The 57,268-nt window shown below is 37.6% G+C and carries 61 protein-coding genes, 1 tRNA gene and 1 pseudogene (2 of these 63 only partly in view); 58 read left to right on the forward strand and 5 right to left on the reverse strand.

The window, feature by feature from the left end; translation table 11 throughout:
• The 3 genes from HMPREF1654_RS05705 to HMPREF1654_RS05715 all read left to right on the forward strand — a co-directional run.
• A protein-coding gene (locus HMPREF1654_RS05705; RefSeq protein WP_003072495.1) for a helix-turn-helix transcriptional regulator crosses the window boundary here: on the forward strand, positions 1–347 show its 3' portion. The gene continues 328 nt to the left of window position 1, outside the view; only the last 347 of its 675 coding nucleotides appear in the window; the start codon falls outside the window, past its left edge; the stop codon is at positions 345–347.
• Between the two features lie 3 nt (positions 348–350).
• Entirely contained in the window at positions 351–1,007 is a 657-nt protein-coding gene (locus HMPREF1654_RS05710; protein WP_003072497.1) for a trimeric intracellular cation channel family protein, read from the forward strand.
• A 119-nt stretch (positions 1,008–1,126) separates the two neighbouring features.
• The gene (locus tag HMPREF1654_RS05715; protein ID WP_003072499.1) at positions 1,127–1,321 is read left to right on the forward strand and encodes a DUF3272 family protein; all 195 of its coding nucleotides are present in this window, start codon (positions 1,127–1,129) and stop codon (positions 1,319–1,321) included.
• A gap of 148 nt (positions 1,322–1,469) precedes the next feature.
• Here the strand turns inward: HMPREF1654_RS05715 and birA are convergent, their stop codons facing one another.
• Positions 1,470–2,405 carry a bifunctional biotin--[acetyl-CoA-carboxylase] ligase/biotin operon repressor BirA gene (gene birA / locus HMPREF1654_RS05720; RefSeq protein WP_003076332.1) on the reverse strand — a complete coding sequence of 312 codons (936 nt, stop codon included), beginning with the start codon at positions 2,403–2,405 and terminating at the stop codon, positions 1,470–1,472.
• 2 nt (positions 2,406–2,407) lie between these two features.
• Positions 2,408–3,409: a LacI family DNA-binding transcriptional regulator gene (locus HMPREF1654_RS05725; protein WP_003076445.1), complete on the reverse strand. Its 1,002-nt coding sequence runs from the start codon at positions 3,407–3,409 to the stop codon at positions 2,408–2,410.
• Between the two features lie 237 nt (positions 3,410–3,646).
• Between HMPREF1654_RS05725 and HMPREF1654_RS05730 the strand changes: the two genes are divergently transcribed.
• The 5 genes from HMPREF1654_RS05730 to HMPREF1654_RS09950 all read left to right on the forward strand — a co-directional run bounded on the left by HMPREF1654_RS05730 (position 3,647) and on the right by HMPREF1654_RS09950 (position 8,312).
• Positions 3,647–4,825, forward strand: a complete 1,179-nt coding sequence (locus HMPREF1654_RS05730; protein WP_003076688.1) for a galactokinase — start codon at positions 3,647–3,649, stop codon at positions 4,823–4,825.
• Positions 4,826–4,897: 72 nt separating this feature from the next.
• On the forward strand, positions 4,898–6,379 hold the full coding sequence (gene galT, locus HMPREF1654_RS05735; RefSeq protein ID WP_003076938.1) for a UDP-glucose--hexose-1-phosphate uridylyltransferase: 1,482 nt from the start codon (positions 4,898–4,900) through the stop codon (positions 6,377–6,379).
• Between the two features lie 254 nt (positions 6,380–6,633).
• Positions 6,634–6,768, forward strand: coding sequence for a DUF4044 domain-containing protein (locus HMPREF1654_RS09820; protein ID WP_003024272.1), 135 nt, complete (start codon positions 6,634–6,636; stop codon positions 6,766–6,768).
• A 57-nt stretch (positions 6,769–6,825) separates the two neighbouring features.
• Positions 6,826–8,136 carry a GTPase ObgE gene (obgE, locus tag HMPREF1654_RS05740; protein ID WP_003076600.1) on the forward strand — a complete coding sequence of 437 codons (1,311 nt, stop codon included), beginning with the start codon at positions 6,826–6,828 and terminating at the stop codon, positions 8,134–8,136.
• Between the two features lie 14 nt (positions 8,137–8,150).
• Positions 8,151–8,312 carry a hypothetical protein gene (locus tag HMPREF1654_RS09950; RefSeq protein WP_003076943.1) on the forward strand — a complete coding sequence of 54 codons (162 nt, stop codon included), beginning with the start codon at positions 8,151–8,153 and terminating at the stop codon, positions 8,310–8,312.
• Positions 8,313–8,344: 32 nt separating this feature from the next.
• On the opposite strand, the gene HMPREF1654_RS05750 is transcribed toward HMPREF1654_RS09950, so the two are convergent.
• Positions 8,345–9,295 (reverse strand): polysaccharide deacetylase family protein, encoded by a 951-nt coding sequence (locus HMPREF1654_RS05750; protein WP_003072517.1) that lies wholly within the window; start codon positions 9,293–9,295, stop codon positions 8,345–8,347.
• 184 nt (positions 9,296–9,479) lie between these two features.
• On the opposite strand from HMPREF1654_RS05750, the gene HMPREF1654_RS05755 reads away from it, so the two are divergent.
• The 6 genes from HMPREF1654_RS05755 (at position 9,480) to HMPREF1654_RS05780 (ending at position 16,710) form a co-directional block, all read left to right on the forward strand.
• Positions 9,480–10,766, forward strand: a complete 1,287-nt coding sequence (locus tag HMPREF1654_RS05755) for a homoserine dehydrogenase (RefSeq protein ID WP_003076339.1) — start codon at positions 9,480–9,482, stop codon at positions 10,764–10,766.
• A gap of 1 nt (position 10,767) precedes the next feature.
• Positions 10,768–11,634 carry a homoserine kinase gene (gene thrB / locus HMPREF1654_RS05760; RefSeq protein ID WP_003076405.1) on the forward strand — a complete coding sequence of 289 codons (867 nt, stop codon included), beginning with the start codon at positions 10,768–10,770 and terminating at the stop codon, positions 11,632–11,634.
• Between the two features lie 118 nt (positions 11,635–11,752).
• On the forward strand, positions 11,753–12,682 hold the full coding sequence (locus tag HMPREF1654_RS05765) for a hypothetical protein (protein ID WP_003076485.1): 930 nt from the start codon (positions 11,753–11,755) through the stop codon (positions 12,680–12,682).
• A 150-nt stretch (positions 12,683–12,832) separates the two neighbouring features.
• Entirely contained in the window at positions 12,833–14,161 is a 1,329-nt protein-coding gene (locus HMPREF1654_RS05770) for a PTS sugar transporter subunit IIC (RefSeq protein WP_003076799.1), read from the forward strand.
• Positions 14,154–14,996, forward strand: coding sequence for an alpha/beta hydrolase (locus HMPREF1654_RS05775; RefSeq protein WP_003076861.1), 843 nt, complete (start codon positions 14,154–14,156; stop codon positions 14,994–14,996). Before HMPREF1654_RS05770 ends, HMPREF1654_RS05775 begins: the two co-directional genes overlap by 8 nt.
• 475 nt (positions 14,997–15,471) lie before the next feature.
• Positions 15,472–16,710 carry an MFS transporter gene (locus HMPREF1654_RS05780; protein ID WP_016670400.1) on the forward strand — a complete coding sequence of 413 codons (1,239 nt, stop codon included), beginning with the start codon at positions 15,472–15,474 and terminating at the stop codon, positions 16,708–16,710.
• A 292-nt stretch (positions 16,711–17,002) separates the two neighbouring features.
• Here HMPREF1654_RS05780 and HMPREF1654_RS05785 read toward each other — a convergent pair whose 3' ends face one another.
• A complete protein-coding gene (locus HMPREF1654_RS05785; protein ID WP_003076507.1) occupies positions 17,003–17,911 on the reverse strand; it encodes a LysR family transcriptional regulator in 909 nt (302 codons plus the stop codon).
• Positions 17,912–18,101: 190 nt separating this feature from the next.
• Here HMPREF1654_RS05785 and HMPREF1654_RS05790 point away from each other — a divergent pair, with 190 nt between their 5' ends.
• The 10 genes from HMPREF1654_RS05790 to HMPREF1654_RS05835 all read left to right on the forward strand — a co-directional run bounded on the left by HMPREF1654_RS05790 (position 18,102) and on the right by HMPREF1654_RS05835 (position 25,075).
• The gene (locus HMPREF1654_RS05790) at positions 18,102–18,908 is read left to right on the forward strand and encodes a dihydroorotate dehydrogenase electron transfer subunit (RefSeq protein ID WP_014829699.1); all 807 of its coding nucleotides are present in this window, start codon (positions 18,102–18,104) and stop codon (positions 18,906–18,908) included.
• Positions 18,909–18,917: 9 nt separating this feature from the next.
• On the forward strand, positions 18,918–19,856 hold the full coding sequence (locus HMPREF1654_RS05795) for a dihydroorotate dehydrogenase (RefSeq protein ID WP_003076934.1): 939 nt from the start codon (positions 18,918–18,920) through the stop codon (positions 19,854–19,856).
• Positions 19,857–20,226: 370 nt separating this feature from the next.
• Positions 20,227–20,922, forward strand: a complete 696-nt coding sequence (pyrF, locus tag HMPREF1654_RS05800; protein WP_003076569.1) for an orotidine-5'-phosphate decarboxylase — start codon at positions 20,227–20,229, stop codon at positions 20,920–20,922.
• Complete coding sequence (locus tag HMPREF1654_RS05805) at positions 20,915–21,241, forward strand: inorganic diphosphatase (RefSeq protein WP_037589439.1); 327 nt, start codon at positions 20,915–20,917, stop codon at positions 21,239–21,241. The genes pyrF and HMPREF1654_RS05805 overlap by 8 nt, the downstream gene beginning before the upstream one ends.
• Positions 21,242–21,251: 10 nt before the next feature.
• Complete coding sequence (pyrE, locus tag HMPREF1654_RS05810) at positions 21,252–21,881, forward strand: orotate phosphoribosyltransferase (protein ID WP_003072549.1); 630 nt, start codon at positions 21,252–21,254, stop codon at positions 21,879–21,881.
• Between the two features lie 779 nt (positions 21,882–22,660).
• Positions 22,661–22,876, forward strand: coding sequence for a YozE family protein (locus tag HMPREF1654_RS05815; protein WP_003072551.1), 216 nt, complete (start codon positions 22,661–22,663; stop codon positions 22,874–22,876).
• Positions 22,877–22,951: 75 nt separating this feature from the next.
• Entirely contained in the window at positions 22,952–24,022 is a 1,071-nt protein-coding gene (locus HMPREF1654_RS05820) for a PhoH family protein (RefSeq protein WP_003076741.1), read from the forward strand.
• Complete coding sequence (locus tag HMPREF1654_RS05825) at positions 24,000–24,248, forward strand: DUF3781 domain-containing protein (RefSeq protein ID WP_003076910.1); 249 nt, start codon at positions 24,000–24,002, stop codon at positions 24,246–24,248. The genes HMPREF1654_RS05820 and HMPREF1654_RS05825 overlap by 23 nt, the downstream gene beginning before the upstream one ends.
• Positions 24,249–24,251: 3 nt before the next feature.
• Complete coding sequence (locus HMPREF1654_RS05830) at positions 24,252–24,752, forward strand: GNAT family N-acetyltransferase (RefSeq protein ID WP_003076418.1); 501 nt, start codon at positions 24,252–24,254, stop codon at positions 24,750–24,752.
• Positions 24,753–24,754: 2 nt separating this feature from the next.
• A complete protein-coding gene (locus tag HMPREF1654_RS05835; protein ID WP_003072560.1) occupies positions 24,755–25,075 on the forward strand; it encodes a TfoX/Sxy family protein in 321 nt (106 codons plus the stop codon).
• Between the two features lie 219 nt (positions 25,076–25,294).
• Here HMPREF1654_RS05835 and ald read toward each other — a convergent pair whose 3' ends face one another.
• The gene (gene ald, locus HMPREF1654_RS05840) at positions 25,295–26,407 is read right to left on the reverse strand and encodes an alanine dehydrogenase (protein ID WP_003076975.1); all 1,113 of its coding nucleotides are present in this window, start codon (positions 26,405–26,407) and stop codon (positions 25,295–25,297) included.
• Between the two features lie 129 nt (positions 26,408–26,536).
• Between ald and HMPREF1654_RS05845 the strand changes: the two genes are divergently transcribed.
• The 34 genes and pseudogenes from HMPREF1654_RS05845 to HMPREF1654_RS06000 form a co-directional block, all read left to right on the forward strand.
• On the forward strand, positions 26,537–27,103 hold the full coding sequence (locus tag HMPREF1654_RS05845; protein WP_003076351.1) for a GNAT family N-acetyltransferase: 567 nt from the start codon (positions 26,537–26,539) through the stop codon (positions 27,101–27,103).
• 136 nt (positions 27,104–27,239) lie between these two features.
• A tRNA-Thr gene (locus tag HMPREF1654_RS05850) sits at positions 27,240–27,312 on the forward strand.
• A 40-nt stretch (positions 27,313–27,352) separates the two neighbouring features.
• A pseudogene (locus HMPREF1654_RS10245) lies at positions 27,353–28,068 on the forward strand (FAD-binding protein); the annotation flags it as partial.
• Positions 28,069–28,353: 285 nt separating this feature from the next.
• Positions 28,354–30,084, forward strand: a complete 1,731-nt coding sequence (locus tag HMPREF1654_RS05855; RefSeq protein ID WP_003076700.1) for an ABC transporter ATP-binding protein — start codon at positions 28,354–28,356, stop codon at positions 30,082–30,084.
• Entirely contained in the window at positions 30,081–31,817 is a 1,737-nt protein-coding gene (locus HMPREF1654_RS05860; RefSeq protein WP_003077026.1) for an ABC transporter ATP-binding protein, read from the forward strand. Before HMPREF1654_RS05855 ends, HMPREF1654_RS05860 begins: the two co-directional genes overlap by 4 nt.
• A 118-nt stretch (positions 31,818–31,935) precedes the next feature.
• A complete protein-coding gene (gene ybeY / locus HMPREF1654_RS05865; RefSeq protein ID WP_003072568.1) occupies positions 31,936–32,433 on the forward strand; it encodes an rRNA maturation RNase YbeY in 498 nt (165 codons plus the stop codon).
• Entirely contained in the window at positions 32,414–32,818 is a 405-nt protein-coding gene (locus tag HMPREF1654_RS05870; protein ID WP_003072570.1) for a diacylglycerol kinase family protein, read from the forward strand. The genes ybeY and HMPREF1654_RS05870 overlap by 20 nt, the downstream gene beginning before the upstream one ends.
• Before the next feature lie 59 nt (positions 32,819–32,877).
• Complete coding sequence (gene era, locus HMPREF1654_RS05875) at positions 32,878–33,777, forward strand: GTPase Era (RefSeq protein ID WP_003076826.1); 900 nt, start codon at positions 32,878–32,880, stop codon at positions 33,775–33,777.
• Between the two features lie 48 nt (positions 33,778–33,825).
• Positions 33,826–34,200: a ComEC/Rec2 family competence protein gene (locus tag HMPREF1654_RS05880; protein WP_003077013.1), complete on the forward strand. Its 375-nt coding sequence runs from the start codon at positions 33,826–33,828 to the stop codon at positions 34,198–34,200.
• Between the two features lie 60 nt (positions 34,201–34,260).
• The gene (locus HMPREF1654_RS05885) at positions 34,261–34,737 is read left to right on the forward strand and encodes an NUDIX hydrolase (protein ID WP_003076837.1); all 477 of its coding nucleotides are present in this window, start codon (positions 34,261–34,263) and stop codon (positions 34,735–34,737) included.
• 28 nt (positions 34,738–34,765) lie between these two features.
• Positions 34,766–35,320, forward strand: coding sequence for a GNAT family N-acetyltransferase (locus HMPREF1654_RS05890; protein ID WP_003076266.1), 555 nt, complete (start codon positions 34,766–34,768; stop codon positions 35,318–35,320).
• A 50-nt stretch (positions 35,321–35,370) separates the two neighbouring features.
• Positions 35,371–35,895, forward strand: a complete 525-nt coding sequence (locus tag HMPREF1654_RS05895) for a DinB family protein (protein ID WP_003076382.1) — start codon at positions 35,371–35,373, stop codon at positions 35,893–35,895.
• 11 nt (positions 35,896–35,906) lie between these two features.
• A complete protein-coding gene (locus HMPREF1654_RS05900) occupies positions 35,907–36,350 on the forward strand; it encodes a GNAT family N-acetyltransferase (protein ID WP_003076510.1) in 444 nt (147 codons plus the stop codon).
• Positions 36,351–36,357: 7 nt separating this feature from the next.
• On the forward strand, positions 36,358–37,182 hold the full coding sequence (mutM, locus tag HMPREF1654_RS05905) for a DNA-formamidopyrimidine glycosylase (protein ID WP_003076817.1): 825 nt from the start codon (positions 36,358–36,360) through the stop codon (positions 37,180–37,182).
• 3 nt (positions 37,183–37,185) lie between these two features.
• Complete coding sequence (gene coaE / locus HMPREF1654_RS05910) at positions 37,186–37,779, forward strand: dephospho-CoA kinase (RefSeq protein WP_003076720.1); 594 nt, start codon at positions 37,186–37,188, stop codon at positions 37,777–37,779.
• Between the two features lie 4 nt (positions 37,780–37,783).
• The gene (locus HMPREF1654_RS05915; RefSeq protein ID WP_278043792.1) at positions 37,784–39,001 is read left to right on the forward strand and encodes a multidrug efflux MFS transporter; all 1,218 of its coding nucleotides are present in this window, start codon (positions 37,784–37,786) and stop codon (positions 38,999–39,001) included.
• A complete protein-coding gene (gene rpmG / locus HMPREF1654_RS09825; RefSeq protein ID WP_003034401.1) occupies positions 38,985–39,134 on the forward strand; it encodes a 50S ribosomal protein L33 in 150 nt (49 codons plus the stop codon). The genes HMPREF1654_RS05915 and rpmG overlap by 17 nt, the downstream gene beginning before the upstream one ends.
• Before the next feature lie 39 nt (positions 39,135–39,173).
• On the forward strand, positions 39,174–39,407 hold the full coding sequence (gene secG / locus HMPREF1654_RS05920; protein ID WP_003024744.1) for a preprotein translocase subunit SecG: 234 nt from the start codon (positions 39,174–39,176) through the stop codon (positions 39,405–39,407).
• 90 nt (positions 39,408–39,497) lie between these two features.
• The gene (rnr, locus tag HMPREF1654_RS05925; RefSeq protein ID WP_003076716.1) at positions 39,498–41,837 is read left to right on the forward strand and encodes a ribonuclease R; all 2,340 of its coding nucleotides are present in this window, start codon (positions 39,498–39,500) and stop codon (positions 41,835–41,837) included.
• Entirely contained in the window at positions 41,800–42,267 is a 468-nt protein-coding gene (gene smpB / locus HMPREF1654_RS05930) for an SsrA-binding protein SmpB (protein ID WP_003076815.1), read from the forward strand. Before rnr ends, smpB begins: the two co-directional genes overlap by 38 nt.
• Before the next feature lie 167 nt (positions 42,268–42,434).
• Positions 42,435–43,139: a helix-hairpin-helix domain-containing protein gene (locus tag HMPREF1654_RS05935; RefSeq protein ID WP_003076279.1), complete on the forward strand. Its 705-nt coding sequence runs from the start codon at positions 42,435–42,437 to the stop codon at positions 43,137–43,139.
• The gene (locus HMPREF1654_RS05940) at positions 43,123–45,357 is read left to right on the forward strand and encodes a DNA internalization-related competence protein ComEC/Rec2 (protein WP_014829690.1); all 2,235 of its coding nucleotides are present in this window, start codon (positions 43,123–43,125) and stop codon (positions 45,355–45,357) included. Before HMPREF1654_RS05935 ends, HMPREF1654_RS05940 begins: the two co-directional genes overlap by 17 nt.
• Before the next feature lie 77 nt (positions 45,358–45,434).
• The gene (locus HMPREF1654_RS05945; RefSeq protein ID WP_003076424.1) at positions 45,435–46,148 is read left to right on the forward strand and encodes a DUF805 domain-containing protein; all 714 of its coding nucleotides are present in this window, start codon (positions 45,435–45,437) and stop codon (positions 46,146–46,148) included.
• 435 nt (positions 46,149–46,583) lie between these two features.
• Entirely contained in the window at positions 46,584–47,570 is a 987-nt protein-coding gene (locus HMPREF1654_RS05950; RefSeq protein ID WP_003076968.1) for a Gfo/Idh/MocA family protein, read from the forward strand.
• A 24-nt stretch (positions 47,571–47,594) separates the two neighbouring features.
• The gene (locus HMPREF1654_RS05955; protein ID WP_003072601.1) at positions 47,595–48,248 is read left to right on the forward strand and encodes a uracil-DNA glycosylase; all 654 of its coding nucleotides are present in this window, start codon (positions 47,595–47,597) and stop codon (positions 48,246–48,248) included.
• Between the two features lie 26 nt (positions 48,249–48,274).
• A complete protein-coding gene (locus tag HMPREF1654_RS05960; protein WP_003072602.1) occupies positions 48,275–48,745 on the forward strand; it encodes an NUDIX hydrolase in 471 nt (156 codons plus the stop codon).
• Positions 48,746–48,756: 11 nt separating this feature from the next.
• Positions 48,757–50,031, forward strand: a complete 1,275-nt coding sequence (locus tag HMPREF1654_RS05965; protein WP_003076495.1) for a dihydroorotase — start codon at positions 48,757–48,759, stop codon at positions 50,029–50,031.
• 269 nt (positions 50,032–50,300) lie between these two features.
• Positions 50,301–51,491 carry a methionine adenosyltransferase gene (gene metK, locus HMPREF1654_RS05970; RefSeq protein WP_003076610.1) on the forward strand — a complete coding sequence of 397 codons (1,191 nt, stop codon included), beginning with the start codon at positions 50,301–50,303 and terminating at the stop codon, positions 51,489–51,491.
• Positions 51,492–51,827: 336 nt separating this feature from the next.
• Entirely contained in the window at positions 51,828–53,087 is a 1,260-nt protein-coding gene (locus HMPREF1654_RS05975) for a UDP-N-acetylglucosamine 1-carboxyvinyltransferase (protein ID WP_003076758.1), read from the forward strand.
• A 78-nt stretch (positions 53,088–53,165) separates the two neighbouring features.
• A complete protein-coding gene (locus HMPREF1654_RS05980; RefSeq protein WP_003076866.1) occupies positions 53,166–53,717 on the forward strand; it encodes a GNAT family N-acetyltransferase in 552 nt (183 codons plus the stop codon).
• Positions 53,710–54,987 carry a CBS-HotDog domain-containing transcription factor SpxR gene (gene spxR / locus HMPREF1654_RS05985; RefSeq protein WP_003072609.1) on the forward strand — a complete coding sequence of 426 codons (1,278 nt, stop codon included), beginning with the start codon at positions 53,710–53,712 and terminating at the stop codon, positions 54,985–54,987. The genes HMPREF1654_RS05980 and spxR overlap by 8 nt, the downstream gene beginning before the upstream one ends.
• 24 nt (positions 54,988–55,011) lie before the next feature.
• Positions 55,012–55,869: a methionyl aminopeptidase gene (locus HMPREF1654_RS05990; RefSeq protein WP_003072610.1), complete on the forward strand. Its 858-nt coding sequence runs from the start codon at positions 55,012–55,014 to the stop codon at positions 55,867–55,869.
• Positions 55,870–55,919: 50 nt separating this feature from the next.
• Positions 55,920–56,828, forward strand: coding sequence for a YihY/virulence factor BrkB family protein (locus HMPREF1654_RS05995; RefSeq protein WP_003076773.1), 909 nt, complete (start codon positions 55,920–55,922; stop codon positions 56,826–56,828).
• Positions 56,829–56,897: 69 nt separating this feature from the next.
• A protein-coding gene (locus HMPREF1654_RS06000) for a MarR family winged helix-turn-helix transcriptional regulator (protein WP_003076658.1) crosses the window boundary here: on the forward strand, positions 56,898–57,268 show its 5' portion. It continues 79 nt past the right edge of the window; the window shows 371 of its 450 coding nt (coding positions 1–371); the start codon lies at positions 56,898–56,900; the stop codon falls past the right edge of the window.

Consider the following 57,268-nt stretch of genomic DNA (forward strand, 5'->3'; position numbering starts at 1 on the left):
AATCAAAAGAAATGAACCTAAAATATATGTTGGAATCTACTTTGGAGATTCTGAATAATAGCTTAACTCCTTCAAAAGAGAAAATACATGAGGAGGAAAATATTGTTGAGAATTTTTATGCAACAGCAGAATCTTTGATTGACGATGTTATTTTTAGAGAAACACAAGGAAAAGATTTGTCAAAAACAAAACTTACGAAGGTAGAAAAAGTAGCGATTGTTCAATCTTTGTATACAAAAGGATTTTTTGATTTGAAAGAATCTGTTTCAAAAATGGCAGAAGCATTTGGAATGTCAGAAGTTAGTATTTATAAATATATTCAAGATATTAAAAAGAAAGAATCATAATGTATGGAATTTGATACCTTTATTCTGATTTGCAATTATATTGGAACAATAGCTTTTGCAGCTTCAGGCGCGATTAAGGGCTTTGATAAAAAATTGGATATTTTTGGAATCACACTTTTAGCCATTGTAACCGCAGTAGGCGGCGGTATGTTGAGAGATAGCATTATTAGTCATTTTCCATTTGCTTTATCTGATCCAAGTTCTATTTATCTGTCAATTGTAGTTGCACTTGTTATGTATGTTTTCGTTATCAATAGGCGTTTAAATAATATACAAACTAAGAGTTTTTACTTATTTTTACGATGGGCAAATTTAGTATTTGATGCTGTTGGTTTAGTTATTTTTTCGCTGATTGGGGCAACAGTTTTAGATAGTAGTCAACAAAATATGATGGCAGTTGGAATGTTAGCAACTTTAACAGGAGTTGGTGGTGGAATTATCCGTGATTTGCTAAGTAATGAAGTGCCTAGTGTTTTGAAAAAGGATATTTATGCCGTGTTTTCTTTTGGTGTTGGCGTGACTTATTATTTGTTGATAACCATTCTTCACCTTCCCAGAATTCCATCATTTATAGCTGTATTTGTTATAGGACTTTTTCTTAGGCTATATATTATTAAGCATTGTTTGGCTTTACCAAATATGGATAAGTTACATAAATAAGAATAAGGCCGGGATTGCCAGACCTTAAAAATCACTTCGCTCAAAGTCTATAGAAGAGATATTGAACTGAATGAGGACTGAATTTAGATTTTTCTATTTTTTCGTGCTATAATAGAATTATGACAAGACAACAATTTCTTACAACAGCTTTTTTTACGGCAATTGAAACCTATTTTTTTAACGAAGCAATAATGTCAGGACACTATTTATTTGCTGTTTTTTGGGCATTTCTAGTCATTCGCAATTTACAAGTGAGCTACGTCATGGGAAAAATAGTGGATGAAATTGATAAACATATCAAACGTAAAAAATAAGCAGAAAGGTTGTGACAAAAATCCTCAACCTTTTTTCTTTTGTTTGATTCAAAAAAATATGCACATGGTTAAATAAAAGGAATTGATTTTGTGCTGAAAAAAAGAAGGGAATAAGTTGAGTAAAAATCAACTTATTCCCTTCTTTTCTTTACCAACTTGTTAAAGAAATTTCACCACTATTTAGCCACATTTCTTGGCCTGTATCTAATTGAACTAATAGTTGGCCATGATCTGATATTTCTTTGGCAATTCCTTTATAGTCTTGATCGTTCTGGTAAAAAGTGATTGTCCGACCCAAGACAAGGGAATGCTGTTTGTAAAGATAAATCAGCTCATCTGGGTCACATTCATAAAAATTTTTCCAAATCTCACTAATAAGTTCATTTCGCGTGATAGGATGTTTTTTATGGAAGAGAGAGGCAGCCTTATGCTGTAATTCTTTTGGAAAATCAGCAATGGCAAAGTTGATGCCTACTCCAATAATTACATCCGTTACCAGCCCCGTCTCAATAGAAGTAATAGCTTCAGTTAAAATACCAGCTATTTTTTTACCTTTGTAATAAATGTCATTCACCCATTTAATTTCCATCTCCATTAAAGTGAGCTCTTTGATGGCCTTGTAAATGGCTCCAGCAGTCAAGACAGTGTAGGCGGGAATTTGTGGAAAAGGCAGATTGGGCTTCAAGTGAAGCGTCATATAAATTCCTCCTTGTTCTGGAGCAAAATAACTTCTGCCAAAGCGTCCACGACCAGCTGTCTGAGAAGAAGCAAGATAGAGCGTATTTGCAGGCTTACCAGCCTCAATACCAGCTTTGGCATCCAACTGAGTGGATTTGCAGTTTGGATTGAAGGAAACTTGGATGGGAGCGGCTTCTTCTATTTTTTTAGTAATCAGCAAGTCACCAGAGATGAGTTTATAACCTTTATTTTTTATGGATTCAATGTGAATCCCTTCTTTTTCCAAGCGCTGAATAGCTTTCCAGATAGAAGTACGTGAAATACCTAACTTTTGTGCTAATTTTTCACCACTGACATAGTCAGACTCTTTGCTAAGAATATCAAATAAAATTTCATATGTTTTCATGTCTATAAGCTGCTCTTTCTTAGGGTTAATTTGGTAGCGAGAGTAATCATGCGTGGAATAGATGGTTCACTATGTTGAAAGTTCTCATGCAGCAGTTGTAGTCCTTGTCTGCCCATTTCCTCTGTAAAGACAGTAACCGTGCTGAGTGGTGGATAGACGTACTTGGCAATAGACGTATCATTAAAAGCAATTACATTAACACGATCTGGCACAGGAATATCTGCTTCTTGCAGTGCTCGAAGTGCACCCACAGCTAAAGCATCACTTGCTATGAAAAATGCAGTCGGAAGTTGCTTGCCTAAATTTTCAATCAATTCTTTCATCATAGAATAACCTGATTCAGATGAAAAGTTTCCTATTTTGACATATTTTTCTTGATAGAGTTGTTTTTTAGTTAGGTAATTTTTAAATGCTAGCAAGCGTGGATCGGATAGAGTAGTGGTTTTGTCAGAAGTTTGTTCTTGACCAATCAGCAGTCCAATTTGTTGGTGTTCCTTTTCTAAGAAGTGATTAAGAACAGCTATAACAGAATTTTCAAAGTCAGGCATCACACAGCTATGTCCATAGGCAAGTGTATTACTATCAATAAAAACAAGGTGTTTTGTATAGAATTCTAGTTCCCTTATCTTTTGAGGGCTGAATTTTCCAATCGCAATGATACCGTCAACTTGATCGAGATGATTTAATTCTTCATTATTGAAAAAACGTATAACATTATAGCCTAGTTCTTGAGATTTTTTTTCTACTCCAAGTCGAATAGCGTAGTAGTAGAGGTCATCTAGTTCTTCCTCTTCGGTGTACCATTCTACAATCGCAATTCTACGATTGCGGGAATTGCGATTGCTTCCTCGTTTTATTTTTTTATACTGTAGTTCTTCTGCAATATCAAATATTTTTTGGCGCGTCTCATCGCTGACAGACATTGATTTGTCATGATTTAAAACGCGTGACACAGTTGCTGGAGAGACACCAGCTATGTTTGCTATATCTTTAATGGTTGCCATTATTTTCCCTATTCTCTCTTTAACGAATAAGTATATTATACCTTAAAAATTAGTAAAATACAAAAAATATTTAGTAAAAGAGAAAGCCCTTTTGGGAATAGATTTTATCTTTGATTATAGCTTTATTTGATAACTACACATAGTAAAAATTTACTAAAATACTTGAACTTTTACTGATGATATTTTATAATAAAGATACTAAAACGGTTACAAAACCATATAAAAAGGAGACCTCTTATGTCAACTACTATGTCTATTCAACAATTGCGTTCAAAATTTGAAAAAGTTTTTGGAACAGAAGCAGATCATACATTCTTCTCACCAGGTCGCATTAACCTGATTGGTGAGCATACCGATTACAACGGCGGGCATGTCTTTCCTGCAGCTATTTCATTAGGAACTTATGGAGCAGCGCGTAAGCGTGAAGACAAGAAACTCCGTTTTTATTCTGCGAACTTTGAAGAACAAGGAATCATTGAGGTTTCTTTAGAAAATCTTTGTTTCAACAAGAAGCACAATTGGACGAATTATCCAAAAGGGGTTATTTATTTCTTACAGAAAGCAGGACATATCATTGATAAAGGAATGGATATCTATGTCTCTGGGAATATTCCAAATGGTTCAGGCCTCTCTTCGTCAGCTTCATTGGAACTATTGACAGGAATTACTGTAGAGAAACTGTTTGATTTAAAATTAGACCGTTTAGATTTAGTAAAAATCGGTAAACAAACGGAAAATGAATTTATTGGTGTGAATTCAGGAATCATGGATCAGTTTGCTATTGGCATGGGAGCAGATCAACGAGCGATTTATCTGGATACCAATACACTTGAATATGATTTAGTACCGCTTGAACTTAAGGATAATGTGGTTGTTATCATGAATACAAATAAGCGCCGTGAACTTGCGGACTCTAAATACAATGAACGCCGTGCTGAGTGTGAAAAAGCTGTTGAAGAGCTCAATCGTAAGCTGTCTATCGCAACCTTAGGCGAGTTGGACGAGTGGTCCTTTGACGAATACAGCTATCTGATTGAAGACGAAAATCGTCTCAAACGGGCTCGCCATGCTGTTTTAGAAAATCAACGTACTTTGCAAGCACGGGCAGCTTTGCAGGCAGGCGATCTTGAAAAATTTGGCCGTCTCATGAATGCTTCCCACGTTTCATTGGAGCATGACTATGAAGTGACTGGTCTAGAGCTGGACACCTTGGTTCACACAGCCTGGGAGCAAGAAGGTGTTCTGGGGGCTCGTATGACTGGGGCTGGCTTTGGCGGATGTGCTATTGCTTTAGTGCGTAAGGATGCTGTGGATACTTTTAAGGAAAATGTCGGCTCTAAGTATCAAGAGGTTGTCGGCTATGCACCTAGCTTCTACATCGCAGAAGTAGCCGGCGGTAGCTGTCTATTGGATTAAGTAATGTGTTACGTACTAGCAAAGAGAGGCCGATGAAGATCTCAGCCTTTTCTATGAAAGAAAGGAAAAATAATGGCAGGAAATTTACTAGATGACTTTGTAACAGAGGTCATAGCAAATAGTTCTTTTACAGAAATGGATCGAACCTATTTGATAAATCGTGTCATGGGTCTAATTGGGGAAGAGGCTGAGAAACAGAAAACATCAGCAAGTGGTTTAATTGATCTCAAAGATGATTTACTAAAAATTGCTTTAGCAACTGGGAATGTTGATTCGACTCATGCAGAACAGGATGTTCTTGGGGCAAAGTTGATGGATTTAGTCACCCCAGCTCCTAGTCAGCTAAATCAACAATTTTGGCAGACCTACGAACAAGCTCCTGAGCAGGCCATTGCTAATTTTTATGAGCTCAGCAAGTGCAACGATTATATTAAATTGAAAGCCATTGCTAAAAATATTGCCTATCAAACAGCTACTGAATATGGGGATTTGGAGATTACCATCAATCTTTCTAAACCAGAAAAAGATCCCAAAGAGATTGCAGCAGCTAAGAAGGCCAAAACGAGCCATTATCCAGCCTGTCAGCTTTGTTTTGAAAATGAAGGATATCAAGGCCGACTAGATCATCCAGCACGATCTAATCATAGAATTATCCGTTTTGACTTAGTCGGGCAAGAATGGGGCTTTCAGTATTCGCCCTATGCTTATTTTAATGAGCATTGCATTTTTTTAGATAGCAAGCATACTCCTATGACTATCAGTCGTGCTACTTTTGAGCGCCTTTTGGACATTGTAGAAATTTTTCCGAGCTATTTTGCAGGTTCTAATGCTGATCTTCCTATCGTGGGAGGATCTATTCTCACACATGATCATTATCAAGGAGGAAGGCATAGTTTTCCTATGGAAAAAGCAAATCTGGACAAAGTTTTCACCTTTGTGGGATTTGAAACCGTAGAAGCTGGTATTGTCAACTGGCCTATGTCGGTTTTGCGGTTGAAATCAACTGATAAAGCTGCATTAATAAAGTTGTCGGATACGATTTTACAGAAATGGCGTGCATACTCTGATCTGACTGTTCAGATTTTAGCTGAGTCAAATGGTGAGCAACATCACACTATTACTCCTATTGCTCGGCGAAAAAAGGGCAAGTTTGAATTAGATTTGGTTCTTCGAGATAATCAAACATCCAAAGAGCATCCGGACGGTATTTATCATCCTCATAAAGATGTTCAGCATATCAAGAAAGAAAACATTGGTTTGATTGAGGTCATGGGCTTAGCGATTCTTCCACCTCGTTTGAAAAATGAATTAAAAGAAGTTGAAGAATTTCTTTTGGGACAAAGAGAAGAAGTGGCTCCTTATCATCAAGCATGGGCTGACCAGTTAAAAGCTCATCATCCAGATGTAACACTAGAATCAGCGCAAACAATCGTGCGTGCTTCAGTCGGTCGGATTTTTAAACGCGTCTTGGAAGATGCGGGTGTTTACAAGCGAACAAAAGAAGGTCAAGCGGCTTTTATGCGCTTCATTGAGTCTATAGGCCTTGTAAAATAATGCTCATTTTATGATAAAATATAAAAATTTAGGGTGAGTTGCCTTATGTTAAGATGATGATAGAAACAACTTGAAAACAGTCTTTGACAATCCTGATAGTTACAATGTTTGATACCAAAATCCAGTAGGAAGTTTGCTGGATTTTTCTTTGCGGAAATTTGCAATTGAAATGCATTCTTTTCAGCTAGTATTTGAAAAACTCTCACCTTCATGTTACAATTAAGAGAACAAATTAAATACATAGAGGTAATATTGTGGCTTTTGGTGATAATGGACAACGGAAAAAAACAGGATTCGAAAAATTGACTTTGATTGTAGTTGTTATCATGTTGTTGGTAACTGTTGGAGCGATCTTTGCAAGTGCGCTTGGTGCTCTGAGTAATTTCTAGTCCTCGAACGCTTGAAAGAGCGTTTTTTTAAAGTGAAAATCGAGAAAAGAGAAAAATATGAGTATGTTTTTAGATACAGCTAAGATTAAAGTCAAGGCTGGAAATGGCGGTGATGGTATGGTAGCATTTCGTCGTGAAAAGTATGTCCCCAATGGCGGTCCTTGGGGCGGCGATGGCGGTCGTGGCGGCAACGTCATTTTTGTCGTAGATGAAGGGCTTCGTACCCTGATGGATTTTCGTTATAATCGTCATTTTAAAGCTCAGTCTGGTGAGAAAGGAATGACCAAAGGAATGCACGGTCGTGGTGCGGAAGATTTGATTGTTTATGTGCCGCAAGGGACGACGGTTCGTGACGCCGAAACAGGAAAAATCCTAACAGATTTGATTGAAAATGGTCAAAAATTTATCGTGGCGCACGGCGGTCGCGGCGGTCGCGGCAATATCCGCTTTGCAACACCTAAAAACCCAGCACCAGAAATTTCTGAAAATGGTGAACCAGGTCAAGAACGTGAGCTACAGTTGGAATTAAAAATTCTAGCAGATGTTGGTTTAGTTGGTTTCCCGTCTGTTGGGAAATCAACTCTGCTCAGTGTTATCACATCCGCTAAACCGAAAATTGGAGCGTATCATTTCACGACAATTGTACCTAATCTTGGAATGGTTCGAACGCAGTCTGGTGAATCATTTGCTGTGGCAGATTTGCCTGGATTGATTGAAGGTGCAAGTCAAGGAGTGGGATTGGGAACACAGTTTCTTCGCCATATTGAACGAACGCGTGTCATCTTGCACGTCATTGATATGTCAGCTAGTGAAGGGCGTAATCCTTACGAAGATTATCTTGCAATCAATAAGGAATTGGAATCATACAATCTTCGTTTGATGGAGCGTCCGCAGATTATTGTAGCTAATAAAATGGACATGCCTGATAGTGCAGAAAATTTGAAGACATTTAAGAAAAAATTAGCAGAAAATTATGATGAATTTGATGAATTGCCACAGATTTTTCCAATTTCAAGTTTGACCAAACAAGGATTATCAATGCTGTTAGATGCGACTGCAGAATTACTAGCTAAAACTCCTGAATTTTTACTTTATGATGAGTCTGAAATGGAAGAGGAAGCTTATTATGGCTTTGATGAGAATGCTCCTGCTTTTGACATCTCACGTGATGACGATGCAGCTTGGGTACTTTCAGGTGATAAATTAGAAAAACTTTTTGTTATGACGAACTTTGACCGTGAGGAAGCAGTCATGAAATTTGCCCGTCAATTGCGTGGTATGGGTGTAGATGAAGCCTTGCGAGCTCGTGGTGCAAAAGATGGAGATCTGGTTCGTATCGGCAACTTTGAATTTGAATTTGTGGATTAGAAAGGAGTGATACTGTGGGTGATAAACCGATATCCTTTCGTGATGAAAATGGTAATTTTGTTTCTGCAGCAGATGTCTGGAATGAAGAAAAGCTCAAAAAACTTTTTAACAAACTCAATCCGAACAGAAAGTTTCGTTTGGAGCGTGAGAAATTAGCACAAAAGAAAAAAGAATAGGACTTGCTCGTTTTTGAGCTAAGTCCTATTTTTCAGTTTGTAGCAATTTCATTCAATAAATCTTGTGCAGTTGTTGTCGGATTGACGCGAACACGGTTGAGGGTCAAAAGTCCGTCATTAAGAGAAGCCAGTCCGTTGTTGGTTGTCAATCCCATTTTATAACCAAGGCTTTCAGCAATCTGTGTCGTTGTTTGAGTATAACGCCCTGAAGGATATGCAACTGTTGTCGTATTTTGTGAAAGGTTATTGTCTAGGTATTGTTTGGAAGCTTGTAATTCTGTCGTTTGTGTCTCTGCATTTGCAAGGGATAAATCCGGATGGTTAACCGTATGATCTTCAAAAGACATTCCCTTTTTTTTCATTTCTTTGATTTGCTGCAGAGTTAGCATATCTTCGCGCCCATTTTCGACAAAGCCAGTAATGACATTGTTTGTTGCTTTCATTTGATATTTTTGAAGCAATGGAAAGGCGTTTGTATAGAAATCCCTTAGACTATCATCGAAAGTCAACCAAACGACTTTTTTATTTTCCGGAAGGACATTTTCAGTCAAAACTTTATATGCTTCTTCTGGAGTAAGAGTATAATAACCAGCATCTTTTAAGGCTTTTAAATGACTTTCAAATGTTTCTGGTGAGACAATTAAACCTGCATTTGCTGCTTCAGAAGGATCCATATTATGAATCGCATGATACATCAAAATAGGAAATTTAACCGGTTGATCCTGTTTCACCCATTTGATTTTAGTCTTTTTGTGACTAGAGTCCATTGTCTTTTTAGCTGTTGATTGTGAGGAAGAAGATTTATTTACTGTTGAAACAGCAGATTTTGTTTGGTTATTAGCGAGATTTACTCCAGAGTGTTTCCACATGAATGTCCCTACAATTACTAGAATGGCTAATAAGAGGAGACTAATAATAGCGTGTCGTTGTCTCCTCTTACGAATACGATTTCGTACAGAACGATTACCAGAATGTTTGCCCATTATATTGAACTCCTTTTTAACTTTTAAATCACTATATTTATTTTATCATATTTCTGACTATCCGCTTATAAATTTTTTAAAAAATAGATGTCTATTATTGTTATAGAAATGGTAACGTCTGCTTACTAGAAATAAATTAGTTTCTTTGCTATAATAAAGAGCATATAAATCTCAAGGAGTGGTCATGTCTATAAAAATTGCTTTACTTGGTTTTGGGACAGTTGCTAGTGGCATTCCGTTTTTATTGAAGGAAAATAGTGATAAGCTTGTGCAAGCAGCTCACTCAAAAATTGAAATTACGAAAGTATTGGTGAAAGATATTGCTGAAAAAGAGCGCTTGGTAGCAGCTGGGAATCATTTTAATTTTGTTACGACAATTGACGAAATTTTAAATGATAAGGAAATAAGCATTGTTGTTGAGTTAATGGGGCGTATCGAACCAGCAAAAAACTTTATTACACGTGCATTAGAGGCGGGTAAGCATGTTGTTACTGCAAATAAAGATTTGTTAGCAGTTCATGGTGCGGAGTTGCTTGAAATTGCTAATAAAAATAAGGTGGCTCTTTACTATGAAGCGGCGGTAGCAGGAGGAATTCCGATTTTACGCACACTTGTTAATTCTTTAGCATCTGATAAAATTACGCGTCTTCTCGGTGTGGTCAATGGGACGTCCAACTTCATGCTGACTAAAATGGTAGAAGAAGGTTGGTCTTATGAAGCAGCGTTATCTGAAGCGCAACAACTTGGATTTGCAGAAAGTGATCCAACTAATGATGTCGATGGCATTGATGCTGCTTATAAAATGGTTATTTTGAGTCAATTCGCCTTTGGAATGACAGTTAAATTTGAAGATGTTGCTCATCAAGGCATTCGCAAGATTACACCAGAGGATGTAACAGTTGCGCAGCAATTAGGCTATGTTGTCAAATTAGTTGGTTCTATTGAAGAAATAAAATCAGGCCTTGCTGCAGAAGTCACACCGACTTTTTTACCAAAATCTCACCCTCTTGCTAGTGTAAATGGTGTGATGAATGCAGTTTATGTGGAATCTCTTGGAGTTGGCGAATCGATGTATTATGGGCCAGGGGCTGGTCAGAAACCTACTGCAACAAGTGTCATAGCAGATATCATTCGGATTGTTCGGCGCATCAATGAAGGAACAGTTGGAAAAGCCTTTAATGAATTTCAACGTGAACTGGTTCTTGCTAAACGAGAAGATATTAAGAGTCCTTACTACTTTTCAATATTGACACCGGATTCGAAAGGTCAAGTTTTACGTTTGGCAGAAATTTTTAATACTGAGGATGTTTCCTTGCAGCAAATCTTACAGCAAGGAACAGACGGAAATACTGCACGCGTTGTGATTATCACCCATGCTGTCAACAAAACACAACTAGAAAATGTCACTCGAAAGTTGCAGGCAACTTCTGGTTTTAAATTATTGAATACATTCAAAGTACTAGGAGAGTAGAATGAAAATTATTGTACCTGCAACGAGTGCTAATATTGGACCGGGATTTGATTCGGTTGGTGTAGCTGTCAGTAAATATCTGATTATTGAAGTTTTGGGAAAAAGTGACCAGTGGATTATTGAGCATGATTTAGGGCGGCGTATTCCTTCAAATGAACGGAATTTGTTGATTAAAGTAGCGCGTCGAATTGCTCCAGCCATCCGACCTCATCATTTAAAAATGACGACCGATATTCCTTTGGCGCGTGGTTTGGGATCTTCTAGTTCTGTTATTGTTGCAGGGATTGAACTTGCTAATCAATTAGCAAACTTGCAGTTATCAAATACTGAAAAGTTAAATCTTGCGACGAAAATTGAAGGTCATCCAGATAATGTGGCACCTGCTATTTATGGTAATTTGACGATTTCTAGTTATGTAAACGGAGAAGTTTCAACAGTTGTGACGAAATTTCCAGAAGTAAGCCTTATTGCCTACATCCCAAATTATGAATTGCGCACAAAAGATAGCCGTGGCGTTCTTCCAAAAGAGTTATCTTATCAAGAAGCTGTTGCTGCAAGCTCGATAGCAAATGTAGCAATTGCTGCTTTAATGAAGGGAGACATGGTCGCAGCGGGACAAGCTATTGAGTCTGATCGTTTCCACGAACATTTTCGCCAAGGCTTGATTAAGGAATTTCCCAAAATCAAGATGATGGCAAAAGAAAATGGTGTGTATGCGACTTATCTATCAGGAGCAGGGCCTACTGTGATGATTCTAGTACCAAAAGAGCGTTCGAATACACTAAAAGAGAAGATAGAAGAGCGACAATTTAAAGGACAAGTTTTTGAACTTCAAATTGATTGCCAAGGGGTTCGAGTAGAAAAATAAGATAGACTAAAGAGTTGATATTCTTGCAACTCTTTTTATATTTCTATAATAAATTCCCCTTGTATATTTATTCCAAAACATGCTATAATATATGAAGAACATATAAAGGGGTGTAATTATGAATAAACTTGATTTGCAGGCATTTGCGGATGAGTTGGGATTGCAGTTTGATGAAGTAGCATCTGTTATTTGGGGGCACAAAGAGGGTTATACTTTGTATATTGAACAAGCTGACCAAAAAAATCAATATCGTATTTGTTGTTCGGTAAAAAATGGCGAAGCGTTGCCTTTTTTGGAAGAATGTAAAGAGTTAATAAAAGCTTCTAAGGATTTGAAAACCTATCAGGTTAATTTATATAAAGCAACTTTTTACACTAAAGCAGGTATGACTAAAGGAAAAACACGTGCACATATTCAGCAGGGATTACAAGATATTCTTTCTTTCTTGAAGGAACGAAATTTTACGAATGTGTGTGAACAAACTGGAAAAGCAGGACAAGTAGATCTTTATCAAGTTGGAGGAAATCTTTTGCTACTTTCACCAGAAGCGTTTCAAGAAATAAGCTCAAATCTGTCTATCGAAAATCAATCTTATAATCATCAAAAGGGAAGCATCTTAACAGGAACTGTCGGAGCTTTTCTAGGGAGCTTGATAGGAGGAATTGTAACCTTAGCGATTGCACAACTTGGTTATGTAGCTGTTGTTTCAGGTATTGTCATGGGTGTTTGTACAATCAAAGGATATGAATTGTTAGGTAAAAAGTTATCCAAAGTTGGGATTGCAATCAGTGTCGTGTTTATGTTTGTGATGATGTTGGTTGCACATCAATTTGACTATGCAATTCAGCTTGCAAAAGCCGAAAGTTTAGATGTGTTTACTGCCTTTACTTATTTGACAAATTATATTTTGAAAGGAAATGAAGTACATATCTCTTATTGGACAAATCTTGGCTTACTATTATTGTTCACAGGTGCCGGTGCTATAGGGACGATTGTTAGTGTTCTTTCTGCACAGTCACAAAAATATCTTACAAGAAAAGTAGGATAAGATGACTTAACTGGCTTAGATTTTATCTGAGCCTTTTGGATTTGTATAAAAAGTCTTGAAGATGGGTTATATTTGTTTAACAGAATAGTTAGCGTTTGATTTTTGCCAAAGTTGATTGAATTGTTATTTTAACTATGATACAATCAAGCTATGATCTTTGATAAATTAGGTAGAAAAAAATTTGTAAATCAATATTTACTGAAAAAGATGATTGCTTTTCGACGGAATAGCTTTATTAAAATTACGCAAAAAACCTTGGTATCACTATTTCCTTTTTTCTTGCTAACAACGACAACAATGGTTTTGTCAGAGTCGGTTTTTTCAGTAAATGGTTATATTAACAACCTATTCAGCGTTCGCTCTTGGTTTCCGTATTTTTCGACAATTGGATTGGTTTTGACAAACTGTACTGTTTTGATAGGTGGGATGGCGGGCCCTTTAGCGACTTATTTTAGCGCGAAATATACGGCTGGTCACTATGGACGTAGCACAGGAACGGCAGGAATTACTGCTTTTATTTTTAGCTTGTTAATTCATTCGCGAAAGTTATTCTCCGTACTTTTAAAAGATGGCGCCTTGACGAGAATCAGCCTTCCTGTCAATATCAATTTAGTAATTGCTATATTGATGGGTTATATAGTAGGGCAAATTTTTCGCTTTTCAAGTCCAAGTGATGATCAAATCGTGGATAAATATTTTGTTTATCGTCCAAAAACAGTTCGCCCCATTCTTTCTTCTTTGTCTCTAGCACTTGTTTGCAGTTTCTTTCTGTTCCTAGGTAATCGTTATAATGTATTTTCGACCATTTCTAATTTTTTTTCAAACTTAATTGTTAATCGAAATAATATCTTCGTGATTGAAATGAACACTGCCTTACGGACTTTTAGTGCTTGGATTGGAAATAGCAATCTCTTCAACAATATTCCTTTTATCAATGATTCGTTTGCATTAGATAATCTTAATTATGCTTTAAAACACCATACGACGAGAGGAGTTCCTTATCTCTTTTCCTCAACAAATCTTTATGATGCCTATGGTGCCTTTGCAGGACTTGGTGGAGGATTGGCACTCTTGGTTGCTATTTTATGGAAATCCCGTAGCGACAAAGATCGTGTTGTTAGTTTGAAAAGTATTTTCCCTTCTCTTTTTAATCATGCCGCTGCCTTCATGGTCGGCATTCCTATATTTTTCAACTTTCTTTTTTTGATTCCTTTTATTCTTGTACCCATGATAAATGTCTTTATAGCTAGTATTTTTCTTTATTTCAGATTAATGCCACCAGCTGTGTATCCAGTTCCTAGCGGAGCACCGAGTGTACTATATGCTTTCATTGGGACAGGAGGAAGTTTGCGATCTCTAGCAGTTGGGATTTTCATTTTTATCATTGATGTCATGATATATCTTCCGTTCGTTACATTTAATGATCAGATTCATGATGAACTTCGTCGAATAGATCCGAAAGGAGGTAAGCATGACTAAACAAGTAAAACTTGTTTTGCTAACAGTTTTAATATTCCTCATTGTTTTAGCAGTCCCTTCTTATAGTTGGACAAGAAAAAATATCGATGAAATTGCTAAATTTTATAATGCTCGTTTGTCGCCAATCATTATGATACCGGGAAGTTCTGCTACAGAAAATCGATTCGATGGTTTGGTTCAGAAACTAAATCAAAGACGTCGTGGGGTTAAGCATAGTTTACTTAAAGTGAAAGTATGGAACGATGGATGGATTACTTATAGTGGTTCGATTGCTGCTAATGACAATGAGCCGATTATTGTTATTGGATTTGAAAATAATAAAGATGGTTATAGTAATATCAAAAAGCAAGCTAAAATGGTTAACGCTGCGTTCGAGGACTTGCAAGGAAAATATAATTTTAATAATTTTAAAGGATTGGGGCATTCTAATGGCGGTTTGATTTATACAGCATTTATCGAGAATTATCTTGGAGATTATGATGTGAATCTAAAAAAGTTAATGACAATCGGAACGCCTTATAATTTTACTGAAACAAATATTAATAACAAAACAGAAATGTTAGCTGACTTTATTAAGAATCGTAAAAATATTCCTAGGACCTTAGCGATGTACTCCGTAGCAGGGACTATTACTTATGATTCGGATGAATTGGTTCCTGATACAAGTGTAAGTGCTGGTAAGTATATCTATCAAGGACAAGCAGCTCACTATACAGAAACTACTGTCACAGGAGAAGATGCACAACACTCTGACTTGCCAACCAATGATGAAGTTGTGTCGTTAATCCAAGAACGCCTTATAGACAAACAAACCAAGAGGAACCAAAGAAATTAGTGGTTTAATGGCAATATCAACTTTTAAGAGAACGATCTTCGTTCTCTTTTTGGAGAATTGAGTGCTTTTAGACTGTTTTATCACAATACTCCATCAAATATCTTTTTGTTTTCCTCAAACATGTGCTTTTCGATATAAAGTCTCAGAACTTTCTTAACAATTCCCTGAGATGTTTTTTAATACTTTTTGAGTAGCTAACTTCATTTTAGAACTTTCAGTAGAGAGAATAGAGAATGCGTAAAAACTATTGCCTAAAATCTCTTGACAAATCTTTCAATCTATTTTATACTTAATGCAATTAAATACAACTTTAATCATGTCCTGTGAGACATAAAAGTAATCATTAAAATGGATTAGCGCGCTAATCTGCTATTTTACTGTAAACTTGTGGCTCGGGATTTCCTGAGCTCTTTGATTTTTAGGCTGTATTCAATTAATAAATGTAGTCTGTGAGCTACAATTAAGGAGGATGTGCATGTCTTTAGACAAAAATAATAAGCGATCACTGGTTGCTGCGATTGTTGCATCAGGAACGGACGATTTAAACGTCATGTTCTTAGCTTTTTCGATGTCATCTATTATTTCAGAATTAGGTGTTACTGGAGCGCAAGGAGGCTGGATTGCAACAATTACCAATCTGGGAATGTTGGTTGGAGGTTTGCTTTTTGGCTTATTGGCTGACCGCTATCACAAGTTCAAGGTCTTCAAATGGACGATTGTTATTTTTTCATTAGCAACAGGATTGATTTACTTTACACAAAATATTTATTATCTATATCTCATGCGTTTTATCGCTGGGATAGGCGTTGGTGGAGAGTATGGAGTTGCCATCGCGATTATGGCAGGTATTGTTCCTATTGGAAAAATGGGGCGCATTTCATCTTTGAATGGAATTGCAGGGCAAGTCGGTTCTATTACTTCAGCACTTTTAGCAGGTTGGTTAGCTCCCGCACTTGGATGGAAAGGGCTGTTCCTCTTTGGACTTGCGCCTATTGCCTTGGTTTTGTGGATGATGTTAGCGATTGATGATGATCATATCCGAGATAATGGCAATGTGACATTAAAAGCAGAAGGGCGCCAGTCTGTTAAAATGAGTGAATTGTTTAAAACACCATCTCTAACGGCTCAGACAGTAGCGCTTATGGTCATGACAACAGTACAAATTGCGGGTTACTTTGGTATGATGAACTGGCTTCCAACCATTATCCAAACAAGTTTGCATATTTCTGTAAAAGATTCCTCACTTTGGATGGTTTCAACGATTTTAGGGATGTGTCTGGGAATGCTCACCTTTGGTCAAATCCTTGATAAATGGGGCCCGAGATTTGTTTATTCAATCTTTCTTCTATCTTCTTCCATGTGTGTTTACCTCTTCCAATTTGCCAATTCAATGCCTGCCATGATTATCGGTGGTGCGATTGTTGGTTTCTTTGTCAATGGTATGTTTGCGGGTTATGGCGCGATGATTACGAGATTGTATCCAGCTCATATTCGCTCCACGGCTAATAATGTCATCTTAAATGTTGGCCGAGCAATTGGAGGATTTTCATCTGTGATTATTGGTAAAATTTTAGATATCTCGAGCGTTTCAATGGTCATGATTTTCTTAGCTGCCCTTTATTTGATTAGTTTTGCTGCCTTGTGGACGATTAAGAATTTACAAGCAGAACGTTACTCACTATTAGGAGAAGGATTGGTCGCAGAAGAAATATAATCATATTAGCATAAAAAAGAGACTGAACTTAGGTCCGGTCTCTTTTTTAGGGCAAGCAAAATATGTGGAAGTAGTCATTGAGTAGTATTTTGCTCATTTTTTAAGAAAGGCTGCAATGTCTACACATTACAGCCTTTCAACGTTTTTTCCTGCTATTGCTATTTCACGATATAATAAAATCAAATAAGTACAGGAGGAAATGGAATGAATTTTAAGCAGCTATCTTATTTGGCTCTGTAATTTCTGTAGTGGGTAAAACTACTTTAGAAATTATGGAACCGGTTTTGATAATTCATTTATCAAATTGAACTTCATCCAACAGATACTTAATGAATTTATCCCCCATTTTAGATAAGCTAGCTTTTTCATGTTTAATATAAACCAGCTCAATGGGGTCATCAATATCTAGCGGAATAGAAACAATATTGTCACCATTGAGATTGCTATTTAGAATACCAGTTGCAATAGTGTAGCCATCAAGACCAATCAAAAGATTAAAAAGAGTTGCTCGGTCGCTGACAACGATGGACTTTTTATGGTGTTCTTGCGATAGAATTTCTTCTGAAAAGTAAAAGGAATTATGGGTCCCTTGATCGTAGCTGAGGTAAGGAAACTCTTCTAAGTCCGATAATTGGACCAATTTCTTCTTTGCTAGAGGATTGCTCTTGCTAATAAAAATATGTGGCTGGGCAGTAAAGAGATGTGTGGCAATCAAGTGATTATCATCTAGCATTTTAGAGAGGACATCGCGGTTGTAGCTGTTGAGAAAGAGAACGCCGATCTCGCTGCGGAAATTTTTGACGTCATCAATGATTTCCCAAGTTCGTGTTTCGCGCAAGAAAAGCTCATACTTTTCCATATCACTTTTTTTGAGCAGAGAAACGAAAGCATTGACTACAAAGGCGTAGTGTTGAGAAGAGACGCTGAAAAGCTCTCGATTGGCAACTGGATTTTTGTAACGTTCTTCTAATAACTGAGTCTGTTCTACCACTTGACGAGCATAGGAGAGAAATTCCATGCCGTCCTTGGTCAGAGTAATACCTTTGGGATTGCGGATGAAAATCTCAATGCCCATTTCATTTTCCAAATCGCGCACTGCATTGGACAGACTAGGCTGGGTAATAAAGAGTTGCTTGGCAGCTTCGTTCATGCTGCCAGTCTCGACGATTTTAATAATATAGTGCAATTGTTGAATTCTCATAAGCTTATTTTATCATATTGGAATTGACAAAACACATTTGAAGTTGTAAAATAGATTAAATTCAACCTTTAAGAAAGTCCAGCGAGGCTTCCAAGGTTTCGGGTGAAGGAAGAGTGAGAAAACCGACTCTTTATTTTCGTGAGGCCTTGTGTATATGCAAGGTCTTTTTTAATAAAGAAATGAGGTAGAAATGACAAGCAGCTCATGCGAGAAGAGACTCGGAAAAATCATGTTGGAAAAGATGACCATTGTGCACCAAGAGAAAATTGCTCCACGAATTTTTGCCATGGATTTACGAGGAGAAATGGTTGGCCAGATGCAGGTTGGACAATTTCTGCATATCCGAGTTCCAGATGATACAAAGCTTCTACGTCGTCCTATTTCGATTTCAGAGATTAACAGAGAACGGAAAATCTGTCGGATTATTTACAGGATAGAGGGAGCAGGTACAGAACTCTTCTCTCGGTTGGAAAAAGGTTTTCAGTTAGACGTTATGGGGCCTCAGGGAAATGGTTTTGATTTATCTGGTTTAGGTATTGCAGATACAGCTTTAATTATAGGAGGTGGAATTGGTGTTCCCCCCTTGCTACAAGTGGCAAAAGAATTACATAGCAAGGGAGTGAAGGTCACTTCAGTTCTTGGATTCGCAACAAAAGCAGTTGTCATTCTGGAAGAAGAACTGAAAAAATATAGTCGTGTCCTGATAACAACAGATGATGGTTCTTATGGCTGCAAAGGCTATGTTTCTTCCATTGTGAATGAGCTATCAGAAGATTTTACTGCGGTATATGCTTGCGGAGCTCCTGGTATGCTCAGATATGTAAATGAAACATTTTGCAGTCATCCGCGAGCTTACATTTCTATGGAATCACGAATGGCGTGTGGAATGGGGGCTTGTTATGCTTGTGTACTTCATGTTGTTGGTGAGGACCAAGCAGTCAATAAGCGGGTTTGTGAAGACGGTCCAGTTTTTGAGACTGGTACAATCGTGATGTAGGAGGTTGATATGTCTAACAATCGTTTAGCAATTTCTCTTCCTGGCTTGGAACTGAAAAATCCAATTATTCCAGCTTCGGGGTGTTTTGGTTTTGGTCAGGAATATGCCAAATATTATGACCTCAATGTACTTGGCTCCATAATGATTAAGGCGACCACGCAGTACCCTCGTTTTGGCAATCCGACTCCACGAGTGGCAGAAACACCAGCTGGTATGCTCAATGCTATTGGACTACAAAACCCTGGGGTAGATGTGGTGTTGACAGAAAAACTTCCTTGGCTGGCTCACCATTATCCTAATCTTCCGATTATTGCTAATGTTGCGGGATTCTCTAACGAAGAATATGCTTTTGTTGCAGAAAAAATATCTAAAGCTCCAAACGTCAAGGCTATTGAACTTAATATTTCCTGCCCCAATGTTGATCATGGTAATGGGGGCTTGCTAATTGGTCAGGTGCCAGATTTGGCATATCAGGCTGCTAAGGCAGCGGTAGACGTGTCGGAAGTGCCAGTCTATGTAAAATTGACACCTAGTGTAGCAGATATTGCACAAATAGCGAAAGCAGTTGAAGATGCAGGAGTTTCTGGTTTAACCATGATTAACACTTTAGTTGGAATGCGATTTGATTCAAAGAGCAGAAAGCCAATTATTGCAAATGGAACAGGTGGCATGTCGGGGCCGGCAATTTTTCCAGTTGCCTTGAAGTTGATTCGTCAGGTAGCGCAATCTAGTAGTTTACCAATCATTGGTATGGGCGGGGTAAACTCAGCAGAGGCAGCCATTGAAATGTTTATCGCAGGAGCTTCAGCGATTGGTGTTGGGACAGCAAATTTCACAAACCCTTATGTGTGTCCTAATATTATTGAGAATCTACCTAAAGTCATGGATAAATACGGTATTGAAAGTTTGGAAAGCTTACGAACAGAAATTAGAGAAAATTTGTTGTAACCTCATTTTTTGCTTGACAATAGACGGAGTAAATTATAAAATGATTGAAATGAAACCTTTAAAGAAGTCCAGAGAGGCTACTAAGGCTAATACGGTTTAAAATGGCAGTAAACTGTCAATTTTCGTGTAACCTTGCCTCAGGCAAGGTTTTTCTATAGCTCTTGAGAAGTTTGTGCGAAGTATGCTTAAAAGTTTCGGCGGGGATTTAAGATGATGGGTAAAGTTTTTGTTAGGAAGTGATTCTATTGAAATCAAGCGATCAGGATTAGCAAACGAACCCGTAGTACAGACAGTATTTCAAGTCATTAAAAGCCTGTGTCCAAAGGTTAAAACGGCAAAATGCCTATAAAATAAATAAGGAGACGAACACATGCGAGAAGAACGTCCTATTATTGCTCTTGATTTCTCATCTTTTGATGATGTTAAAATCTTTTTAGAACATTTTCCGAAAGGTGAAAAACTCTATGTGAAGATTGGAATGGAATTTTTTTATGCTATTGGCCCGGAAATTGTTCGCTATTTGAAAAGCTTGGGGCACAGTATTTTCTTAGATCTAAAATTACATGATATTCCTAATACGGTGCGCTCTGCTATGTCTGTTTTGAAAACTTTTGAAATTGATATGGTGACGGTTCATGCAGCAGGTGGTGTAGAAATGATGCGAGAAGCTAAAAACGTTTTAGGTGACCAAGCAAAACTTGTTGCAGTGACTCAGCTGACTTCTACTAGCGAAGCCGATATGCGAGACTGTCAAAATATCCAAACAACTGTTTCAGAATCGGTTGTCAATTATGCTTGCAAAGCTAAAGAGGCCGGCTTGGACGGAGTTGTGTGTTCAGCTCAGGAAGTTAAGCTGATTAAAGCGGCGACGTCAGAAGATTTTCTGTGTGTGACTCCAGGTATTCGACCAACTGGTTCTGAAATTGGGGATCAAAAACGGGTCATGACACCGCAAGAAGCACATCAAATTGGTAGTGACTATATTGTGGTTGGACGTCCCATCACACGAGCTGCAGATCCAGTAGCCGCTTATCGCGCTATTAAGACGGAATGGATAGATAGCTAGAAAAGTAGATCAAGCAATCATTGACAGACCTATCGGTTATCAAGATAGTTTTGGAAATCGTTATCCTATCAATTATGGTTATATTCCGAATTTGTTTGCTGAGGATGGCGAAGAGCAGGATGTTTACATTGTGTCGGAAAAGGTACGAGAACCATTGAAATGCTTTGAAGGAGAATTGGTTGCTGTTATTCATCGACAAGATGACGTTGAAGATGAATGGGTGTTAACTTTATCTAGCGAGATCGTCACTTTAGAAGACATAAAAGAAAAGACTTATTTTTTGGAACCATATTTTGATTCCACTATTGAATTATTATAAAGGAGAAATCATGACTTTAGCAAAAGATATTGCGCGTGACTTACTGAAAATTGAGGCTGTTTACTTGAAGCCGGAAGAGCCTTTCACTTGGGCTAGTGGCATCAAGTCACCAATCTATACAGATAATCGTGTGACTTTAGCTTATCCAGAAACGCGGACGTTGATTGAAAATGGCTTTGTAGAGACAATTAGGGCTGAATTTCCAGAAGTAGAAGTGATTGCTGGGACAGCAACAGCAGGTATTCCTCATGGTGCCATCATTGCTGACAAGATGACTTTACCATTTGCTTATATTCGTAGCAAACCAAAAGATCATGGTGCTGGAAATCAAATTGAAGGTCGAGTAAAAACAGGTCAGAAAATGGTCGTGATTGAGGATTTGGTTTCAACTGGAGGGTCGGTTCTGGATGCGGTGTCTGCTGCTAAGCGTGAGGGGGCTGACGTCCTTGGAGTGGTAGCTATTTTTACTTATGAATTGCCTAGGGCAGAAAAGAATTTCTCAGATGCAGGTGTTCGATTGGTAACGTTATCGAACTACACTGAATTAATCAAGCTGGCGGAACAAGAAGGCTATGTTTCGACAGAAGGCTTAGCTTTACTTGAGAAATTTAAACATGATCAAGAAAACTGGCATGAATAAAGGGATTGAATCAGATGGAGCTAAATAGGAACAATCAGCAGGTAGAGGTTTGGATTTACTCAAGGAATTTGGTATATTAGAAATGGAAACTAATTCCAGTTTAAGCATTTAGTAGGCTATTGATAACGTTTGGCGTAAAATACTGCCAGAAGAATGATGCTTACTTTCGTAAGCCCCAAATTGCAATAGTTGATTTATCAATGTATGATAGACTTTTTGTATATTATAACGACATAAAAGCATAAGAAGCTGAGACTTATTCCCCAGCTTCTTTTTGAAATAACATAACCAATTAGATTTTGATATAATAGTCCTATGCTAAAAATGTACCCTTTTTCTTTGCAATATTATAAAAAATCATGTTACTTGTGTGCTTGCATCAGTGTTTTACAGCCATTATTCGTTTGGGGAGGATTTTTAGTCTTATTTGGATTGGGGTTTTAGGTCAGTTGTAGCGAGATATGGAATATGAAAAAACGCCTTATGTTTACTTCTCTATACTTATACAAAAAAGAACGCTGTAGCACAATTTATCAGAAACTATTTTCTGAATGTGGATAAGAACGAGTACCAGTTTTTGCGTCATAGAATGTCATTCAGATGATAAATTGAATATGGTCAGTCTTGCAGTTTTTTGTGGCTTATTATTTTTACTAATTTTTGAAAATAAGAAGATACGCTATTTGATACAATTTCTACAACAAATCATTGTGTAATCTATATTCAGGTTGATAGAACATTCACTAGATTAGCTAAAAATTAAGAAAGGATAAAAATAGATGCGAAAATCATTTTATACATGGTTGATGACAGAGCGCAATCCCAAAAGTACAGCGCCGAAGGCAATACTAGCCGATTTAGTTTTTCATGAATCAACTTTTCCTAAGCATACGGATGATTTTGATGAAATTAGCCGCTATTTAGAAGAACATGCTGATTTTTCCTTCAATCTTAGTGATTTTGATGCGATCTGGGAAGAATATCAAGCACATTAGTTCGGGAAAAAGATAGAATTTTCCGAGTTACTTTGCTATAATAAAGTAAATAATGTGAAGAAAGAGGTTCTTTGTTTGCAAGAACATTCAGTAGAAATCATCCTACAGCATCCAGATGATACATTTCATCTTTTTGGTTCTAATGAACGTCATTTGCGTTTAATGGAACAGGAGTTGCGGGTGACGATTCATGCGCGGACAGAAATTGTCCAGATTATTGGTGAGGAGATGGCCTGTGAAGAAGCCCGTCAGGTTATTCAGGCTCTGCTAGTCTTAGTTAACCGTGGAATGACGATTGGAACACCAGATGTAGTGACAGCTATTACAATGGTCAAAAATGGTGAAATTGATAAGTTTGTGGCTCTATACGAAGAAGAGATTATTAAAGATTCTTATGGTAAACCCATTCGAGTTAAGACTTTAGGGCAGAAAATTTATGTTGATAGCATTAAGAACCATGATGTTGTCTTTGGGATTGGACCAGCAGGAACAGGTAAGACCTTTCTTGCTGTAACTTTAGCTATGACAGCGCTGAAGCGAGGGCAGGTCAAACGGATTATATTGACTCGTCCGGCGGTTGAAGCTGGTGAGAGTCTAGGATTTTTACCGGGAGACCTAAAAGAAAAAGTAGACCCTTATCTACGACCGGTTTACGATGCATTGTATCAGATTTTAGGCAAGGATCAAACAACGCGCCTTATGGAGCGAGAAATCATAGAGATAGCCCCTTTGGCTTACATGCGTGGACGAACATTAGATGACGCTTTTGTCATCTTAGATGAAGCGCAAAATACGACCATTATGCAGATGAAGATGTTCCTGACTCGACTTGGTTTTAATTCCAAGATGATTGTCAATGGGGATATTAGCCAGATTGACTTGCCAAAGAATAGTAAATCAGGTCTCATTGATGCGACAGAGAAATTGAAAAATATCAAGCAGATTGATTTTGTTTACCTATCAGCCAAGGACGTTGTCCGCCATCCTGTAGTAGCGGAAATTATCAAGGCTTATGAACATTCTACTGAAGTGACACATAGTCATTTTTCTAAAGAAGAACATTCAAGTTTGGCTAGTTCCGAAATCGTTGGCGACGCAATCAAGGAGAAGGAATCAGAAGATAATGAAGGAAATTCTCTTAGCTAATCTGGACAAGTTGCACACGACTGATTTTGGGAAAGTCCGTCTGCAAAAGAATCTGCTTTTGAGAGAGGAAAATCCAGTTTTATGGGCTAAGGGTTTTATCCAAAGATCTGAGACAAAGATTAGTCATAAAGAAAAGAACTTCTATGTGTCTGATAATTATATTGTGTTGGCCATCCATACATCGTCCTATACCATCATTATAGGACACAAAGAGTATAGATTTTAAAAGATGATTGAACAACTATCTAGGCATTATAGCTGTAGGATACTAGCAGAAAAGGATATTCCAAGTATTTTATCTTTATATGAAAGCAATCCTCTGTATTTTCAGCATTGTCCACCAGCGCCAAATTTGGAAAGTGTAAAAGAAGACATGGCTCGTCTACCTGAAGGTAAGGCTAAGGTTGATAAATTTTATGTTGGCTTTTGGGATAGCTCTAACCTTGTAGCTGTTATGGATTTTGTCTATGCCTATCCTGATGAGGAGACAGTTTTTATTGGTCTATTTATGGTTGATCGGATCTATCAAGGGAAAGGTATTGGCAGCCAGATTGTGACAGAAGCGCTAGCCTATTTTGCTAAAAACTTTCGAAAAGCACGTTTGGCTTATGTCAAGGGGAATCCGCAATCTCAGCATTTTTGGGAAAAGCAGGGCTTCAAACCAATTGGAAGTGAGGTCAAGCAAGAACTCTATACGGTTGTTATCGTTGAACAGAGCTTAAGAGGTTAGAAATGGCATCAAGTAAAAACTATTTGGAATTTGTTTTGGAGCAATTATCAGGATTAGATGATGTGACTTACCGTTCTATGATGGGAGAGTATATTCTTTACTTCCGTGGTAAGATTATTGGTGGTATTTATGATAATCGCTTTTTAGTTAAGCCAGTTCAAGCAGTCTTAGATAAGATTGTCCAACCCTCGTATGAGTTTCCATACGAAGGCGCCAAAGAAATGATTTTGGTGGAAGACCTTGAAAATCAGGTGTTTCTAGAAGATTTAATTTTAGCCATGTATGATCAATTACCGCTACCTAAACCTAAAAAGAAAAAATAAATGGAATGAAGCAAAGAGATGGATTTAAAAGCTCTTTTCTTATAGTGTTATACGACTTAAAATGATAAGTAAAAAAGAGTCTGGGACAATAGCGTCTCAGACTCAAATTATTTTTATAATAAATGAGCAGTTGTAGTAGGTGATTGTTCAAAAAAACTGCTTAAAAGGTGGTATATAGGACCTGCGAAGCAAGTTGGCATATCCTTTTATTTTTAAAACTTATACTAAATCAGCGATATCAGTGTAGTCGCGATTGAGCCCTTCTGCAACTGGTCGGTTAGTAATATATCCTTTATAAGTAGTCACTCCTTGTTGGAGTCCCGAATCATTTGCAATAGCTTGTTCAAACCCTTTGTCCGCCAAAGCTTCAATGTAAGGAAGTGTTACATTTGTCAAAGCAAGAGTTGATGTGCGAGCAACAGCACCAGGTATGTTGGCAACGGCATAGTGAAGTACACCATGTTTTTCATAGACAGGTTCATCGTGAGTAGTTACACGATCAGCAGTTGTAACTACTCCACCTTGGTCAACGGCTACGTCAACGATGACAGAACCTGGACGCATTTTACTGACCATTTCATCAGTAACGAGCTTGGGAGCTTTGGCACCAGGGATTAACACTGCTCCAATCACTACATCGGCCTCTTTGACACTTTCAGCAATATTGAAAGAATTAGACATAAGGGTCTGAATTTGATGACCAAAAAGATTTTCTAGTTCGGATAGGCGTTTAGCGCTGATATCTAGAATAGTGACTTGAGCCCCTAAGCCGAGAGCGATTCGAGCGGCATGGGTTCCGACCACACCACCTCCAATGATAGTGACCTTTCCTTTTGGAACACCTGGAACACCACCCAGTAATACACCAGAACCACCTTCTTGTTTGGTTAGAAAGTGAGCACCAATCTGTACAGCCATACGTCCTGCCACTTCACTCATGGGCACAAGTAAGGGGAGATTCCCCTCTTGGTCACGAACGGTTTCGTAAGCAATTCCTATTGTCTTGCTAATCGTCATAGCATCAGCTAATTCAGGTGCAGCAGCCATGTGCAAGTAAGTGAAGAGCAGGAGATCTTCGCGCAGGTATGGGTACTCCGCAACAAGCGGTTCTTTGACCTTAACGACCAACTCTGCTTTCCAAACTTCATCAGCTGTAGGGACAATAGTAGCCCCTTGTTTTTTATAGTCTTCATCCATGAAGCCGGACCCCAGTCCAGCCTGAGTTTCCACTAAAACTTGGTGGCCATGTCCAACCAAACTGTGGACGCCAGCAGGGGTTAAAGCAACACGATTTTCATTATTTTTAATTTCTTTTGGGATACCGATTAACATAGTTGTCCTCCTTTATTGAGATGTTTTAATTGTATATGAAAACGTTTTAAAAATCAAGATAAAATCAGAAGTATTGATTCGCTTGAGTATTTATGGTATGCTATGAGACAAAAAGGAGGTTCATTCAAGATGGAAAGTATTTATCTAAAACTAGTTGAAAACCGAGTTGTAGAAACAAAGCGCTTACTTTTGAGACCTGTGACATTGGATGATGCTGAGGACATGTTTGAATATTCCTCTGATGAAGAGAATACTCGCTATACTTTTTTACCTAATAAAGATTTGGAAGAAACAAAAAATATTATTGCTCGTTTATTTATTGGTCGACCGCTCGGAAATTGGGGAATTGAACTGAAGGAGAGTGGCAAACTGATTGGTAGCATTGACCTGCACAAATTGGATCCCGTTCTCAAGAAGGCTGCGATTGGCTATGTGGTTCATAAGGATTACTGGAATCAAGGTTTGGCAACGGAAGCATTAAAAGCCATACTTCAAATAGCTTTTGAAAGTTTAGCTATGAATATGTTAGTTGCTCTCCATGATGTAGAAAATCCAGCTTCAGGACGGGTTATGGAAAAAGCTGGTATGAAGTTTTCTCACATAGATTCTTATGCTGCCTTAGATAAACATGAAGAAGGGCGAATATCTCAGAGGATTCATTATCATCTAACAAAGGAAGATTATTTTGGGAGATAAAGGTGTGAAAGTGTCATCTGTAGAAATTGCAATGATTCCGTGATGCAGGTTGCTAAGAGCTTCTTTTTTATTTGGTGAAAACATTTTTCAAATCTATTGACAAGAATCTTTCTGCATGATATAGTAAATAAGTACTGCTGATTTAGCTCAGTTGGCAGAGCGCATCCATGGTAAGGATGAGGCCGCCGGTTCGATCCCGGCAATTAGCATGAATAACAGGAAAAAGTCCAGTTTATTGGGCTTTTTTGCATTGGTGACGATATTAAGACATCAAATTCACCAGCTATTATAGGTGATGGTATTCTCTTAGGTCAAAGCGTTGGTACAGACCTAGTCGGTTTGGACTTCTATCAAATAATGCTGGTATCTGACCCGATTACAGGCGCTTCCGGCTAACTTCATCATGGTCAATACTTAAGGAAAACGTTTTGTAGATGAGTACGGTAGTCGGGATAAATGAGTTCAGGCAGCAATTGACAATGGTGGTTTTTTCTATCTGATTGTAGACGATAATATGAAAGAAACAGCTTATAATACAGTCAAGAAAAGATTGATGCACAGGTAGCACATGGAATGATTTACCGATCAGATAATTTGGAAGAGTTGGCTTAACAGCTACAAATGGATCCACAGCTCTTTACCAAGACGATCACAGCTTATAATATTTATGTTGATGTAGGCTATGATCTTGAATTTGAAAAAAGAGCTTTCGACCTCAAGGTTGAAAATTCACCATTTTATGCCACTCCTTGAAAACCAGTCGTTCACCATACTATGAGCGGTCCTAAGATTGATACGAAAACGTATGTTATCAATAAGCAAGGACAAGTTATCCGAAGTTTCTACGCAGCTTGAAAGTAGCTGGCGGATTGCATGTTGGAAACCGTTTGAGTGGTAATTGCCTTACTGATATTTTTATTTTTGGACGTATTGCAGCCGAAATTGCTATTACAAAGAATTGTTAATCTTGATTTTAAGGCAGAAAATTCATTCAGTTTTGGGAGGATTTTTTGTAAATATTCTTGACAAGCATTTCTTTTAATGTTAAAGTATTAACTAATTAAAAGTAGAAAGGAGAATGTATCATGAATAATGTAAAACAAAACAGTACTCAGATATATCATACGACAGAACTCCTTTCTAGCACAGCACTGTAATTTATTTTTGATGAAAAAATAAATAAAAACAAGTAAGCTCAGGACAGGTTTATTCTGTCTTGAGCTTTTTTGTGTGTTTAGGAAAGGATTAGGATGATTAAAAGTTTATTTGGATATATAAAAGAGCATAAATGGTTATATTTGTCCATTGCTCTGGTTTTACTATTGTATGATTTTACAATGTTGATTCCAACACAGGTAATTCAGCGTTTAGTAGATTATCTTTCGCATCATAGTTTGACACAGCAGAATTTAATTAGAGATGTTAGTTTGTTGGCTCTGGTGACGATTTGTAACTATCTTTCAGCTTACTATTGGCATTTAAAGATATTTCAATCGTCCATTGATTATAAATTTCTCATTCAAAGAAGAGCTTTTGAAAAATTGGTAGCTATGAGAATGCCTTTCTATGAAAAATTTCGTTCTGGTGATATTCTAACGCGTTTTTCAACAGATGTTGAAGGAATGATGGAGATGGCTGGCTATGGAATTGTAATTCTCTTATATGCTGGAGGTATGATTGTCTTTGTCATTCCGACCATGTTTTTTATCTCATGGGAAATTAGCTTACTGGCTATGATTCCGCTTATGACATTGATGATCTGGATTTATTTTCTTGGTAAAAAACAAGATAAACTAGTCGAAAATAATCGTGAAGCAGTGGCATCTTTGAATGATGAGGTGCTGGAAACAATAGAGGGAGTCCGAGTTGCGCGTGCTTATAGCAAGAAGACAAGTCAGAAAGAACAGTTCCAATTGCGCACAAAAGCTTTATCTAAGGTTGGTGATCAAATTGCCAGCATTCAATATCTTTACGCGCCTCTCTCCTCTGTCTTTATCGCTTTATCAACGATTATTGTGCTTCTTATTGGGGCTATTTTTATAATAATGGGACAGTTAACAATTGGGCAAGTGATCGCTCTTCAATTGTATATGATTAGCCTTATTGAACCTTTTTGGATGTTGTCGGACTTTATCTTGGTCTATCAAACAGGGAAAACGTCTTTTAAAAAGGTCGCAGAATTGATTGAAACGACAGATGATATGAAAATGAGTGGCAAAGAGGAGTTAAGACATCTTATCTCTATTCGTTTTCAGAATTATCATTTCACTTATCCACAAACAAAAAGACCTAGCTTGCGTAACATAGCTTGGCAAATTGAAGCAGGAAAGACGTATGGTATTGTTGGAAAAACAGGATCTGGTAAAACAACCTTAGTTCGTCAGCTTCTTCAGCAATATCCTGTTGGACGAGGTACATTTCAGATAAATGGAAAATCCGTCAGTCACTATTCACGTCCATCGATTGAAGCAATGATTGGCTATGTCCCTCAGGAGCATATTTTGTTCTCAAAATCTGTCAAAGACAATATTGCCTTTGGTAAGAGAAATGCGACATTAAGCGATATTGAGAAAGCTATTAAAACAGCAGCATTTTCAGAAGATTTAAAACGAATGCCAGACGGACTGGAAACTCTTATTGGTGAGAGAGGAGTGTCAATATCTGGCGGTCAAAAACAAAGAATTTCTTTAGCACGCGCCTTTATTAGACAACCAGAAGTCCTCATTTTGGATGATTCTTTGTCAGCAGTTGACGCTCAAACAGAGCGTCGAATTATCAAAAATCTTCAGGATATGCGAGCTAATCAGACAACGATCATTGTGACACACCGTTTGTCAGCTATCCAGCAGGCAGACTGGGTTCTTGTCTTAGAAGATGGACAAATTGTTGAAGAAGGGACACCGAACCAGTTGCTAAATAAAGGAGGCTGGTATGCCGAACAATATCAGCGGCAGCAACATCAGAAAGGAGGGAGCAAATGAGTATCATTAGTCGTTTATTAAAAGAACTAAGAGTTGTTCGAACTGCATTCTTTTTTGCGGTTGGAATTGCTGTTTTAGCAACGGTGACTAGCCAACTGTCTCCTCTCTGTTTGAGAAATATGATAGACGGACCGCTTACACAGATTGGAAGCGGAAAAGATCGTCAGGTTCAGCTTTTGCAATTAGCTGGATTATACATAATGGTTGTAGTTTTGGGGAGCATACTGACTTACTTAGGTGATCGCCTTTTAGCGCATTGTGGAAACAAAGTAGCAGAACATCTGAGGAATGAAGCTTATCAGGTTATGCAAAATTTGCCGATTTCTTACTTTGATGATAAACCGGCAGGTAAGATTGCAACCAGAATTGTAAATGATACGGAAACCTTACGAAGACAATTTTATGCTAGTTTGGTTAGTGTTTTGATTCAAGTTCTTCGGATTGTTTTTACCTACGCTCTATTGTTTTACCTTAGTCCGCTTGCTGCCTCGGTACTTTTACTATTGCTTCCTGCTTTTTATGGGATACAAGTATTTTATAAAAAACTAACAGACAAGCCGATGAAAGACTTTTATGATTCACGGAGTGATATCAATAATCAAGTGAATGAATTGATGCATGGAGCCAGCTTGATACAGTTATATCATCAGGAAAAAACAGTTCTTTCAGAATTTAATGCAACTGCTCGAAAAATGAGCCAAGCTGATAAACAAATTGTATGGGTAAGTGCTCTTTCGTCTTGGCCATTAACGGAATTTTTAAAAAATACAGTGCTTGCTGTCATTTTGACGATAGTTGGCCGGCAATTTTTAGGCGGTCGCAATGTCATTACCGCTGGTGTACTGTTTATCTATCTCAATTATATTATCAATTTATTTGAGATGATGGGTTTTCTGGTTCGGCTTTTCCCAAATGTACAACGATCATTGGAAACAGGAAAACGAGTTTTAGAATTGTTAGATCAACCTCAGGAAGAGGATGTAAAATCACAGTTGGCAGTTGTTAAAGGACAAGTTACATTTGAACATGTGAGCTTTGCATATGAGAAAGGCAAGACAGTTCTGCACAATATTAGTTTTAAAGCAAAGAAAGGAGAGACGGTTGCTTTGGTAGGACATACCGGCTCTGGAAAATCTTCTATCATGAACCTACTTTATCGTTTCTACGATCCTAAAAAAGGGAAAATCTATGTTGATCAACAAGATATTCAACAATATTCTCGTGAAAGTCTTCGTAGTCACATGGGGATTGTTTTGCAAGATCCTTATCTATTCACAGGAACACTAGCAACTAATGTAGCTATGAGCCGTTCAGGCATCAATCGTGAAAAAGTTTTGGAATCTTTAGAAAAAGTCGGTGCAGGGGACTTGCTGGCTCGTTGTAAAGAAGGAATTGATGAGCCTGTAAAGGATAAAGGGGCAGCATTTTCAAGCGGTGAACGTCAATTGATTTCATTTGCTCGAGCTCTCTATGCTAATCCTCAAATTTTAATATTGGATGAAGCAACTTCTCATATTGATACAGAAACCGAAGAACTGATTCAAAAAGCAATGGCTGTTGTAAAGGAAGGGAGAACAACTTTTATCATTGCTCATCGTTTATCAACCATTCAAGAGGCAGATCAAATCCTGGTTATTTCTGAAGGAAAGATTGTAGAGCGGGGGCAACACGACACATTGGTAAAACAAAATGGGATCTATGCTCAAATGAGCCGTCTCCAGCAACAAGTATAAGTTTTGAAAGAAAAAATGTGCAATAAAGAGCAGAACTAAATAGTAAATGATTTATAAATCAGCCATCCCTATCTGAAATATGATATAATTAAAGTGATACTAATAAAGTGGGTGCATGATGTATATTGAAATCATAGATGAAACAAATCAAGTTTCGGAAAAAATGATAAAGCAAACGCAGGAAATTTTGCAGTTTGCTGCGAAGAAGATTGGGAAAGAAAATAAGGAAATGACTGTAACGTTTGTCACAAATGAGCGTAGTCATGAACTGAATTTAGAATATCGAGATACGGATCGTCCGACAGATGTTATTAGTTTGGAGTACAAGCCTGAGTTGGACATTGCCATTGATGAGGAGGACTTATTAGAAAATCCTGAGTTGGCAGAAATGTTAGAGGACTTTGATGCTTATATCGGAGAACTTTTTATTTCCATAGATAAGGCGCATGAACAAGCAGAAGAATATGGTCACAGTTTTGAGCGGGAAATGGGTTTTCTTGCAGTACATGGTTTTCTGCACATCAATGGATATGATCACTATACGCCAGAAGAAGAGGCGGAGATGTTTGGCTTACAGGAAGAAATTTTGACTGCTTATGGACTTACAAGACAATAATACAAACAAACGCAAATGGAAAAATCGCGACGTGATTTCGAGTTTAGAATTTGCTCTAACAGGAATTTTTACTGCAATTAAAGAAGAACGTAATATGCGTAGTCATGCTATTTCAGCAATTGTGGTGGTCTTTGCAGGATTACTTTTTCAGGTAACTGCGATAGAGTGGCTTTTCCTTTTTCTGAGCATCTTTTTGGTCATTGCTTTTGAGATTGTTAATTCGGCGATTGAAAATGTGGTAGATTTAGCTAGTGATTATCACTTTTCCATGCTGGCTAAAAATGCCAAGGATATGGCAGCTGGTGCAGTTCTAGTAGTTTCTGGATTTGCAGTTGTGACAGGATTAATTATTTTTATTCCTAAAATTTGGAATTTAATGTTTTAAAGATTTGGAAATCGGGGGAAACGCCGATTTTCTACTGTTCATTGAATAGAGGTGAAATAATGACTTTTAAATCTGGTTTTGTAGCCATTTTAGGACGCCCTAATGTCGGGAAGTCAACTTTTTTGAATTATGTCATGGGGCAGAAAATTGCTATTATGAGTGATAAGGCTCAGACAACTCGTAACAAGATTATGGGGATTTATACGACAGACACGGAGCAAATTGTCTTTATTGATACGCCGGGAATTCATAAGCCTAAAACAGCGCTCGGTGATTTTATGGTAGAATCTGCTTATTCAACGTTACGGGAGGTAGAGACAGTCCTGTTTATGGTTCCTGCTGATGAAAAGCGTGGTAGGGGTGATGATATGATTATGGAGCGTCTCAAGGCAGCAAAAATTCCTGTCATTCTCGTTATCAATAAAATTGACAAAGTACACCCAGACCAGTTGCTGGAGCAGATTGATGATTTTCGGACACAAATGGAATTTAAGGAAATTGTGCCTATTTCTGCCCTGCAAGGCAATAATGTATCTCGGCTGATGGAATTGCTGAAAGAAAACTTGGAAGAAGGCTTTCAATATTTTCCAGAGGATCAAATTACTGATCACCCAGAACGCTTTTTGGTTTCTGAGATGATTCGAGAAAAAATTTTGAAATTAACAGAGCAAGAAGTACCGCATTCAGTGGCGGTAGTTATTGAATCTATGAAACGTGATGAGGAGACAGACAAGGTACATATTCGTGCCACCATCATGGTGGAGCGTGATAGTCAAAAGGGTATTATCATTGGCAAGCAAGGGGCTATGCTCAAGAAAATTGGTAAAATGGCACGCCGTGATATTGAAATTATGCTAGGCGACAAGGTCTATCTCGAAACTTGGGTTAAAGTCAAGAAAAACTGGCGGGACAAGAAATTGGATTTGGCAGACTTTGGCTATAATGAGAAGGAGTATTGAGGGTGGCTTTTAGGGACAGAGAATCTAACGTAGGAGAGGGAGAAGAAAATGGTTTATTCAATTTGGTTTACTACTTTAGATAAGGAAATAAAGGACGGCTTGCTTTGTAATCGTTATACAGAGGATGAAGTAAGGTCTATCTACCATCAGTACTTAGAATTGAAAGAGCAACGGCACAAGGGATTCAAGACAGCTAGCATGACATTGATAGTTATTTTTATCTTAATGCCGTTGCTGGCGATATTTAGTGGTAGAGCAAATTTAATTTTCCTCATAGTACAATTATTTTTGCTGCCAATATTCGCTTTATTGTGTCTTGGTCTGGCTTATTATTTTATGTTTGGGATGTTTAGCCAGCAATTAAGGAAAGCTATGAAAGTCCATTATGCTCATATTATAGAAGAAATGAATCATCAGAAATAGACAAAGCAATCAGAAAATAGAGTTGGCGGCTTTTGGGTGGAAAGAGAGGGAGTATTAAACATGACTCAAGATTACATTTCCTATATCCGATCAAAAGTTGGACATGACAAGATTATTCTGACTTTTGCTGGGGGCATTTTGACGGATAAGGATGGACGCGTACTCTTGCAATTACGTAGGGATAAGAAAACTTGGGCCATTCCTGGTGGTGCAATGGAGCTTGGGGAGTCCACGCTTGATACCGCTAAGCGTGAGTTTTTTGAAGAAACGGGAATTAAAGTACAAGCAACACGTTTTCTCAATGTTTATAGCAATTTTGAGGAAGTCTATCCTAATGGTGACAAGGTGCAGACGGTTGTCATGATTTATGAATTTAAGGCGCTAAATGACTTTGATATTTCTGATTTTCACAACGAAGAAACCTTGCGCCTTCGTTTCTTTTCTGGAGACGAGATAACGAAACTCGAATCTGTTAGTCGTAAACATCGCCTGATGTTAGAGGAATACTTTACAAATAACTTTGCTCTGGGGCATTGAATAAAGAATAATGATGAGGCAAGATTTTATGAAACATATCGGGACACAAAGATTGTTAACAGAACGGTTGCTGCTTAGCCCTTTTGTAGCTAAAGATTACCTTGCCATGTATCGTAACTGGGCCTCTGAACCAGACAATCTTCGTCATGTAACTTGGTCTACTCATGAGAATACTAACGTTACCAAACAATTAGTGGCTCAGTGGGTTCAACAATATCAGGATCTGGATTTTTATAAATGGGCGATTTGTCTGAAAGAAAATTCTGACGAAGTGATTGGTGATATTAGTGTGGTGGATATAGATGAAGATATTAATGCTTGCGAAGTTGGTTATGTCTTGAGTAAAAGATATTGGGGACGAGGTTTGATGACTGAGGCACTCCAAGAGGTGCTTTCTTATCTTTTGAAAGAAGCAGACTTTAATCGTGTCACAGCAGACTTTGTTACTGACAATCCTGCTTCAGGACGTGTTATGGCCAAGGCTGGAATGATATACGAGGGAACCTTTCGCAAAGCAGTATTTCATAAAGGGAAAATCAAGGATTTTTCCTCTTATGGAATTTTAAAATCAGATTTGCAGTGATAATAGGTGTATTTTAGTGCTTGATACAGTTTAATAAAGGAAGCAGGACAATGGAATTTGTAGAACTTTTAGTGGAAAATGTAGAACGAGTTCAGGAGCGTTTTTTGTCTGTATTGGAAGGTTTGTCTTTAGAAGAGGTGAACGCTTTTCCACTTGTAGATACTGTTCCATCTATTAAGTCTATCACTTGGCTGACTTGGCATACGGCACGGGAGTTGGATTTCCAGATTGCTGATTTAGCAAAGACTAATCCAGTCTGGTTTTCTAAAGGTTGGAAGAAAAAATTTGCCTTGGATTTGCCAGATGATACGGAAGATTGGCATCACACTCCTCAAGAAGCGCATAAAGTTGTGGTGACAGATATTGATTTTCTTAAAGGTTATCTGTCTGATGCGGTTGCGACAACAATTGCTTATTTATCAAAGGTAAATGAAGATAGTCTGGATGATGTTGTCGATGAGAATTGGATTCCAGCTGTTAAACGTGGAAATCGTTTAGTATCTATCATTGACGATGCGACTATGCATTCAGGTCAGACAGTATACGCACGCCGTTTATTAGGAAGAGAAGACTGAAAGAAATAATCATGATAGGAGAAATCCGAGAGGTAGAAAAATCTCAGCTAGCTGATTGGGCTTACTTTGCTCATTTAGCTTGGAAGACAGAGAAAAAGAAATTATTAGTAGCATTTTCTGAAGGAAAATTTCCTAATGAATTTTTGTACTACATAGAAGGAGAAGCCGTTGCTTGGGTCAGCTTATCTATGCGTTCGGAGTATGTGGAAGGAGCAGAGCAACTTCCTGTCGCATATATTGAAGGCATAGCGGTAGCACCTGTTTTTCAAAGACATGGTATCGCTACTCAGCTTCTTGACTTTGCTCAGTCGTGGGCGACAGAAAAAGGAGTGTCTCAGCTAGCTTCAGATTGTGATATAGACAATGCAGTCAGTCAAGCTTTTCATAAGAAAATAGGATTTAAAGAAATAAGTCGAACAGTCCATTACATGTTAAATTTGGATAAGAAAGGATAAAAATTTCATGCCAGAATTACCAGAGGTTGAAACAGTCAGGCGTGGCTTAGAGCATTTGATTGTTGGCAAAAAAATTGTATCGGTAGAGGTTTGTGTGCCCAAAATGGTCAAAACGGGTGTAGAAGATTTTCAGCTGAACATTTTAGGACAAACCTTTGAAAGTATTGGCCGTCGTGGCAAATATCTTCTTTTAAATCTCAACAGGCAGACCATTATTTCTCATCTGCGCATGGAAGGAAAGTATTTGCTTTTTGAAGATGAGGTACCGGACAATAAGCGTTTTCATCTTTTCTTTGGTCTGAATGGTGGGTCAATCTTGGTCTATCAGGATGTCCGCAAATTTGGTACTTTTGAATTATTGCCTAAAAGTCAGGTTGAAGCTTATTTTGTTCAGAAAAAAATTGGTCCTGAGCCAAATGCCAAAGATTTTAAACTCAAGCCTTTTGAAGAAGGACTGACCAAATCACACAAGGCCATCAAAACACTACTTTTGGATCAGCATTTGGTGGCTGGACTTGGCAATATTTATGTAGACGAAGTGCTCTGGGCAGCAAAAGTCGATCCAGAACAGCTAGCCAGTCGACTGAAAAAATCAGAAATCAAACGAATTCATGATGAAACCATCCGTATTCTGCAACTGGCTATTGAAAAGGGAGGCTCGACCATTCGCACTTATCGCAATGCTTTAGGAGAAGACGGCACAATGCAAGATTTCTTGCAAGTCTATGGAAAAGCAGGGCAACCTTGCACTAGATGTGGTCATGAAATTGAAAAAATCAAACTAGCTGGTCGTGGAACTCACCTTTGTCCACATTGTCAAAGAATGAGGTAGGACATGGCAAAAATAATTGGAATTACAGGCGGAATTGCCTCTGGAAAATCAGTTGTAACAGACTTCCTGCGCTCTCAAGGTTATCAAGTGATTGATGCGGATCAGGTAGTTCATGAATTGCAGAAACCGGGAGGTCAACTTTATCAAGTTTTGTTGTCAGAATTTGGAACAGAAATTTTATTGGCAGACGGTCAATTGGATCGAAAAAAGCTAGGAACTCTTCTCTTTAGTCGTCCTAATTTACTAGAGAAGTCCAGTCGCTTACAAAATGATATTATTCGAGAAGAATTAGCTGTAAAACGTAATCAATTGGCAGCCACAGAAGAGCTTTTCTTTATGGATATCCCACTCTTATTTGAGCAGGAGTATGAAGATTGGTTTGATCAAGTTTGGCTAGTAGATGTGAGTAAAGATACTCAATTAGAACGTTTGATGACTCGAAATAATCTTAGTCAAGAAGAGGCTCAACGACGCATAGCAGCCCAGCTTTCTTTAGCAGAAAAAAGACAAAGAGCTGAGATTGTGATTGACAATAATGGTGCGCTTTTGGCTACTTTAAAGCAGGTGCAGGCATTTTTAGACAAAGAAAGAAGATGATGTTATTAAGAATCAAGAAAATTGGAAACGGAATCTATGGATTGCTTGGCTGGGAAACTTTTTTGTAGGAGCTAGTATGTCACTAGTTGTTCCATTTATGTCCTTGTATGTGGAAGAACTGGGAGTCAGAGGCTCTATGGTTGAATTTTATTCAGGTTTAGCGGTTTCGAGTACAGCTTTGACAGCCGCACTTTTATCACCTGTCTGGGGGAGTTTAGCTGATAGGTATGGTCGCAAGCCTATGATGATTCGAGCTGCTTTTGCAATGACTTTTACGATGGGAGGCTTGGCTTTTGTGCCGAATGTATTTTGGCTCATTGTTTTGAGACTGTTAAATGGTGTGTTTTCTGGTTATGTACCTAATAGTACTGCTTTAATAGCTAGCCAAGCACCCAAAAAACATTCTGGATATGCTTTGGGAACATTGTCAACAGGTGTAGTAGCGGGAACTCTGATGGGACCTCTTTTGGGAGGCGTAATTGCACAAAGTTTAGGGATGAGAAATGTTTTTCTTTTGGTGGGATTTTTCTTGTTTCTTGTTACTGTGTGGACCATTTTCGGGGTAAAAGAAGACTTTCATCCCGTCCCTAAGGAAAAAGAAGTTTCAACCAAGCAGCTATTTCAACGAATTCCTCAAAAAGCAATTCTTTTTGGTTTATTCATTACTAGCATGGTGATTCAGATGATTGGGCAGTCTATTTCCCCTATTTTGACACTTTATATCCGTTCTTTAGGGCAAAAGGAAAATCTATTGTTAGTATCTGGTGCAATTGTTTCAGCAATGGGGGTCTCAAGTATATTTTCTTCTAGTTGGTTAGGAAAATTAGGAGATAAAATAGGAAACCACCGTTTGCTCTTGCTGGCTCTCTTGTATAGTTTTGTTATTTATATTTTTTGTGCTAGAGCTGGAACACCACTTGAGCTAGGAATTTATCGTTTTTTATTTGGATTGGGTACAGGAGCCCTTTTGCCGGGAGTAAGTTCTTTACTGAATAAAATCACACCTAAAGAAGGTATTTCACGGATTTTCAGTTACAATCAAACCTTCTTTTATATCGGTGGTGTTATTGGACCATTAATGGGATCGACTATTTCAGCTCATTTGGGTTATCATTGGGTTTTTTATAGCACAGCAGGCCTAACTTTGGTGAATTTTTTCTTTTTATTGTTTAGTTTTAGAAAATATTTAGGAGTGAGAGAAGTCAGTGCGGGTAAAGATTAATTTACAATGTTCAAGTTGTGGCAGTCAGAATTATTTAACAAGCAAAAATATGAAAACACATCCAGAAAGGATTGAAGTGTTGAAGTATTGTCCAAAAGAAAGAAAAGTGACCTTACATCTTGAATCAAAATAAGTTTTATGATAAAATAGTTAAGATTTTAAGGAGTTTGATATGTATAATTTATTATTAACCATTTTATTGATTTTATCAGTATTTATTTTAATCGCAATTTTTATGCAGCCTACAAAAAATCAATCAAGTAATGTATTTGACGCAAGCGCAGGAGACTTGTTTGAAAGACCAAAAGCAAGAGGTTTTGAAGCAGTAATGCAGCGTTTGACAGGAGTGATGGTTTTCTTTTGGTTGTTGATTGCACTAATGCTGACAATCTTATCTAGTAAATAAAATGGGCTTTGACTTTGTCTTTGCCTATTTTTTCTGTATTAGATAAGAAAAGGCAACTGAAAGTTTAGAAAACATAAGAAAAAGGAAAGAATGAAAGAAGAAATTTTAAGTTATTTAAGAGAAAAAAAAGAAGCTAGTATGGATGAGCTGGCACAAAGATTAGGAAAAGAAAAAGCAAAAGACTTTAGAAATTTAGTTCAGATGATTTCTGAAATGGAGCGAAAACGTCAATTGACCTTTAGCAATGCTGGGAAAATTCAGATTCGTAAAGAAAAGCAAAAGCTTACCTTGAAAGGTACCTTTCATGCCCATAAAAATGGCTTTGGTTTTGTAACCTTAAATGAAGAAGAGGATGATCTTTTTATTGGACGTAATGATGTCAACTATGCGATTGATGGTGATAGGGTAGAAGTTGTAATTACTAAGGTTGCAGATCGTAGCAGGGGAATATCTGCTGAAGCGAAAATTATCGATGTTTTGGAACACAGTTTGAAAACAGCAGTGGGTCAGCTTATTTTGGATGAAGAGAAACCTAAATATGCTGGTTATATTCGGTCAAAAAATCAGAAAATATCTCAACCTATTTATATTAAGAAACCGGCTTTGGTTTTGGATGGGACAGAGATTTTAAAAGTAGAGATTGATAAGTACCCGACTAAAAAACATGACTTTTTTGTAGCTACTATTTTGGATGTAGTGGGTCACAAGGATGATCCAGGGATTGATGTTCTGGAAGTTTTGGAGTCCATGGACATTGTGTCTGAGTTTCCAGAAAGAGTTTTGAAAGAAGCATCAGCAATTCCGGATATGCCATCTAAAAAGGATTTTGAAGGTCGTTTAGATCTGCGTAATGAAATTACCTTTACTATTGATGGGGCGGATGCTAAAGATTTGGATGATGCAGTTCATATCAAGAAACTATCAAATGGACATTTTGAACTGGGAGTTCATATTGCAGATGTTTCTTACTATGTTCAAGAAGGTTCTGAATTGGATAAGGAAGCGCTCAATCGAGCAACATCTGTTTATGTGACGGATCGAGTAGTACCTATGCTGCCTGAACGCCTATCCAACGGTATCTGTTCACTCAATCCTAATGTAGATCGGCTGACGCAATCGGCTATCATGGAGATTGATCAAAAAGGGCGAGTTGTTAAGCATACTGTTACTCAAACAGTCATTAAGACTGCTTTTCGTATGACCTATAGCGATGTGAATGATATAATTACAGGAGACAAGGAAAAACGAGCAGCATTTAAAACAATTGTTCCAAGTATAGAGCAAATGACAGAGCTTCATGCTATTTTAGAAACGATGCGTTTCAAGCGAGGAGCCCTTAATTTTGATACGAAAGAGGCTAAAATCTTAGTTAATAAAACGGGGCGCCCAGTAGATATTATTTTACGCCAGCGCGGAGTTGCGGAACGTATGATCGAGTCATTTATGTTGGTCGCAAATGAAACAGTGGCAGAGCATTTTGCCAGATTAAACCTCCCCTTTCTCTATCGGATTCACGAAGAACCTAAGGCTGAGAAAGTCCAGAAGTTTATTGATTATGCATCTACCTTTGGAGTTCGAGTATATGGGACGGCTAATTCTATAAGTCAATCTGCTCTTCAAGATATTATGAAGGCGGTACATGGTCAGCCCTATGAAGAAGTGCTATCTATGATGCTTTTGCGCTCTATGCAGCAGGCTCGTTACTCAGAACACAACCACGGCCATTATGGCCTAGCCGCCGAGTTTTATACCCACTTTACCAGTCCAATCCGCCGTTATCCAGACCTTTTGGTTCATCGCATGATGCGTGATTATGGCCATTCTTTAAAAATAGCAGATCATTTTGAGCAAGTCATTCCAGGTATTGCTAGTCAGTCATCCAGTCGGGAACGGCGAGCGATTGAAGCGGAGCGAGAAGTAGAAGCTATGAAAAAGGCTGAGTTTATGGAAGAGTTTGTGGGAGAAGAATTTGATGGTATTGTGTCGAGTATAGTCAAATTCGGTCTATTTGTCGAACTTTCAAACACAGTTGAAGGTTTGATTCATGTAGCCAACTTGCCAGAATTTTTCCACTACAATGAACGTAATCTAACTTTGCAGGGTGAAAAATCCGGTGTTGTTTTTCGAGTCGGCCAACGAATTCGCATTAAGTTAGTTCGATCGGATAAAGCGACTGGTGAGATTGACTTTGAATACCTACCTAGTGAATATGATGTAATTGAAAAGAAAAAACACTCCAAGTTCAAGCAAGACAGACGTCAACAGTCTTATCGCGGTGACGGAGAGCGAAAGAGCAAATCTTCAAAAGGAATCATTTCTAGGGATAAGAAATCAAAGAAAAGCCAAGGGAAGAAACCATTTTATAAAGAAATGACTAAGAAAGGAAGCAAGAATGGCAAAAGGAGAGGGAAAGGTCGTCGCTCAAAATAAGAAAGCACGTCACGACTATATTATTGTTGATACGATTGAAGCGGGCATGGTTTTAACTGGAACTGAAATTAAAAGCGTACGCGCTGCACGAATTAACCTAAAAGACGGTTTTGCTCAAATCAAAAATGGAGAAGTCTGGCTCAGTAATGTCCATATAGCTCCTTATGAAGAAGGAAATATTTGGAATCAAGATCCTGAACGTAGGAGAAAATTGCTGTTGCATAGAAAGCAAATTAAAAAATTAGAGCAGGAAACCAAAGGAACTGGGATGACTTTAGTTCCTCTCAAAGTTTACCTTAAGGATGGTTATGCTAAGTTGCTTTTAGGATTGGCTAAAGGGAAACATGACTATGATAAGCGCGAATCTATTAAACTTCGTGAGCAAAGTAGAGATATTGCTCGGTCTATGAAGGCTTATAATATACGATAATATCCATTATATTACTCTCATTTTTTAATAGGGTGGAGTGTTTCATTGGTTAATCCTTATCAAAATTCTTTTTCTAATATTGCAAAAGCTGAAAAATTTTTTCAGCTTTTTTATTTATTTTACGAATAAACAGATAAAGTAAATTTTAATTCAGTTTAGGAGGAAAAATGTTAGAGGTAATCGTCACAAAAATCAAAGAGTATAAAATTTTAGTTGCTTTAAGCCTGATTGGTTTGATCATAGCAGGATTTTTTATGATGACTAGTAAATCTGCTAGACAATCTAATGTGGGAGATATTGCACAAGAGACCACAAATGAAAAACTAGAACGGAAAGAAACTTCAACTGAAACGAAGAAAAAACAACAGAAAGAAGAAACAGAATCTCAAAAGAATTTAGCGAGTGAAGAAGTGGAATTTTTAACTGTAGATGTTAAAGGTGCTGTTAAAAATCCAGGTATTTATCAATTAAAAAAAACGAGCCGTATCAATGATGCTATTCAAAAAGCGGGTGGACTAACAACAGACGCTGACAGCAAATCTATCAATTTGGCTCAAAAACTAACAGATGAGGCTGTGATTTATGTGGCAGCTATGGGTGAAAATGTAACAAATGCTGCAAGTAATAATGGACAAACTTTAACGAAAGATACCAATGGAACTGCGGCACAAAAAGGGAATAAGGTCAATCTAAATAAGGCTAATTTGTCTGATTTACAGTCTATTTCTGGTATCGGACAAAAGCGCGCCCAAGATATTTTAGATTATCGTGAGGCAAATGGAAAATTTAATTCTGTTGATGATCTTAAAAATGTATCAGGAGTTGGTGCTAAAACATTAGAGAAATTGAAAGAATATGTCACAGTGGATTAAGATATTTCCGATCAAACCAATTTACATTGCTTTTTTACTTGTCTGGTTATATTTTGCAATCTATCAAAGTAATTGGTTGGCAGGAGTGGGATTGATCTTTCTGTTAATTCGTCTTTCCCGCATATATTCGCTAAAAGAATGGTTTACAACTTTAATGATTCTCGCTTGTTTTGCTGTTTTTTTCCTTGTTCGTAGGGAACTGGCGAATCGGAAGATAAAAGTAGAAGCTCCTCCTGTAAGACAAGTTGCGGTTTTACCTGATACAATTAAGGTAAATGGAGATTCGCTTTCTTTTCGTGGTAAAGCAAAAGGACAGACATATCAAATTTACTACAAATTGAAATCAAAAAAAGAAAAGTTGGCTTTTCAAAATCTATCCAGCCTTGTCACATTAACTGTTGAGGGGGAATTTGAATCTCCTGAAAAGCAGCGCAATTTTTCTGGTTTTGATTATCAAGCCTATCTAAAAACACAAGGGATTTATCGAATTTTAAAGGTGGATCAAATTTTGTCTAGTCAAGATAGGGTTAGCCTCCAACCGTTTGAGTGGCTGTCTAGCTGGCGAAGAAAAGCATTGGTTTTCATTAAGAGAAATTTCCCGAATCCAATGAGCAATTATATGACAGGGTTTTTGTTCGGAGCTTTGGATACAGATTTTGGTGAAATGAATAACCTTTATTCGAGCTTGGGAATTATTCATTTATTTGCATTGTCTGGTATGCAAGTTGGTTTTTTTATGGAAGGGTTTCGTAAGTCACTGTTGAGATTGGGGCTTACGCAGGAAATAGTTCATAAGTGTCAATATCCATTTTCTTTTTTTTATGCTGGAATGACAGGTTTTTCAGTATCCGTTGTACGGAGTTTAATCCAGAAATTATTGTCACAACACGGCATTACTAAGTTAGATAATTTTGCTTTAACAATAATGGTGTTGTCCTTGATTATGCCCTCCTTTCTTTTAACAGCAGGAGGAGTACTTTCTTGTGCGTATGCTTTTATCATTAGCGTTTTAGATTTTAAAGGCCTGACTCCTTATAAAAAGATTATTATAGAGAGTATTGTCATTTCGCTTGGCATTTTACCAATTTTAATCTTTTATTTCGGAGAATTTCAGCCCTGGTCTATTTTATTGACATTTGTTTTTTCGTTGATTTTCGATATAGTGATGTTACCGGGGCTAACGATAATTTTTCTTGTTTCCCCTTTCATAAAACTCACTCAAGTTAATTTTCTATTTGAATGCTTAGAAAGTAGCATTCGCTGGTTAGCAAGTATGTTTAGCAGACCAGTCGTTCTTGGCAAACCTAATCCACTTTTGCTAATCGCTATGTTGCTTGTATTAGCTATCTTGTATGATATTCGGCAAAATAAAAAATGGCTGATATTTCTTAGTCTGTTTCTTTCATTACTCTTTTTTGTAGCTAAATTTCCTTTACAAAATGAAATCACAATGATTGATGTCGGGAAGGGAGATAGTATTTTTATGCGAGACTGGAGAGGGAGCACTGTATTGATTGATGTTGGCGGACGTGAAGAAATTAGAAAAAAAGAAAGTTGGCAAGAACGTATAAGTAGTTCAAACGCAGAGAGAACGCTGATTCCATATCTTAAAAGTCGTGGTGTAGATACGATTGATACTTTAGTCTTAACAAATCCAAATTCAGATTATGCAGGAGATGTATTAGAAGTTGCTAAAAAGTTTTCGATAAAGAAAATTTTTATTTCCAGAAGTAGTTTGAATGATGCAGACTTTTTAAATAAATTAAAGGAGACAAGGGCATTTGTTCATGTCGTAAAACAAGGAGACAAACTTCCTATTTTTGATCATCATTTGCAAGTTCTTTCTGGTACGAATAAGAATGATCAATCGCTAGTTTTATATGGTCAATTTTTTCGTACAAGGTTTTTATTTATGAGCAATTTAACAGAAGAGGATGAAGTAAAGCTAATGCAACTTTATCCAAAACTAAAAACAGATGTCTTGAAGGTTGGGCAACATGGATCCCAAAATTCATCAAGTTCTAAGTTCTTACAGCAAGTAAGACCAGTGATTGCCCTCATCTCTACTGGGAAAAACAATTCATCCAAATCGCTAAGTCAAGAAACAATTGAGCGATTCAATCGATTAAATACAAAGATCTATCGAACAGATAAACAGGGGGCTATTAAGTTTTCGGGTTGGACAACATGGCAATTAGAAACTGTTCAGCAACCATAGTTTTAAAATGGAATTACGTTGATTTATTAGGAAGAGTGTGATATGATAATTAAAAATAAAAGTTTAGGAGATGTATTATGTTTACAGCTTATAAAAAGTTTTGGACTCATTATGCTGATTTTGAAGGAAAATCAACAAGATCTGAGTATTGGTGGTCTGTTTTGTGCAATGTTTTGATTACACTGCCATTTGGTATGATAGCTTTTGGGTCGATTTTAACTGCAATTTTCAACATTGTGCAACAAGCAGCTTACTATCGGGAAGGACTTGGTGAATTTGATCCAAGTGTTTTTATAGCTAGCTTAGGTTCTACATTCATTATTATTATTTTATTGAGTATTTTCTGGGTAGCAACTTTAGTTCCAAATTTGGCAATTATTGTGCGTCGCTTGCGTGATGCTGGCTATCATTGGGCATTCATATTTTTATATGTAGCTCCTGCGCTTTTGATGTGGGTTCCACTTTTAAATATCTTAGCTGTTTTAGCTGTGCTGCCATGTTCTATTACTCTGATTGTCTTACTTTGTATGCCAACTAAAGAAGTGCAAACATCTACTGTTTACCAAGGACAATTTACGACACAACAAATGCAATCTCAAACGCAACAATTTACTCAATCGCAAGAATCAGTACAACCTCAAGCGATGAAAACAGAAGTAACACCAGTTCAACAAGAAACAAAAGTGACAGAAATGGCCGATCAAGATCAAGCTATTGAATCGGAAGAGAAAGATTTAACCTCAGCTATTACGGAAAATGAACAATTAAAAAAAGATGGACTCGGACAATAGAGGACATTTTACAGTTAAATAATTAGGTATAAAGAAAAGCTCAGTGAATGAGCTTTTTAAGTTTACAATATTAAATAAGGAACGGAGCTAGTTTTTATTAGGATCGTTATGAAAATCAATTATGAGGCAAATTATTGCAATAGCAAAAATAAATAATATCCGAGGATGATTTTTATCATTATATTTGAAAAGTAACATAAAGCGATAAACAAGAGTAAAAATAAACCAAGACCACATAAAATTGCTTCCTTTTCAATTTATTATAACATAAAGAAATAATCTGATTTTATTCGATTGTTTAGATAGAAAAGTATGTGTGTCCTTACAGTTTGATTTTAGAAGTTTTTGACACAGGCGATGTCTCTACATAAAAAGTCAGCTAAATGAAGTGAAATTTGGTATGATAAAGGTAATCATATAGCTAGGAGAATGGTCGTGGAAAATAAAGTACGGTACAAATGGGCCACTTTAGGTACAGGTGTAATCGCCAATGAATTAGCACAGGCTTTGGAGAAATCGGGAGGTAAACTTTATTCTGTTGCCAATCGAACGTATGCAAAAGGTGTAGATTTTGCACAGAAATATGGTATTGAAAAGGTCTATGACAAGATAGATGACGTATTTAGGGATGATAATGTGGACATTATCTATATTTCTACACCGCACAATACGCATATTGATTTTTTACGAAAAGCACTAAAAAATGGAAAACATGTTCTATGCGAGAAGTCTATTACACTTAATTCTGAAGAATTAGAAGAAGCTATCTTTCTAGCGGAACAGCATCATGTTGTTTTAGCTGAAGCTATGACCATTTATCATATGCCGATTTATCGTCAATTAAATAAAGTAATTTCTAGCAGGCGATTAGGCGACTTAAAAGTGATTCAAATGAACTTTGGCAGTTATAAAGAATATGATATGACAAACCGTTTCTTTAATCGTCAGCTTGCAGGCGGAGCCCTTTTGGATATTGGTGTATATGCCTTATCATTTGTTCGCTGGTTTATGACATCTCGGCCCAATCAAATTCTTTCACAAGTGAAATTTGCACCAACAGGCGTTGATGAGCAGGCGGGGATTCTTCTGACGAATGCTGAAGGAGAAATGGCAACTTTGACCTTGAGTCTCCATGCTAAACAGCCTAAGCGAGGAACAATTGCTTATGATAAAGGCTATATTGAAATATATGAATATCCTCGAGGACAAAAGGCGGTTATTACCTATACGGAAAACGGGCATCAAGAAATCATTGAAGCTGGAAAGACGAGCGAAGCTTTAATGTATGAGGTTCTTGATATGGAAGAAGCAGTAGCTGGTGACAAAGATGAGATGTACTTGCATTATAGTCGTGATGTCATGAAAATCATGACAGATTTACGAAAAGAATGGGGAATGACCTATCCTGAGGAAGAAAAGTAATTGAGTATAGAAGAGGAGAAAACAATGGAACACTCAGCTTGGCATAGTTTGATTAAGCAACAATTACCTGATGGTTATTTTGGTAAAATTAATTATTTTTTAAATCAGGTTTATTCATCAGGCACGATCTATCCGCCGCGTGAAAAAGTATTTAATGCGATACAAACGACTGATTTAGTAGATGTAAAGGTGGTAATTTTAGGACAAGATCCTTATCATGGTCCGCGTCAAGCGCAGGGGTTGAGCTTTTCAGTACCAGATGATATTCCAGCGCCGCCCTCTCTTCAAAATATTTTGAAAGAATTGGCAGATGATATCGGCATGAAAGAATCTCATGATTTGACATCTTGGGCGCGTCAAGGAGTACTGTTGCTAAATGCGAGTTTGACTGTTCCTGCTGGGCAAGCAAATGGGCATGCTGGTCAAATTTGGGAACCGTTTACGGATGCCGTTATTAAGGTTGTCAATGAAAAAGATACATCTGTTGTTTTTATTCTCTGGGGTTCCTATGCACGCAAGAAAAAAGCATTGATTACCAATCCAAAACATCTCGTTTTGGAATCTCCTCATCCGAGTCCTTTATCGGCTCATAGAGGTTTTTTTGGAAGCAAACCTTTTTCTAAGACAAATGCCTTTCTGACATCTCAAGGGATAGAACCGATAAATTGGTTGGTATAAGTGGTTTGAGATATGAAAGGAGAAGAATGGTTAAATTAGCAACGATTTGCTATGTGGACAATGGAAAAGAATTTCTGATGTTACATCGAAATAAAAAGCCCAATGATGTCCATGCTGGCAAGTGGATTGGTGTTGGTGGAAAATTAGAAAATGGAGAAACACCACAGGAGTGTGCTGTCCGAGAAATCTTTGAAGAGACGGGATTGCGCGTGAAAAAGCCGATATTAAAAGGTATTATCACTTTTCCAGAGTTTACACCGAACCATGACTGGTACACTTATGTATTTAAAGTGACAGAGTTTGAGGGAGAACTGATTGACTGCGATGAAGGTACTTTAGAATGGGTACCTTATGAACAAGTTCTATCTAGACCAACTTGGGAGGGAGATCTTACTTTTATATCTTGGATTTTAGAAGAAAAACCGTTTTTCTCGGCTAAATTTTCTTATAAAGGAGAGACGTTAGTGGAGAGCCATGTTGATTTTTATGAAGATTAAGGAGAAAATTTATGTTGTTAATTAAAAATGGTCGGCTTATGGATCCTAAATCTGGTTTAAATCAGGTTTGTGATATCTTGATGAAGGATAAAAGAATTCTTCAAATTGGTCAAGATTTGAAAGTAGAAAATGCTCAGGTAATTGATGCAACTGGATTGGTGGTGGCACCAGGATTGATTGATATCCATGTTCATTTTCGTGAGCCTGGTCAGACACATAAGGAAGACATCCACACAGGTGCTTTGGCAGCGGCAGCAGGTGGATTTACAACTGTTGTCATGATGGCAAATACTACTCCAACAATTTCAACAGTTGAAACATTACAAGAGGTTTTGAAAACAGCCGATCATGAAAACATTCACATTAAATCAGTTGCAACCATTACAAAAAACTTTGATGGAAAGCATTTAACTGATTTTAAAGGTCTTTTAGCAGCAGGAGCTATTGGTTTTTCAGATGATGGGATTCCATTAAAAAGTACCAAAGTAGTACGCAAGGCCTTGGAAGAAGCCGACAAAAATGGTACATTTATTTGTCTTCATGAAGAGGATCCAGAACTGAACGGCATACTCGGTTTCAATGAGCAGATCGCCAAAGAACATTTTGGTTTTTGCGGTGCGACAGGCGTTGCTGAATATAGCATGATTGCGCGTGACGTCATGATTGCACACGCAACCAATACTCATATTCATATCCAGCATTTATCCAAGGCTGAGAGTGTAAAAGTTGTAGAATTTGCTCAGCAATTGGGAGCTAACGTAACGGCAGAAGCAGCGCCTCAGCATTTTTCTAAAACAGAGAACCTATTGTTACTAAAAGGAAGCAATGCAAAAATGAATCCACCCCTTCGTTTGGAATCAGACCGTTTGGCAGTCATTGAAGGGCTTAAATCAGGAGTGATTTCGGTTATTGCGACAGACCATGCACCTCACCATATCGATGAAAAAAATGTAAAAGATATCACCCAAGCACCATCTGGTATGACAGGTTTAGAGACGTCACTTTCGCTTGGCTTGACGTATTTGGTGGATGCAGGTCATTTGACACTTATGCAGTTGCTGGAAAAAATGACGATTAACCCCGCACAGCTTTATGGTTTTGACGCGGGTTATCTTGCTGAGAACGGTCCAGCCGATCTCACGATTTTTGATGCAAATGCCGAACGCATGATAACAGAAGATTTCGCCTCAAAATCAATTAATTCACCATTTATTGGCGAAAAATTGAAAGGTATTGTGCATTATACTATCTGTGATGGGAAAATCGTCTATGGAGATAGATTATAATTATGGTATAAGGTTGGAAGTGCTTTTCAGCCTTATTGTATTATTTTCTTATAATTTTTAGAACATTTTCTGTTTCTTAAGATATAAAAATGATACAATAGAGACGTTAAAAGAGTCCCGAAAAGGTAGTCAAATGTTAAAAATAAACCATAGAGACTAGTTCTTTGTAACTTTTTAACGTAAGTCTGTTTACAGATTTTCAAATACCTTCCTAGTAATAAAATAGCATTTCTAGGGAAGGGATAATTTATTAAAAGGGGGACATGAATATGTCAGAACGTAAACTTTTCACATCTGAATCTGTATCTGAAGGACATCCAGATAAGATTGCGGATCAAATTTCAGATGCCATTTTAGATGCTATCTTGGAACAGGATCCAGAAGCTCATGTGGCTGCTGAGACGGTTGTTTATACAGGCTCTGTCCATGTTTTTGGAGAAATCTCTACAACTGCTTATGTGGATATTAACCGCATAGTTCGTGATACGATTGCAGAGATTGGCTACACAAATGCTGAATATGGCTTTTCGGCAGAGACGGTGGGAGTGCATCCGTCGCTTGTTGAGCAATCACCAGATATTGCACAAGGGGTGAATGAAGCATTAGAAATTCGTGGGAATGTTGATCAAGATCCACTTGATTTGATTGGCGCTGGAGATCAAGGTCTTATGTTTGGCTTTGCCGTAGATGAAACGCCTGAACTAATGCCACTGCCTATTTCTTTAAGTCATAAATTAGTCCGTCGTTTAGCAGAACTTCGTAAATCTGGAGAAATTGCTTATCTTCGTCCAGATTCAAAATCTCAAGTAACGGTTGAATACGATGAAAACGATCAACCTGTCCGTGTTGATACTGTAGTTATTTCCACTCAACATGATCCAGAAGTAAGCAATGAACAGATTCATCAAGATGTGATTGAAAAAGTCATTAAAGAAGTGATTCCGATGGAATATTTAGATGGAGAAAGTAAGTTTTTTATCAATCCAACTGGTCGATTTGTTATTGGTGGACCTCAAGGGGATTCAGGCTTAACTGGTCGTAAGATTATTGTTGATACATATGGGGGGTATGCACGTCATGGCGGTGGAGCCTTCTCTGGGAAAGATGCTACGAAAGTCGATCGTTCAGCGTCTTATGCTGCGCGTTATATTGCTAAAAATATTGTTGCAGCAGGTTTAGCTAAGAAAGTAGAAGTTCAGTTGGCTTATGCTATCGGGGTTGCACATCCAGTATCAGTTCGCATTGACACTTTTGGTACAGGTAAGGTCTCAGAAAGTAAGATTCAAACAGCAGTTCGACAAATCTTTGATCTTCGTCCAGCAGGTATTATTCAAATGCTTGATCTGAAACGACCGATTTATCGTCAGACTGCTGCTTATGGGCATATGGGACGTACAGATATCGACCTTCCGTGGGAAAGACTTGATAAAGTAGATGAGTTGAAAGCAGCTTTTAAATAATCGTAGTATCCCAGTCTTTCATACTATTGAGATGAGTTGGAAAGCAAGGCTTTTGATAAAGGTGGTTTTTGATTTTTGGAAGTAAACAGCGTTGTAATCCACTATATAAGAAAAGATGATTAGCTTCGTTAACAGTGTAGTGCAGATATGAGATGACAAAATAGATTTTTATTTTAGATCCTTCTAGAATGTAACAAAAACAAACTAGTTCTGTCATCATTATATAACAAGAATGACAAGTGGATTAGATTTCTTTAAAAGGATAGGCATTTCAGAAAAACTGTGTTATAATAAAGTGCAGTATATTTGATTTAAAATTCCCTGAAAGAGCTAAAAATGAAAAAAATTGTAATTAATGGTGGTCGCCCCTTAAAAGGAGAGGTGACCATTAGTGGTGCTAAAAATAGTGTAGTCGCTTTAATTCCAGCAGCAATCTTATCTGATGAAATCGTAACTTTGGATTGTGTGCCAGATATTTCAGATGTTGTAAGTTTGATTGATATCATGGAAGCCATGGGGGCAACTATCGAGCGTCAAGATGATACACTTAAAATTGATCCTCGTGGGATAAAAAATATGCCGATGCCTTATGGCAAAATCAATAGCTTGCGTGCTTCTTATTACTTTTATGGTAGCCTGCTAGGCCGTTATGGTGAGGCGACGGTTGGTTTACCTGGAGGCTGTGATTTAGGTCCGCGTCCTATTGATTTGCATTTAAAAGCCTTTGAAGCCATGGGGGCTACTGTGTCTTATGAAGGAAATTCCATGAACCTTTCGACAGGAGGCAAACGACTTCATGGGGCTAGTATTTATATGGATACAGTAAGCGTTGGAGCGACTATTAACACCATGCTTGCGGCAGTAAAGGCAAAAGGGCGTACTGTCATTGAAAATGCAGCGCGTGAGCCTGAAATCATTGATGTAGCGACACTTTTGAATAATATGGGAGCACATATTCGAGGAGCCGGTACTGATATTATTATTATTGAAGGTGTTGATACGCTTCATGGAACTCGTCATCAAGTCATTCCAGATCGAATTGAAGCAGGAACTTATATCTCAATGGCAGCTGCAATTGGTGAAGGAGTGCAAATCAACAATGTTCTTTATGAACATTTGGAAGGTTTTATCGCTAAATTAGAGGAAATGGGAGTTCGTATGACTGTTTCTGAAGATAGTGTTTATGTTGAGAAACAGCATGATTTGAAAGCAATCAATATTAAGACTGCTCCCTACCCAGGATTTGCGACAGACTTACAACAGCCCATTACGCCGCTTTTGTTGATGTCTAAAGGACGTGGCTTGATTATTGATATGATTTATGAAAAACGAGTAAATCATGTTGCTGAATTAGCTAAAATGGCAGGTAAGATTTCAACAAGCGCCAATCACGTTGCGTATGAAGGCCCTAATCAATTGCAAGGGGCAGTCGTCAAAGCAACTGATTTGCGAGCAGGAGCAGCTCTTGTAATCGCAGGATTGCTAGCTCACGGAAAAACTGAGATTACAAATGTAGAATTTATTTTGCGTGGCTATTCAAATATTATTGAAAAGTTGACTAATTTAGGAGCAGACATTCAACTTGTTGAAGAGTAACTCTGAATAGTGTTGGCACGATGAAGTGAAATAGCTCAGTTGGTACGCGCCAGCTGAGCTTTATCTTAGAGGTAAGATATGAATTTGTGGACAAAATTGGCAGAATTCGCCTTTATAGAAACAGAACATTTAGTATTGCGTCCCTTTTCCTTTATGGATAGTGAAGCTTTTTATAAAATTGCTTCCAATCCTGAAAATTTGCGTTTCATTTTCCCTGTGCAGGCTAATTTACAAGAAAGTCAACATGTATTGGCTAATTATTTTATGAAATATCCTCTTGGCATTTGGGCGATTTGTGATAAATCTTCTAAGCAAATGATTGGTTCTATCAAATTTGAAAAAGTAGATGAGATAAAAAATGAGGCAGAACTCGGCTATTTTCTTAACAAAGATTATTGGGGACGCGGTTTGATGACTGAATGTGTCAAAAATATTATTTATCTTTCTTTTACACAATTTGGGTTTAAGAAGTTACGGATTGTCACTCATCTGGAAAATAAAGCTAGTCAACGAGTTGCTCAAAAGTCTGGTTTTCGGTTTAGTCGTCAATTTAGGGGAAGTGATCGTTATACACGTAAAATGCGGGATTATTTAGAGTTTTGCTATGAAAAAGGAGACTTTCATGAGTAAACATCAAGAAATTATCGCTTATTTAGAAGAATTACCAGTAGGAAAACGTGTGAGTGTACGCAGCATTTCTAATTTTTTGGGAGTGAGCGAAGGAACTGCCTACCGAGCGATTAAAGAAGCGGAAAATCGTGGATTGGTAGAAACACGTCCTCGTAGTGGAACGATTCGCGTAAAATCTTCCAAAGTGGAGCTGGAGCATTTGACATTCAAGGAAATCGCTGACATTACAAGGTCTGAAGTTCTGGCTGGTCAGGATGGACTTGAAAAAGAGTTCAACAAATTCTCAATTGGAGCAATGACTGAGAAGAATCTCTTACGCTACTTAACGGAAGGAGGTCTCTTGATTATTGGAGACCGCACACGTATTCAACTATTGGCTTTAAAGCATGAAAATGCTGTTTTAGTGACAGGTGGTTTGGATGTAAGCCACGATGTCTTAAAATTGGCAAATCACTTAAGTATTCCTGTTTTAAGATCCCAGCATGATACCTTTACAGTTGCAACCATTATCAATCGGGCATTGTCCAATATGCAGATTAAAACAGATATTTTAACAGTGGAGCAAGTGTATCGAGGGAGTCATGAATATGGATTCTTGAAAGATACTGATACCGTTCGTGATTTTATGGATTTGGTTCGGAAAAATCGCAACAGTCGTTTTCCTGTAGTAAATCAGCATAATATGGTAGTTGGTGTGGTAACAATGCGTGATGCTAGTGATAAATCACCTCACACTATTTTGGATAAAGTGATGACGAAAAATATCTATGCCGTCACTTTAAATACTAGTATTGCCAATGTTAGTCAGCGTATGATTACAGAAGATTTTGAAATGGTGCCAGTTATTCGCAACAATCAAACTCTGCTTGGAGTCATCACGCGTCGTGATGTCATGGAAAAAATGAGTCGCGATCAAGTCTCTAGCCTGCCCACTTTCAGCGATCAAGTCTCTCAAAAACTGCGTCATATTAATGATGAATTTACTTTTGTTGTAGAGCCTTTTATGTTAGGAAATAACGGTGTCTTATCTAATGGTATTTTGACAGAAATTTTAACGACAGCAACGCATCAGTATGTGACATCTGGCAAGAAAAATATTGTCATTGAGCAAATGACAATTTATTTCTTACAAGCTGTTCAAATTGATGAAACCTTGATACTTCGTCCAAGAATAGTTCGACAAACAAGGCATTCTGCCATTTTAGATTATGATATTTATTTAAAACTTCAATTGGTTGCAAAAGCGACGATTACAGTAAAGATAAACTAATACTTCAGATATTAAGGAGAAAGAATGATAACTTTAAAATCACAACGTGAAATTGATTTAATGGATAAGAGCGGAGCATTTCTTGCCAGCATCCACATTGGTTTAAGAGATTTGATTAAACCAGGTGTTGATATGTGGGACATAGAAGAATATGTTCGTAGACGCTGTAAAGAAGATAATGCGCTTCCTCTTCAAATCGGTGTGGAAGGAAGCATTATGGACTACCCTTACGCTACCTGCTGTTCTTTGAATGACGAAGTAGCGCATGCCTTTCCACGTCATCGCCAATTAGTTGAGGGCGATTTAGTCAAAGTAGATATGGTTGTTGGTTTGGTTGATAAAGCAGAATTGGATGTTTCTAAACTGGATTTTAATAATGTGGAACAAATGAAGCACTATACAGAAAATTTTCGTGGTGGTGTTGCAGATTCATGCTGGGCTTATGCAGTTGGGCAAGTGAGCGAAGAAGTACGACAGTTAATGGCTGTTACGAAAGAATGTCTATATCGTGGAATTGAAGTTGCTCGGGTTGGTAATCGGATTGGTGATATCGGTGCAGCGATTCAAGAATACGCGGAAAGTTATGGTTATGGTGTTGTTCGTGACTTGGTAGGACATGGTGTCGGTCCAACTATGCATGAAGAACCAATGGTACCTCATTACGGACGTGCTGGACGCGGATTGCGTCTCCGTGAAGGCATGGTCTTGACCATTGAGCCAATGATTTCAACGGGCACTTGGGAAATTGACACAGATTTTGAGACGGGTTGGGCGCACAAAACGTTAGATGGCGGACTTTCTTGTCAATATGAGCATCAGTTTGTGATTACCAAAGATGGTCCTGTTATTTTGACCAGCCAAGGGGAAGAAGGAACGTATTAAAAATAGGAGTGGAAGAGGGGCTTTTTGCTCCTTATTCTATAGGAGATGGGATGAAAAAGTTTGGTACTAAGATTGGACAAAATCCATTTTTACAAGCCTTTTTTAGATTTTATCAGGCGTCTGAAATTGATTTGACAAGCATTGCAGTAGCTTATTATTTGTTGATTTCAATTTTTCCATTGCTTTTAATCGTTGTAAATATACTGCCTTATTTTCGAATTCCAATAGCAGAATTTTTAGAAGCGATAGAAGGTGTTTTGCCAGAGTCACTTTATGAAATGATCGCGAAGGTCATTCGCAATGTATTAACACAACCCTCTTCTGGCTTGTTGAGTTTTTCCATTCTCTCAGCCTTATGGGCTTTTTCACAATCAATGTCTTTTTTACAAAAAGCTTTTAATAAAGCTTATGGAGTTGCAAAAGATAGAGGGATCATTTCACATCGGTTATTTAGTTTAGTGATGAGTATAGGCTTACAATTACTTTTTGCGTTCTCTCTTTTACTAACGATGTTTGGACGGATGTCCCTTCGGTTACTTCACAGCTTATGGAGATTTGATAATCAGCTTTATGTCAGTCTACAAAAGATGACTCAACCAACTATTTATACTTTGTTGTTTCTTTCTTTATTGATGATATATTACTTTTTACCTAATGTCAAAATTAGAAAGATTCGATATGTTTTACCAGGAACAGCTTTTGTAGTCTTTATAATTGGCGGTTTGTTAAACTTATTTTCAGTTTATTTGGACACTTATGTAAATCACTTAATGGATATTCGCTTTTTTAGTTCTGTTTTTGTTGTGGTCGTAATGATTTGGTTTATTCTTATTGCCCAAATACTCATTGTTGGTGCAATTCTAAATGCAAGTTATCAAAGTTGTTACGAAAAAGAATTTGAAACTAGGCACAAGCAACTAATAACGCGGCTTATCAAAAATAAACAGAAGTTCAAATGAACTTCTGTTTTGTGTTCTCTTTATTGCATTTGCAACAAAGTGTGGTATAATATTTCTGAAGGAGATAATATGACGATTTTACGAGAGATTGGTATCATTGCGCGAGCGCTAGATTCAATGGCAAATATTGAATTTCGCCATGTTGATTTGGCCAAAGGACAATATTTGTATTTGGTTCGTATCGTAGAAAACCCAGGAATTATTCAGGAGGAGCTATCTGAATTTTTGAAAGTAGACCGGTCAACCGTTGCTCGCTCCGTCAAAAAGTTAGAAAGTAAAGGTTTGATTGAAAGAAGGGGTGCAGCTGGAAATCTAAAAACGAAAGAGCTTTTTGCGACAGATGCAGGAAGAAGACTTTACCCGTTTATCTTGGCAGAACATATGTATTCTGAGCAGCAGGCTTTGACAGGATTTTCAAAAGAAGAAGCTCAATTGTTAGA

This window comes from Streptococcus intermedius SK54 = ATCC 27335, from assembly GCF_000413475.1.
Classification (GTDB): domain Bacteria; phylum Bacillota; class Bacilli; order Lactobacillales; family Streptococcaceae; genus Streptococcus; species Streptococcus intermedius.

Coding starts and splice junctions, on each gene's coding strand:
- HMPREF1654_RS05710 (WP_003072497.1), top strand. CDS start 351: ATGGAATTTGATACCTTTATTCTGATTTGCAATTATATTGGAACAATA.
- HMPREF1654_RS05715 (WP_003072499.1), top strand. CDS start 1,127: ATGACAAGACAACAATTTCTTACAACAGCTTTTTTTACGGCAATTGAA.
- birA (WP_003076332.1), bottom strand. CDS start 2,405: ATGAAAACATATGAAATTTTATTTGATATTCTTAGCAAAGAGTCTGAC.
- HMPREF1654_RS05725 (WP_003076445.1), bottom strand. CDS start 3,409: ATGGCAACCATTAAAGATATAGCAAACATAGCTGGTGTCTCTCCAGCA.
- HMPREF1654_RS05730 (WP_003076688.1), top strand. CDS start 3,647: ATGTCAACTACTATGTCTATTCAACAATTGCGTTCAAAATTTGAAAAA.
- galT (WP_003076938.1), top strand. CDS start 4,898: ATGGCAGGAAATTTACTAGATGACTTTGTAACAGAGGTCATAGCAAAT.
- obgE (WP_003076600.1), top strand. CDS start 6,826: ATGAGTATGTTTTTAGATACAGCTAAGATTAAAGTCAAGGCTGGAAAT.
- HMPREF1654_RS05750 (WP_003072517.1), bottom strand. CDS start 9,295: ATGGGCAAACATTCTGGTAATCGTTCTGTACGAAATCGTATTCGTAAG.
- HMPREF1654_RS05755 (WP_003076339.1), top strand. CDS start 9,480: ATGTCTATAAAAATTGCTTTACTTGGTTTTGGGACAGTTGCTAGTGGC.
- thrB (WP_003076405.1), top strand. CDS start 10,768: ATGAAAATTATTGTACCTGCAACGAGTGCTAATATTGGACCGGGATTT.
- HMPREF1654_RS05765 (WP_003076485.1), top strand. CDS start 11,753: ATGAATAAACTTGATTTGCAGGCATTTGCGGATGAGTTGGGATTGCAG.
- HMPREF1654_RS05770 (WP_003076799.1), top strand. CDS start 12,833: ATGATCTTTGATAAATTAGGTAGAAAAAAATTTGTAAATCAATATTTA.
- HMPREF1654_RS05775 (WP_003076861.1), top strand. CDS start 14,154: ATGACTAAACAAGTAAAACTTGTTTTGCTAACAGTTTTAATATTCCTC.
- HMPREF1654_RS05780 (WP_016670400.1), top strand. CDS start 15,472: ATGTCTTTAGACAAAAATAATAAGCGATCACTGGTTGCTGCGATTGTT.
- HMPREF1654_RS05785 (WP_003076507.1), bottom strand. CDS start 17,911: ATGAGAATTCAACAATTGCACTATATTATTAAAATCGTCGAGACTGGC.
- HMPREF1654_RS05790 (WP_014829699.1), top strand. CDS start 18,102: ATGACAAGCAGCTCATGCGAGAAGAGACTCGGAAAAATCATGTTGGAA.
- HMPREF1654_RS05795 (WP_003076934.1), top strand. CDS start 18,918: ATGTCTAACAATCGTTTAGCAATTTCTCTTCCTGGCTTGGAACTGAAA.
- pyrF (WP_003076569.1), top strand. CDS start 20,227: ATGCGAGAAGAACGTCCTATTATTGCTCTTGATTTCTCATCTTTTGAT.
- pyrE (WP_003072549.1), top strand. CDS start 21,252: ATGACTTTAGCAAAAGATATTGCGCGTGACTTACTGAAAATTGAGGCT.
- HMPREF1654_RS05815 (WP_003072551.1), top strand. CDS start 22,661: ATGCGAAAATCATTTTATACATGGTTGATGACAGAGCGCAATCCCAAA.
- HMPREF1654_RS05825 (WP_003076910.1), top strand. CDS start 24,000: ATGAAGGAAATTCTCTTAGCTAATCTGGACAAGTTGCACACGACTGAT.
- HMPREF1654_RS05830 (WP_003076418.1), top strand. CDS start 24,252: ATGATTGAACAACTATCTAGGCATTATAGCTGTAGGATACTAGCAGAA.
- HMPREF1654_RS05835 (WP_003072560.1), top strand. CDS start 24,755: ATGGCATCAAGTAAAAACTATTTGGAATTTGTTTTGGAGCAATTATCA.
- ald (WP_003076975.1), bottom strand. CDS start 26,407: ATGTTAATCGGTATCCCAAAAGAAATTAAAAATAATGAAAATCGTGTT.
- HMPREF1654_RS05845 (WP_003076351.1), top strand. CDS start 26,537: ATGGAAAGTATTTATCTAAAACTAGTTGAAAACCGAGTTGTAGAAACA.
- HMPREF1654_RS05855 (WP_003076700.1), top strand. CDS start 28,354: ATGATTAAAAGTTTATTTGGATATATAAAAGAGCATAAATGGTTATAT.
- HMPREF1654_RS05860 (WP_003077026.1), top strand. CDS start 30,081: ATGAGTATCATTAGTCGTTTATTAAAAGAACTAAGAGTTGTTCGAACT.
- ybeY (WP_003072568.1), top strand. CDS start 31,936: ATGTATATTGAAATCATAGATGAAACAAATCAAGTTTCGGAAAAAATG.
- HMPREF1654_RS05870 (WP_003072570.1), top strand. CDS start 32,414: ATGGACTTACAAGACAATAATACAAACAAACGCAAATGGAAAAATCGC.
- era (WP_003076826.1), top strand. CDS start 32,878: ATGACTTTTAAATCTGGTTTTGTAGCCATTTTAGGACGCCCTAATGTC.
- HMPREF1654_RS05880 (WP_003077013.1), top strand. CDS start 33,826: ATGGTTTATTCAATTTGGTTTACTACTTTAGATAAGGAAATAAAGGAC.
- HMPREF1654_RS05885 (WP_003076837.1), top strand. CDS start 34,261: ATGACTCAAGATTACATTTCCTATATCCGATCAAAAGTTGGACATGAC.
- HMPREF1654_RS05890 (WP_003076266.1), top strand. CDS start 34,766: ATGAAACATATCGGGACACAAAGATTGTTAACAGAACGGTTGCTGCTT.
- HMPREF1654_RS05895 (WP_003076382.1), top strand. CDS start 35,371: ATGGAATTTGTAGAACTTTTAGTGGAAAATGTAGAACGAGTTCAGGAG.
- HMPREF1654_RS05900 (WP_003076510.1), top strand. CDS start 35,907: ATGATAGGAGAAATCCGAGAGGTAGAAAAATCTCAGCTAGCTGATTGG.
- mutM (WP_003076817.1), top strand. CDS start 36,358: ATGCCAGAATTACCAGAGGTTGAAACAGTCAGGCGTGGCTTAGAGCAT.
- coaE (WP_003076720.1), top strand. CDS start 37,186: ATGGCAAAAATAATTGGAATTACAGGCGGAATTGCCTCTGGAAAATCA.
- secG (WP_003024744.1), top strand. CDS start 39,174: ATGTATAATTTATTATTAACCATTTTATTGATTTTATCAGTATTTATT.
- rnr (WP_003076716.1), top strand. CDS start 39,498: ATGAAAGAAGAAATTTTAAGTTATTTAAGAGAAAAAAAAGAAGCTAGT.
- smpB (WP_003076815.1), top strand. CDS start 41,800: ATGGCAAAAGGAGAGGGAAAGGTCGTCGCTCAAAATAAGAAAGCACGT.
- HMPREF1654_RS05935 (WP_003076279.1), top strand. CDS start 42,435: ATGTTAGAGGTAATCGTCACAAAAATCAAAGAGTATAAAATTTTAGTT.
- HMPREF1654_RS05940 (WP_014829690.1), top strand. CDS start 43,123: ATGTCACAGTGGATTAAGATATTTCCGATCAAACCAATTTACATTGCT.
- HMPREF1654_RS05945 (WP_003076424.1), top strand. CDS start 45,435: ATGTTTACAGCTTATAAAAAGTTTTGGACTCATTATGCTGATTTTGAA.
- HMPREF1654_RS05955 (WP_003072601.1), top strand. CDS start 47,595: ATGGAACACTCAGCTTGGCATAGTTTGATTAAGCAACAATTACCTGAT.
- HMPREF1654_RS05960 (WP_003072602.1), top strand. CDS start 48,275: ATGGTTAAATTAGCAACGATTTGCTATGTGGACAATGGAAAAGAATTT.
- HMPREF1654_RS05965 (WP_003076495.1), top strand. CDS start 48,757: ATGTTGTTAATTAAAAATGGTCGGCTTATGGATCCTAAATCTGGTTTA.
- metK (WP_003076610.1), top strand. CDS start 50,301: ATGTCAGAACGTAAACTTTTCACATCTGAATCTGTATCTGAAGGACAT.
- HMPREF1654_RS05975 (WP_003076758.1), top strand. CDS start 51,828: ATGAAAAAAATTGTAATTAATGGTGGTCGCCCCTTAAAAGGAGAGGTG.
- HMPREF1654_RS05980 (WP_003076866.1), top strand. CDS start 53,166: ATGAATTTGTGGACAAAATTGGCAGAATTCGCCTTTATAGAAACAGAA.
- spxR (WP_003072609.1), top strand. CDS start 53,710: ATGAGTAAACATCAAGAAATTATCGCTTATTTAGAAGAATTACCAGTA.
- HMPREF1654_RS05990 (WP_003072610.1), top strand. CDS start 55,012: ATGATAACTTTAAAATCACAACGTGAAATTGATTTAATGGATAAGAGC.
- HMPREF1654_RS05995 (WP_003076773.1), top strand. CDS start 55,920: ATGAAAAAGTTTGGTACTAAGATTGGACAAAATCCATTTTTACAAGCC.